The following is a 56,423-nucleotide window of genomic DNA, read 5'->3' as shown; positions in this document are numbered from 1 at the left end:
TTCGCCGCGCTGGAGCTGTGGGGCACGCAGGTGCCGCTGTTCACGCTGATGGTCACAGTGTTCGCCATCAACGCCCGCCATCTGCTGATGGGCGCCACGCTCTACCCTTGGCTGCGCCAGCTGCCGCCGGGTCGGCGCTACGGGGTGATGCTGATGGCTTCGGACGCCAACTGGGCGATGGCCATGCAGGCCTTCAACCGCAACCTCCCGGGCTTCGGCCTGCTGCTCGGCGGCGGTCTCGCGCTCTGGTCGTTCTGGGTGGTCGGCAGCTGGCTGGGCATCCATTTTGGCAGCGCGGTAAGCGACCCGAAGCGCCTGGGCCTGGACATGGTGATGGGCTGCTTTCTGCTGGCGATGGTGGTGGGTGGCGAAAAGAACCTGCGCATGCTGGTGATCTGGGGCGTCGCCGCGGCGGCCTCTTTGCTCGCCTTCCGCTACCTGCCGGAGAACAGCCATGTGGTGGTTGGTGCGCTCGCAGGCGGCCTGGCCGGGCTGCTGTGGGCGGAGAAGAAGCGTGAATCTTGATGCAACGGGCGCAGGCGCGCTGACACTGGTACTGATCATGGCAGTCGTCACCCTGGCGACACGCTGGGGTGGCGTATTCATCATGGCCTTCGTACCCATCGGCGATCGAGCCAGGCAGTTCATCACCGCCATGTCCGGTTCGGTACTGGTGGCGATCGTCGCGCCAATGGCATGGCAGGGCGACAGCGGTGCCCGACTGGCGCTGCTGGCCACGGCAGTGACCATGCTGGTGCTGAAGAAGCCGCTGCCAGCGATTGCCGCCGGCATCCTCGCCGCGGCGCTGGTCAGGCAATTCTGAGCAGCAACGGCCAATCGCAGCCGCTCCGGGCAACCCGCTCGGCAGTCTCCGCAGGCAGTCATTACGGTGTGCACCAGTAACGCTTAGGCATCGATCTCGCCGCGCACCGCGCACCGATGCGCACCGCTCTTTTTTGGCAAGTCATCATACAACTACTGATAAATCGTTGATGCCAACCCACCTTCATCCGTCTAGTGACGCTGCTTCCCTAGGGCCCTCTGCCACAGCACTTCGGCTTGGCCAACTTCCCATCAGTGACGCCGACGAGCGACATAACTCATCAATACGACTTTAAGCGTGTTGACATTCACACAGGCAGATGCTGATATTTAGCACATGTCATATGACAACCGATGACTCCAAGAACAATAACGAAAGGCACCCCGATGACTACCACTCTGACACCCCCATTCGGCCGCCTTCTGCTCACTGGTGCAGCGGGCGGCCTCGGCAAGGAGCTGCGTGAACGACTGCAGCCCTTCGCCCGAATCATCCGACTGTCCGATATCGCGCCGATGGCCCCGGCAGCCGGCGAACATGAGGAAGTGATGCCCTGCGACCTCGCCGACAAGGCGGCGGTGCATGCGCTGTGCGAAGGCGTCGATGCCATCGCCCATTTCGGCGGCGTCTCCGTCGAGCGGCCGTTCGAGGAAATCCTCGACGCCAACATCCGCGGCACCTTTCATATCTACGAAGCAGCGCGCCGCCATGGCATCAAGCGCGTGATCTTCGCCAGCTCCAATCATGTGATCGGCTTCTACGAGCAATCGCAGCCGCTGGACGCCAACGCCCCGCGCCGCCCGGACGGCTACTACGGCCTGTCCAAGTCCTACGGCGAAGACATGGCGAGCTTCTATCACGACCGCTACGGCATCGAGACCGTAAGCATCCGCATCGGCTCCTCGTTCCCCGAGCCAGCCAACCGCCGAATGATGAGCACCTGGCTGAGCTTTCGCGACCTCACCGAGCTGATGCGTTGCGCGTTGTTCACGCCGAACGTCGGCCACACGGTGGTCTACGGCATGTCCGCCAACCGCGACGTCTGGTGGGACAACCACCTGGCCGCGCACCTGGGCTTCCGCGCGCAGGACAGCTCCGAAGTGTTCCGCGACAAGATCGAGCAGCAACCGCCGTACAGCGCTGACGATCCCGCCGCCATCTACCAGGGCGGCGCCTTCGTCGCAGCCGGCCCCTTCGACTGACCGCCCCCCTTTGCCCCGCGTACAACAACAAGAGAAACGCAATGGCCAGTGAAGTTGAACTCATCGCCGACCTCGGCTGCGCCACCGGCGAAAGCCCGGTCTGGGTCGCCACCGAACAGGCGCTGTACTGGGTCGACATACCCAACCGCGAACTGCTGCGCTGGAACGCTGCCGATGGACAGGTTTCCCGCTGGCAGGGCGAACAGATGCTCGCCTGTATCGCCCGCAGTGGCGACGGCTGGGTGGCCGGCATGGAGAGCGGCTTCTTCGCGCTGCAAACGCGCCCGGATGGCCGCCTCGACGGCCGCCTGCTGGCGAGCATCGACCACCAGTTGGCCGAGATGCGCATGAACGACGGCCGTTGCGATCGCCAGGGGCGTTTCTGGGCCGGCAGCATGGCGCTGGACATGGCCGCCGGGCATCCGGTCGGCGCGCTGTACCGGCTGGACAGCAAGATCATCGACGCCCCGCTGGTGCCTCAGCTCGACGGTTTCATCGTGCCCAACGGGCTGGCCTTCAGCCCGGATGGACGAACCATGTACCTGTCCGACTCGCACCCCAGCGTGCAGAAAATCTGGGCCTTCGATTACGACCCCGACAGCGGCATACCAAGCGGCCGGCGCCTGTTCGTCGACATGCTCGACCACCCCGGCCGACCGGACGGCGCCGCGGTGGATGCCGATGGCTGTTACTGGATCTGCGGCAACGATGCCGGCTTGATCCACCGCTTCACGCCCGATGGCCGCCTGGACCGTTCGCTCGCCGTCCCGGTGAAGAAACCGACCATGTGTGCTTTCGGCGGCGCGCGCCTGGACACCCTGTTCGTCACCTCGATTCGTCCCGGCGGCAACCTCAGCGACCAGCCACTGGCCGGTGGCGTCTTTGCCCTGAATCCAGGCGTCACCGGACTGGAGGAACCCGCTTTCAACTGACTCACCAGGGAAGGGCAGCCGCTTGCCCAACCTCGCTTCTCGCAACGCTGCACACCAACAAAAACAAGATGGAGAGTGTCATGAACCTCAAACGCAAGTTGCTCGTAACCGCCCTTCCCTTCGCCTTCTGCATCAGCGGCCTGGCTCAGGCCATGACGTTGAAGATCGCCGAGATCCACCCGGCCGGCTACCCGACCGTGGTCGCCATGGAGAACCTCGGCAAGAAGCTGGAAAGCGCCACCAACGGCGAGATCAAGTCGCGCATGTTCGCTGGCGGCGTACTCGGCTCCGAGAAGGAAGTGATCGAACAGACCCAGATCGGCGCCGTGCAACTGACCCGCGTCAGCCTTGGCTCGGTCGGACCGGTGGTGCCGGCCACCAACGTGTTCAACATGCCATTCGTGTTTCGCGACATCGAGCATATGCGCAAGGTGGTCGACGGTGAGATAGGCCAGGAGATTCTCGACGCCATCACCGATTCCGACTTCAACATGGTCGGCCTGGCGTGGATGGAAGCCGGTAGCCGCAGCCTGTACACCAAGAAGCCGATCCGGCGCATCGAAGACCTCAAGGGCATGAAGATTCGCGTGATCGGCAACCCGCTGTTCATCGATACCCTTAACGCCATGGGCGCCAACGGCATCGCCATGGACACCGGCGAGATCTTCAGCGCCCTGCAGAGCGGTGTGATCGACGGTGCCGAGAACAACTCGCCAACCCTGCTCGAACACAACCACTTCCGCGTGGCCAAGCACTACACCCAGACCCACCACCTGATCCTGCCCGAGCCGCTGCTGATGTCCAAGGACACCTGGAACAAGCTCAGCCCCGAGCAGCAGGCGACGGTGAAGAAACTGGCCAAGGAAGCCCAGCTGGAAGAGCGCGACCTCTGGGTTGCCAAGGAAACCGCCAGCAACGAGAAGCTCAAGGCCGAAGGCGTCGAGTTCATCGAGGTCGACACCAAGCCCTTCTACGACGCCACCGCTCCGGTCCGCGAAAAGTACGGCGCGCAGTTCGCCGAGCTGATCAAGCGCATCGAAGCCGTTCAGTAACCTCGTGCAAGCGCATCGCGGCGGCCTGCACCGCCGCGATGCAATCGGTGGAGTCTCATGAAAAACCTGGTTCTAGGCGTCAATGACGCCATCTACCGCGCCTGCGTCATCGTCGCCGCCACGGCGATCGTGATCATGGCGACGATCATTCCCTGGGGCGTGTTCAGCCGCTATGCCCTGGGCCAGGGTCTCGGTTGGCCCGAGCCCGTCGCCATCCTGCTGATGGTGGTGTTCACCTTTGTCGGCGCCGCCGCCAGCTACCGCGCCGGCGCACACATGGCCGTGCAGGTGCTCAGTGATCGCCTGCCGCCGCTGGCCCAGCCATTTCTGCTCTTGTTCGTGCGCCTGGCCATGGCCGCCATCAGTCTGTTCATGCTGATCTGGGGCTACAAGCTGTGCGTCGCGACCTGGAACCAGTACCTCAGCACCCTGACCTGGATGCGAGTCGGCATCAGCTACGCGCCGATTCCCCTGGGCGGCTTCATCACCCTGCTGTTCGTCATCGAGCAATTGTTGTACGGCGACCAGAGCAAGCGTCGGGTCGTCGATTATGAAGCCCGTGAAGAGTCCAAGGAGGCCGTGTAATGGATGCCGTCATCCTGCTGGGCAGTTTCATCATCCTCATTTTGCTGCGCGTTCCGGTCGCCTATTCCCTCGGCCTGGCCACCCTGGCCGGCGCCTGGTGGATCGAGATCCCCTTGCACGCCGTGATGATCCAGATCGCCGGGGGCGTGAACAAATTTTCCCTGCTGGCCATTCCGTTCTTCGTCCTGGCCGGCGCAATCATGGCTGAAGGCGGCATGGCGCGGCGCCTGGTCGCCTTCGCCGGGGTGCTGGTCGGCTTCGTTCGCGGCGGCCTGTCACTGGTCAACATCACCGCCTCGACCTTCTTCGGCGCCATCTCCGGCTCGTCCCTGGCGGACACCGCCTCGGTGGGCTCGGTACTGATTCCGGAAATGGAGAAGAAGGGCTACCCGCGGGAATTTTCCACTGCGGTGACCATTTCCGGTTCGGTACAGGCACTGCTGACGCCGCCCAGCCACAACTCGGTGATCTACTCGCTGGCCGCTGGCGGCACGGTTTCGATCGCCGCGCTGTTCGTCGCCGGCATCGGCCCGGGCCTGTTGCTCAGCGCCACCATGGCAACCCTGTGCCTGCTGTTCGCCCGCAAGCGCAACTACCCCAAGGGCGAAGTGGTGCCACTGCGCCAGGCGCTGAAGATCTGCGTCGAGGCACTCTGGGGCCTGATGACCATGGTCATCATCCTCGGCGGCATTCTCTCCGGCGTGTTCACCGCGACCGAGTCAGCGGCCGTGGCGGTGGTCTGGGCGTTCTTCGTGACCATGTTCATCTACCGCGACTACAAGTGGCGCGAGCTGCCGCGGATGCTGCATCGCACGGTGCGCACCCTGTCGATCGTGATGATTCTGATCGCCTTCGCCGCCAGCTTCGGCTACATCATGACGCTGATGCAGATCCCGTCGAAGATCACCACCGCGTTCCTGGCCATGTCGGACAACCGCTACGTGATCCTCATGTGCATCAACTTCATGTTGCTGGTGTTGGGTACGCTGATGGACATGGCGCCGCTGATCCTGATCCTTACGCCGATCCTGCTACCGGTGGTGACCTCCTTCGGAGTCGATCCGGTGCACTTCGGCATGATCATGCTGGTCAACCTGGGTATCGGCCTGATAACCCCGCCGGTAGGTGCGGTACTCTTCGTCGGTGCCGCCATCGGCAAGGTCACCATCGAGAACACCGTGAAGGCCCTACTGCCGTTCTACGCCGCACTGTTCGCCGTACTGATGGCCGTGACCTACATACCGATGATCTCGCTGTGGCTGCCGAGCGTTGTGCTCTGATAGCACTCAGATAGGGAACGAGGACGCCGCCCATCCGGGCGGCGTTTTACTTTGCAAGCCGACGAAGATTTCGTGGGCTCCAGACTTGAACTGGCCCGCCGCTTACCCAGGGCAAGCCTGCAACTGAACGCATCGAACTCTGTACAGGGTCTTAGAGGACTGCTTTTCCCATGCAAACTGCCGCGCCATTTCCACGCCACATCGCCGTGCTGATCCTGGCCACCCTGGCCTGCTCGTTCGCTGCCAACCATATCGCCGCGCGGATCGCCTTCGACCACGGCACCGGCCTGCTACTGGCCATGCTCGTTCGCGCCGGAGTCACCCTGCTGGCGCTGGCCGCACTGGTGTTCTGGCGCCGTGAGTCGCTGCGCCTGAGCCCTGCCACCTGGCGCTGGCAGATCCTGCTCGGCCTGCTGATCGCGGTGCAGAGCTTCTGCATCTATTCGGCGGTGGCGCGCATTCCGGTGGCGCTGGCGCTGCTGGTGGTGAACCTCTCGCCGATCCTGCTGGCGCTGCTGACCTGGGCGCTCGGCGGTTCGCGGCCGACTCGCCAGGCGCTGGCGATCATGGGTCTGATCCTGTTCGGCCTGGTGCTGGTGCTGGATGTACCGGCGCGCCTGCTCGGCAGCGCAGCGCCGGATGGCCAGTGGGTCGCGGGCATTCTCTTCAGCCTGACGGCAGCGGCGGTATTCGCGGTGGCGCTGTGGGTCACCGAGCACAAGCTGTCGAGCATGGCCGGCTCGGTGCGCAGCATGCTGACCCTGATCGTGGTGTTCGGAGCCTCCGCCCTGCTCGGCGCCAGCGACCTGATACCCGGCGGGCTGGGCCTGCCCAACGCAACCGCCGGCTGGATTGCACTGGGTTGCCTGGTCTTGCTCTACGGCGCGGCCTTCTCGACGCTGTTCATCTGCATGCCGCGGCTGAACATCGCGCGCAACGCGCCGGTAATGAACATGGAACCGGTGGCCGGCATGGTGCTGGGCTGGCTGGTGCTCGGCCAGCTGCTCGGGCCCATGCAGGTGTTCGGCGGTCTGATCGTGGTCGGTGGGGTCGTTCTGCTGGCTTACCGCCGCTAGCGCCGGTAGGCGTTGCGGCACCAGCCGCGCCGATCAGCTGTGCAGCACTTCGGCTTCGGCACTTTCATGAGCCTGACGCAGCCGCTCGCGGCTGTTGGTCAGGTGCAGGCGCATGGCCGCACGCGCGGACTCCGGGTCCTGCCGCTCGATGGCCTCGTAAATCTGCTCGTGCTCGCGACCCAGACGCGCCTGGTAGTGCTGCTGATCGTCATGTGCCAGGCGCGCGGAATTGACCCGGCTACGCGGGATCAGCGTGGTGCCGAGGTGGCTCATGATGTCGGTGAAGTAGCGATTGCCGGTGGCTTCGGCGATCTGCAGATGGAACTGGAAGTCCGACGACACCGCGTCGCTGGAATGCGCCGCGCTCTGATTCAGCTGATCGAGAAAGGCACGCATGGCGGCGAGCTGCTCGGGCGAGCGGCGCTGTGCGGCCAGCCCGGCCGATTCCACCTCGAGGCTGATGCGCAGCTCGAGAATTGCCAGCAGATCACGCAGCGTACCGATGGTCGCCGGGTCGATGCGCAGGCCGGTGGTGCTTGGCGTGTCCAGCACGAAGGTGCCGATGCCGTGCCGCGTTTCCACCAGCCCCGAGGCCTGCAGCCGCGAAATCGCCTCGCGCACCACCGTGCGGCTCACGCCCTGGGCCTGCATGATCGCGGACTCGGTCGGCAGCTTGTCGCCACGCTTGATCAGCCCATCGCGGATCTGCTGCGACAGCTCGGTCACCAGTTCCTGGGCAAGGCTGCGGTGTTTGCGACGGGCGCGTGGCTGGGCGCTCTGGTTATCCATGGACGGCAATCTCTGAAAGCGGAGGCAACCGTCATCATAGCCCAGCAGTTGTACGATAACTATTGATCCATGGCATTTGTAGGGAAATACAGCCCATTCGATGCGCTTCGAGTGGCCTACGAGGCCGGCCGACACTGCCCGGCACGGCAGCGATTGGCCTGGTGGCTGGGGTCTTCCTGCATCAGTTTGCGGGTCACGCCATTGGTCCAGCCGAAGCCGTCCTGCAGCGGGTATTCACCACCACCGGCATGCTCGGTACAGGGCCGCAGCACGTATTTTTCCACCAGTTTGCTTTCGCGCTCGAACAGATGACTGACGATGTTCAACCAGCGCTCTTCGATCTCCAGCGCCAGCGCGTTATGGCCGTAGTGCTGCAAGCCGCGAATGCCGATCCACTGCAGCGGCGCCCAGCCGTTGGGGCGGTCCCACTGCTCACCGCTGCCACCGATTTCCGTGGTAGCCAGGCCGCCAGGCGCGAGCAGTCTTGCCTGCACAGTCGCGGCCACAGCGGCCGCCTGCTCCGCGCTGGCCATGCCAACGAACAGTGGCGCCAGCGTCGCCGCGGTGAGGTTGTCGCGTTGCCTGCCACGCTGCCAGTCGTAGTCGAAGTAGGCGCCGGCGCGCGAATTCCACAGGTAATGGTCGATGGCATTCAGCCGGCTCTCGGCGCGTCGCGTGAACGCTTCGGCGCAGGCCTGCTGGCCTTTCACTGCCGACAGCTCGGCAATTTGCCGTTCGAGCTTGTAGAGCAGCGCATTGAGGTCGATCGGCAGGATGCTGGTGGTGCGGATGGTCGCCAGTCGATGCGCATCATCCAGCCAGCGCGAGCTGAAGTCCCAACCTGATTCGGCCCCGGCGCGCAGGTCACGGTAGACCTCATGCCGCGGCCGACAGCTGGAACGAGCGGTTTCGACATCTTCGCGATAGGACTCCTCGCGCGGCGTGTCCCGCTCGTCCCAGTAGCGGTTGAGCACCACCCCGTCGGCCAGGCAGACGCAGCGCCGATGCGTCTCGCCCGGGCGCAAATGATCGGCGCCTTCCATCCAGAAGGCATATTCCTTGTGCAGCTGCGGCAGGTAATCGCTGGCCCGATGCACACCGGTTTCCTCGAACAGCTCGGTCATCAGGGCGAATACCGGCGGTTGCGAACGCCCCAGATAATACGAACGGTTGCCGTTGGGTACGTGGCCGTAGGTGTCGATGAGGTAGGCGAAGTTGTCCGCCATCGAGCGCAGCAGGTCGCAATGTCCGCTCTCGTCGAGGCCGAGCATGGTGAAGTAGGAATCCCAGTAGTACAGCTCGGTAAAGCGCCCGCCCGGCACCACGTAATCGTGGGGAAGCGGCAACAGCGAGGAATGCTCGGGATGGTCCTGCGGATGACGGGTGAGGATTGGCCAGAGCCGGTCGATGTGCTCGGCCAGGCTATCGTCGGGGTTGGCGACGAACTCCTTGGCCGGCATTTCGTAAAGGCTGAAATGCTCGCGGACGAACGCCGCGAGATCGAACCCCGGCTCATCGCAACGGCTGCGATAGTTTTCCAGGATGGCTTCAGGATGCCGCAGAGGAGCGCAGTCGACGAAGGTCTTGCTGTCGGGAAAGATGCGCTGCATCTGCACGGCGACGAACAGCTCCTGATAGCGATCAGCAGGAGTGAGCGTATCGGCCAGCGAAATGGCGCTGATGTCGTGGCGGTTAGGCTGGCACGTCGGGATATTGGTCATTGTTCGCTGTAATTCCATAGCAGGCCGCCATCGACCACCAGGGTAGTCCCGGTGATGTATTCGGCATCCGGTGAGGCGAGAAATGCGACGACCCCAGCGACATCGTGAGGCCGCCCAAGGCGCCCGGCCGGGATGTTCTGCAGGAGGCTGGCAAGCTTCTCCGGCTGGTTCATCAGCTCACGATTGATCGGCGTTTCCACCGCACCTGGCGCCACGTTGTTAACGGTGATGCCGAGTGGCGCAAGCTCGATGGCGATATTGCGCATGAGCATCTTCAGCCCGCCCTTGCTCGCGCAGTAGGCGGTGAAATTGGGGTGCGGCAGCTCTTCGTGTACCGAGCTGTTATTGATGATGCGCCCGCCACGGCCCTGCTCGCGCAAGTGTCTGGCAAACGCCTGCGCCAGAAAGAACGGGCCGCGCAGGTTGACGTTGAGTACCTGGTCGTAATCGTCCGCCTGCGCATCGAGGAAAGCCGCGTGCCGCTGCACGCCGGCATTGTTGACCAGAATGTCCAGCCGCCCCATCTGCTCGATGCTCTCGCGCACCAGCCGCTGGCATTGCTCGACGTCACTGACGTCGGCGGCGATGAAGCAGACCCGTCTTCCGGTTGCGCGCACCTGCGCGATGCTCTCGCGCGCCTCGTCATCTTCCTCGCGGCCGTTAAGGACGATATCTGCGCCCTCCTCGGCCAGACGTACGGCGATACCGCGTCCGATGCCCTGGGTACTGCCGGTGACCAGTGCCACCTGATGCTGCAAGCGCATTGCTCATCTCCCCCTTCCGGATGACCCGGTGCCGTTTCGATTGGCGATGCAGTTGAGACGGGGCGCGGCGCGGCGCGTTCCCTTTCTGGACCGCTCCAGGCGACCGTTTACGTTGCAAACCATGTAGTGCGCCATGCTTTCTCTCCACCAGGCAAAGGCGCAAAATGGCTGGCTCTCCGCTGCTCGTCGAAGGACGTCATGGCTACCGCCAATCTGCGCAAGGGTTATCTGCTGGGGCTCGCCACGTTCAGCATCTGGGGCATGTTTCCACTCTACTTCAAGGCACTCGAACAGTACGGCGCGCTCGAGATCGTCACCCAGCGGGTGATCTGGTCGGCGGTGTTCGGCTCGCTGGTGCTGCTGGTCTGGCGCCATCCGGGTTGGTGGCGCGAATTGTTAATGCATCCGCGACGCCTCGGCGTGCTGGGCATCTCCAGCGTGCTGATCGCCGCCAACTGGCTGATCTACGTCTGGGCGGTGAACCACGACCGGATGGTCGAGGCGAGCCTGGGCTACTACATCAACCCGCTGATCAACGTACTGCTCGGCATGATCGTGCTGCGCGAGCGGCTGCGCCCGCTGCAGTGGTTGGCCGTGGCGATGGCCACCGTAGGCGTCAGCCTGCAGCTGCTGATGCTCGGCGAATTCCCCTGGATTTCCATCGTGCTGGCGCTGAGCTTCGGCAGCTACGGCCTGCTGCGCAAGCTGGCGCCGGTAGCCGCATTGCCTGGCCTGGTAGTCGAAACCTGGCTGCTGCTGCCGGTGGCACTGGTCTGGCTGTTCTGGTTCAGCAGCGGCACCAGTACGGAGCCTGCGTTCTGGACCAGCACCGACGCGCTCTGGCTGATGGCCGCCGGGCCGGTGACGCTGATCCCGCTGCTCGGCTTCAACGCCGCGGCGCGTCATCTGCCGTACTCGACGCTGGGCTTCCTGCAGTATCTGACCCCGACGCTACTGCTGATCCTCGCCGTGCAGCTGTTCGACGAGCCGTTCCCGGTCGACCGCCAGCTGGCCTTCTTCTGCATCTGGGCGGGGCTTGCGGTGTACAGCCTGGACGCCTGGCGGGTGATGCGCAAAAGCGCCGGCTAAGCATGTCGGCGACGGGCTAGGACTTCTCGGCCGGCTGCAGCTTGAGTTCGACCATCAGGTCGTCGGCCAGGGTTTCCAGGCGCTGCTGCAGTATCTCCAGCGACAGGTCGCTGGGCACGGCCAGCCTCACCTCGGCACGGAACAGCAGCTCGCTGCTCATCGGTGCCGGCAGCACCTCGGTATCCAGGCTTTCCAGATTGACGCCATGCTCGGCCAGCAGACGGGTGATGTCGCGGACGATACCGGGGCGGTCGTTGCCGACCAGTTCCAGCTGGATTTCCTGCCAGCTCGTCGTCGGCTCCGTACCGCTGTGCGCCAGCAAGACGCGAATGCCTTGCGCCTCGAGCCCCTGTAGCGCCGCAGTCAGTTCGGCATGTGCCTGCTGCGGCACGGCCACCCGCAGAATGCCGGCAAACTGTCCGGCCATCCGCGACATACGGCTCTCCAGCCAGTTGCCGCCATGATCGGCGATGCACTTGGCCAGGCGCTCGACCAGGCCAGGCTGATCTTCGGCAATAACAGTGAGAACGAGGTGATCCATGGACTGCTCCTGTACTGGGAAAGCGCTCGCGCGTTAGCGAAGGCCCATTAGGTATAGCAGGCAGTCGCCTTGAAGACAGCCCGGCGTCATCCCTACGCATCGCTGCAAGGGCGGAAGACCGGCTCTTTCGGCGGACTGATTTTCGCCGACGCTTGATGTAGTATCCGGCGACTCGGACTACAAGAAACCAAATTGTCTGTCGAATTAGAAGAACCAAGTGAGGCGAGTAATGACTGAGCGCGTTCAAGTCGGTGGCCTGCAGGTCGCCAAAGTCCTGTACGACTTCGTGAACAACGAAGCGATTCCCGGTACCGGCGTCGATGCCGCCGCCTTCTGGGCTGGCGCCGACAGCGTCATCCACGACCTGGCGCCGAAGAACCGCGCCCTGCTGGCCAAGCGCGACGAGCTGCAGGCACAGATCGACGCCTGGCACCAAGGCCGTGCCGGTCAGGCCCACGATGCCGCGGCGTACAAGAGCTTCCTGCAGGAGATCGGCTACCTGCTGCCGGAAGCCGAAGACTTCCAGGCCACCACCGAGAACGTCGACGAAGAAATCGCCCGCATGGCCGGCCCGCAGCTGGTGGTGCCGATCATGAACGCGCGTTTCGCCCTGAACGCCGCCAACGCCCGCTGGGGCTCGCTGTACGATGCCCTCTACGGCACCGACGCGATCTCCGAAGAAGACGGCGCCACCAAGGGTCCGGGCTACAACGAGATCCGCGGCAACAAGGTCATTGCCTACGCCCGCAACTTCCTCAATGAAGCCGCACCGCTGGAAACCGGCTCGCACGTCGATTCCACCGGCTACCGCATCGAAGGCGGCAAGCTGGTCGTTTCGCTGAACAACGGCAGCACCACCGGCCTGAAGAACCCGGCCCAGCTGCAGGGCTTCCAGGGCGATGCCAGCGTGCCGATCGCCGTACTGCTGAAGAACAACGGCATTCACTTCGAGATCCAGATCGACCCGGCCAGCCCGATCGGTCAGACCGATGCGGCCGGCGTTAAGGACATCCTGATGGAATCGGCGCTGACCACCATCATGGACTGCGAAGACTCCATCGCCGCCGTCGACGCCGACGACAAGACCATCGTCTACCGCAACTGGCTTGGCCTGATGAAGGGCGACCTGGTCGAGGATATGGAAAAGGGTGGCAAGCGCATCACCCGCGCCATGAACCCGGACCGCGTCTACACCAAGGCCGACGGCAACGGCGAGCTGACCCTGCACGGCCGCTCCCTGCTGTTCATCCGTAACGTCGGTCACCTGATGACCAACGACGCCATCCTCGACAAGGAAGGCAACGAAGTGCCGGAAGGCATTCTCGACGGCTTGTTCACCAGCCTGATCGCGGTGCACAACCTCAACGGCAACACCAGCCGCAAGAACACCCGCACCGGCTCGATGTACATCGTCAAGCCGAAGATGCACGGCCCGGAAGAAGTCGCCTTCGCCACCGAGCTGTTCGGCCGCGTCGAGGACGTCCTCGGCCTGCCGCGCAATACCCTCAAGGTCGGCATCATGGACGAGGAGCGTCGTACCACGATCAACCTCAAGGCCTGCATCAAGGAAGCGCGCGAGCGCGTGGTGTTCATCAACACCGGCTTCCTCGATCGCACCGGTGACGAAATCCACACCTCCATGGAAGCCGGTCCGATGGTCCGCAAGGCGGCCATGAAGGCCGAGAAGTGGATCAGCGCCTACGAGAACAACAACGTCGACGTAGGCCTGGCCTGCGGCCTGCAGGGCAAGGCACAGATCGGCAAGGGCATGTGGGCCATGCCTGACCTGATGGCCGCGATGCTCGAGCAGAAGGTCGGCCACCCCATGGCCGGCGCCAACACCGCCTGGGTACCGTCGCCGACCGCTGCCACCCTGCACGCCATGCACTACCACAAGATCGACGTGCAGGCACGCCAGGTCGAACTGGCCAAGCGCGAGAAGGCGTCCATCGACGACATCCTCACCATCCCGCTGGCGCAAGACACCAACTGGAGCGAGGAAGAGAAGCGCAACGAGCTGGACAACAACTCGCAGGGCATCCTCGGCTACATGGTCCGCTGGGTCGAGCAGGGTGTTGGCTGCTCCAAGGTACCGGACATCAATGACATCGCGCTGATGGAAGACCGCGCGACCCTGCGTATCTCCAGCCAGCACGTGGCCAACTGGATGCGTCACGGCGTAGTGACCAAGGATCAGGTGCTCGAAAGCCTCAAGCGCATGGCGCCAGTGGTCGACCGTCAGAACCAGGGCGACCCGCTGTACCGCCCGATGGCGCCGGACTTCGACAACAGCGTGGCCTTCCAGGCTGCCCTGGAGCTGGTCCTCGAAGGCACCAAGCAGCCCAACGGCTACACCGAGCCGGTGCTGCACCGCCGCCGCCGCGAGTTCAAGGCCAAGAACGGCCTGTAACCCGCAACCCTGCTGCATAAAGAGCCGCCCTACAGGGCGGTTTTTTTATGCCTCGAATCCGCCGAACGGTTCTCAAGTTCGTATGGTTACAACCGATAACGTGACCCGAAAGCCGTTTCCAGTCACAATATTGCTAATGGCTGGCATTTGGCCATAACCGCAACTTCCGCAGTACCTGCAGCCCGCTCTGGAGTCGATGCATGCTGAAGAACTTCTCGCTGACCGCGAAGCTTTCGCTGGTGCCCGCCGTGGCTCTGGTCGGACTCGTCCTGTACGTGGTCTATACCTCGCTGCAGCTTTCTGCCACAGACTCGCGGCTGGTCCGGCTGGAAACCCGCAGCTACCCGACCCTGGAAAAGGCTGACGCGGTGATTTTCCAGTTCTCCCGCGTGCCGGCGTTGCTGAACAACGCAGTGGCGGCTGGCGAGCCCAGCGTGCTCGACGAAGCGCGCGAGGTGCTGCAGCAGATCGACACCCAGCAGCAGGCTCTGGCCAGCCTGCTTAGCGATCAGCGCCAACAGCATCAGGCCCTGGGCGACTGGCGCAAGGCTGTGCGCGACTATGCCGACAATGCGCTCGCCGCCTCGACCAAGCTGATTGATGGCAGTGCGTCGTTCGATGATCTGCGGCCGAGCCTCGACCGCATGGCCAGCGACCTGGCCCAGGCGCAGAAACAGGGCAGCGACTTTCGCGCGCAGGCCTACGACAGCTTCCAGCAGACCCTGGTAGAGACTCGCGAAGCCAACGCCGACACGACGCGGCTAGGCATCATCCTGAGCCTGGTACTGGTCGTGCTGGTCAGTCTAGGCGCCTGGCTGGTGATCCGCAGCGTGATGGTCAATATCCGCGGCGTGATCACTTCGTTGCAGTCAATTGCCCGCGGCGATGGCGACCTGACCCAGCGCGTGAATGTCGAGTCCAACGACGAAATCGGGGCGATGATCGAGCTGTTCAATAGCTTTCTCGACAAGCTGCAACGCACCATTCGCCAGATCATCGATGCCGCCACACCGCTGGGCCAGGTCTCGAAGGAGCTGTACAAGCTCACCCAGGGTTCGGAAGAGAACGCCAAGTCGCAGCAGCATCACACCGACTCGATCACCCGCGACATCCTCACCATGACCGGCAGCATTCAGGAAGTGGCGCAGCGCTCGCAGCAGGCTTCCGACGAAGCCAATTCCGCGGCACGTCAGGCGGCCACCGCGCGCGAACACGTCGGCAGCCTTTCGAGCGGCATCAGCGACCTGGGCGACAGCGTGATGGGCGCGGTCAAGGCGATGGAGCAACTGGAGGAAGAAACCCAGGAAGTCGGCTCGGTACTGACCGTGATCCGCAGCATTGCCGAACAAACCAATCTACTGGCCTTGAACGCCGCTATCGAAGCCGCCCGTGCCGGCGAGCAGGGCCGCGGCTTTGCCGTGGTAGCCGATGAAGTGCGCAACCTGGCACAGAAGACCGCCGCCTCCACCGCAGAGATCCAGCAGATCATCCAGCGGCTGCAGAACAGCGCCAACACCGTACTCAATGTGATGACCAGCAATGGCGAGAAATCCCGGGCGAGCATCCAACGCTCGGTCGAGGCCACCCAGCTGCTGGAAGCCATCGCCCGCACGGTCAACCAGATCGACGAACTCAACGCCGGTATCGCTCAGTTCACTCAAGAGCAGATCGGCCTGTCGAGTTCCATCCAACAAGAAACTCAAGTGTTGCAGCAGGACGCACAAGCAACCGCTAACGGCGCCGAAGCCACCGCCCGCCTTGGCGAGCAACTGGTGAGTACCGGAGACCACCTGCGCGCGGCCACGGGCCAATTCCGTGTTTAACGTTTTTTTGGAGCATCCAATGACTGCACTTCGTGTCGCCGGTCTGGCAGCTGTCTGCCTGGCCGCCACCCCTGCCTTCGCCCTGGAACAGGGTGAACATCGCTTCAACGGTTTCGGTACCGTTGGCTTCACCCACCTTGGCGGCGAAGACGACGGTCGCAGCTATGGCATTCAGGGCCAGACCAACGACTCCTGGCGCGGCGACCAGCTGTCCAAGTTCGGCGCCCAGCTGAGCTACGGCATCACCGATACGCTGGGCGTAACCGTCCAGGCCACCGCCAAGGCGCAGCAGGACGAATGGAAGGCCAATCTGGAGTGGGCCTACCTGTCGCTGCAGGCCAACGACCAGCTGATGCTTCGCGCCGGCCGCCTGCGCAGCCCGGTCTACATGTATTCCGAAAGCCTGGATGTCGGCTACAGCTACCCCTGGCTGCGCCTGCCCGATGAGGTCTACAGCCAGGTCCAAGTGACCAACTACGAGGGCATCGATGCGGTCTACACCGTGCCGCTGTCGTACGGCTCGGTGACCTTCCAGGTGGCTGGTGGCCAGGCGAAGAACCGTGACTACTACGCCTACGACGAGCAGTTCGATATCGATTACGGCAACCTCTTTGGCGCCAGCGTCAGCCTGTCCACCAACGATTTCGGCATGCTGCGCATCGGTTATGTCGAAGCGGATATCAAGACGGATATCACCGGCACCGTCGATGCGACCGCCATTGGCTTTGGCGCCAACGACCCCCTTTCCCTGCTCAACTTGAATAAAGAGAAGGGCAAGTTCACCTCGATCGGCTACCAGTACGACAACGGCACCTGGATCAGCAGCAACGAGTGGACCTCGCGCCTGATCGAGAACGACGGCATGGAAGCGATCGACTCCTTCTACCTGATGGGCGGCCGTCGTTTCGGCGATTTCCTGCCGCATGTCACCTATGCGCAGCTGGATGACAACGGTGGCCGTCAGAGCTCCTGGACTCTTGGCCTTAACTACCAGGCCGCGCCGACCGTGGTGGTCAAAGGCGAGTACAAGCGCGTCGATACCAAAAACGGCTATGACGGCGTGTTTACCCGCAGCGCGCAGGAGGTGTTCGACAATGAAGTGAACGGTCGCTTCGGTGGCCCAGTAGGCACTCCCGCCCGCAACTACGACGGCGACATCGTTTCCGTCGGCGTTGATTTCGTATTCTGAGGAGCGTCCCGATGAAAGCGTCTATTCGCATCCTTTGTTCCGCCGCGCTGCTCGGCATGGTTTCCCTGGCTCAGGCCGAGGTTGCCGTCATCGTCAATCCCGGAGCAGCCAAGGCGCCCTCGCAATCCGAAGTTGCCAACATTTTCCTGGGCAAGGACAAGTCCATGAAAGGCGTCGACCAGGCCGGCTGGACGCCGGCCAAGGAAGCGTTCTATGCAGGCGTCACCAACAAGAACGAGTCGCAGCTCAAGTCCTACTGGTCGGGCCTGATCTTTACCGGCAAGGGCCAACCGTTGCCCAGCGTTGCCGACGACGCCGCGGTAGTGGCCAAGGTTGCCGCCGAAGCCGATGCTATCGGCTACGTCGACAGTGCCGCCGTCAATGGCTCGGTCAAGGTGCTGTTCACCCTGCCCTGAGTCTCGCTACCAAAAGAAACCGCCCTACGGGCGGTTTTTTTTATGCCTGTACCCTCGCAACAGCCCGAAACACCAGGCTGACCCTGATCAGCTACTGCAACGTCCGGGCTGACTAGACTTACGTCCAATTGGGTCCGACCGACCTGCAGCCCACCATTAACAAAAAAATGGACGCCAACCATGAGCACACCCGACTCCTTCGCCCAGGCTGGGAAGACGGCCGTACTGCAGAACATCCATGGCACCATGGAGTTCCTGCGCAAATACGCCCCCTTCAATCAGATGGAGCCGGCCCACCTTGCTTATCTGGTAGAGAATTGTGAGCTGCGCTTCTATGCCGAAGGCGATTGCATCATTTCGCCGGATGACGGCGTGGTGCAGCACTTCTATATCGTCAAGCAGGGGCGCGTTCATGGTCAGCGCCCGCATACCGCCAAGCGCGGCACGGACACCACCTTCGAAGTCATCGTCGGCGAGTGCTTTCCGATGGCTGCGCTCATGGGCGAACGGGCAACCCGCACCGCTCACCTGGCCGCAGAAGACACCTTCTGCTTTCTGCTGAACAAGACCGCTTTCGTCAAACTGGTCTCGAGCTCTCCTGTGTTCCGCGACTTCGCCATGCGCGGGGTCAGCAGCCTGCTCGACCTGGTCAACCAGCAGGCGCAGATGCGCGCAGTGGAGAGTCTTGGCGAGAACTTCTCGCTGGAAACCAGCATCGGCGAGCTGGCGCTGCACCATCCGGTATCCTGCCTGCCCTCCCGGCCGCTCAACGAGGCGGTGGCAATGATGCAGGAGGAGAATGTCGGCAGCGTCGTCATCGTCGATAAAGACCTGCATCCGCAAGGCATTTTCACCCTACGCGATCTGCGACGGGCCATCGGCACCGGCACCACCGATCTGAGTCAGCCGATTGCGCAGTTCATGACCCATGATCCGTTCTATCTGCCGCCGGACGCTACCGCATTCGACGCCGCGATCGCCATGACCGAGCGTCATATTGCCCACGTCTGCGTGGTGGAGGACGGCCTGCTGCGAGGCGTGATCTCCGAACGCGACCTGTTCTCCCTGCAGCGTGTGGATCTGGTGCATCTGGCCCAGACCATCCGCCACGCCGATCGCGTGGATGCGCTGGTAGTCATCCGCAACCGCATCAAGCAGCTGGTCGACAACATGCTCGCCCATGGTGCCTCGTCCACACAGACCACCCGTATCGTAACGCTGCTCAACGATCACACCGTACGCCGGGTAATCGAGCTGGCCATCGAGCATATGGGCGATCCGGGTGTGCCGTTCACCTGGCTGTGTTTCGGCAGCGAAGGCCGTCAGGAACAGACGCTCCATACGGATCAGGACAACGGCATTCTCTTCGAGGCTGCCGATGCTGCCGAGGCCGCCCATATCCGCGGCCGCTTGTTGCCGCTTGCCGAGCGCATCAATCGCGACCTCGATACGTGTGGCTTCACGCTGTGCAAAGGCAACATCATGGCGAGCAACCCGCAACTGTGCCTGTCGCGCCAGGAATGGAGCCGCCGCTTCAGTTCGTTCGTCCGCGAAGCGACGCCGGAAAACCTGCTCGGCAGCACCATCTATTTCGATCTGCGCAGCATCTGGGGCCCATCGGAAGGCTGCGAGCAACTGCGTCGCGATCTGCTCGAGGAGATCAAGGGCAACAGCCTGTTCCAACGCATGATGGCCGACAATGCATTGCGCCATCGCCCCCCGGTGGGCCGTTTCCGTGATTTCGTGGTAGCGCGCAAGGGCGAAGCCAAAGACACGCTGGATCTGAAAGTGCAGGGCCTGACACCCTTTGTCGATGGCGCCCGGCTACTCGCACTCAGCAATGACATCGGCACCTGCAATACCCTCGACCGCCTGCGCAAGCTGGTGGAGAAGGACGTCATCGAGCCGAAGGATGGCGCCGCATACGAAGAGGCCTACCATTTCATCCAGCAGACGCGCATGCAGCATCACCAGCAACAGGCACGCGATGGACTGCCCTATTCCAACCGTCTGGATCCGGATACCCTCAACGTGCTGGACCGCCGAATTCTGCGCGAGTCCTTCCGCCAGGCCCAGCGGTTACAGGCCAGTCTCGCGGTGCGCTATCAACTATGAGTATGTTCTGGTTCAACCCACGCGGTCCGAAACTGCCGCCCGAGCAACAACAACGCATTGACGAGATGCCGCGTGCCCTTGCACCGCAGGCTGTACCGCTGCGTCAGCAGCGGATGGTGGTGCTGGACCTGGAAACGACCGGGCTGCACCTCAAGCGCGACCTGGTCATCGCGATTGGCGCGGTGGTCATCGAAGACGGCGCCATCGACTATTCTCAGCAGTTCGAATGCACGCTGTGCCGCCAGGTCAAGGTCACCGAAAGCGTGCTGATCCATGGCATTGCCCCCAGTGAACTGGCTAACGGCTTGCCGCCAGCCGAAGCACTGCTCAGTTTCATGGAGTTCGCATCCGACAGTGTCATCCTGGCTTTCCACGCGCCGTTCGACCAACGCATGCTCGGCCGCGCGCTGAAAAGAGAGCTGGGTTACTCGCTTGATCACACCTTCCTTGATGTGGCCGATCTGGCGCCCATGCTGTTCCCCGAAGCGATGATTCATCGCGGCGGTCTGGACCACTGGCTCGACTATTTCAAGATTCATATCCCTCAGCGCCACAACGCATCCGCCGACGCCATGGCAACCGCAGAGATCGCCTTGATTCTGCTGAACCGTGCGCAACGCACAGGCCTGACCAGCCTCGATGAACTGGCGCAACGACTGCGGTGCTGGCAGCGCGCACGCAAGGCCGCGTTCAACTCGATCTGATCGATTGAATTAGTGTCGCTGCGCAGGTGGATTGCCAGCCGACCGCTGGCGAAGGGCGTCGTCGATTCGGTCGTTTGCGGCCAACGTCATTCAGCTGACCACTCGGCTCCATTGCGGAACCACACACACCGCTTCGTTGCGGCGCGCATCAGATAATGCTGATGCGCGGAATCCGCTCGCTGCGAGTGCGCCCTCGTTACCGACGGGCCTCACAAATGGCCTGATACAGCGGTGAGTCACCTTCCAGCTCGGTCAGCGTCTCGATCTTTGCCTGGCCGGCTTCATTGAGCCTGAACATCGCCTTCTCCGCGCAAATCAGCTGATAGCTGGCGCTCTTCACGGTCGACATCAAGTGCTGTTTCTCGAAGCGGTACAGCACGAAGCGACCAAGACGGCCCCGGTCGGTGTCCTGCACTTGTGCGTTCGCGCTATCCAGAACTGTATAGGCCAACGGCATCGGATAGAGCATGGTCCAAGGCCGCCAGAGCATTTCGCCCTCTTCGCTGGCAACCACTACCGAGCCTTCCGGCAGGCGCGCTTGCTTGGTCTCGAACCAGGTGTATTCGTAATGGATGGTGTAACTGAGCATGCCCAGCCCGGCGAATACCGGAATGATCCATTTAGGCAGTCGATTGCGGCTCAGGGAGCGCAACAGCAGGGCGATCCCAGCGCCCGCCACTGCGGCGACGATTGCAGCGATTAGATGCCAGAACATATACAACCCCCTAAAAAAATCGGGCTTCCAAATGGAAGCCCGACTTCTACATCAACCTTGTGTCAGAGCAGGTCTGACGTCCGGCTGCATTATCAGTTAGTGATCAAGCGCAACGCCAGCACCTTTGGGGGTACGAACGCTCTCGACCAGATCCTGAATTTCCTGCGGCGGAGCTTCGGTAGACAGCGACACCGCGTAGGCAACAGCGAAGTTCAGCATGGCACCTACAGCACCGAAGGCCTGCGGGGAGATGCCCATCCACCACTGATCAGGGGTGTTAGGAATGCTCGCAGTGCCAGGGACGAAGAACCAGCCCAGGTACAGGAAGATGTACACGGCGGTGGAAATTACACCGACCAGCATACCGGCGACGGCGCCCTTGCTGTTCACGCGCTTGGAGAAGATCCCCATCATCAGCGCCGGGAACAGGCTCGCTGCCGCAAGACCGAACGCCAATGCCACCACCTGCGCGGCGAAGCCCGGAGGATTCAGACCCAGCCAGGTTGCCAGCAGGATCGCTGCCGTCATGGCCAGACGGGCGGCCAGCATTTCGTTCTTCTCACTGATCTTCGGATTGATGAGTGTCTTGATCAAGTCATGACTGATTGCCGAGGAAATCGCCAGCAGCAGACCCGCAGCTGTCGACAAGGCTGCCGCGATGGCACCCGCAGCGATCAGACCAATGACCCAACCTGGCAGATTGGCGATTTCCGGGTTGGCCAGAACAATGATGTCATTGTTCACGGTCAGCTCGTTGCCGTTCCAGCCACGCTCTGCAGCGGTGGGGGCGAAGGCGGCGCTAGCGTCGTTGTACATCTGTACACGGCCGTCGGCGTTCTTGTCTTCCCACTTGATCAGACCAGTCGTTTCCCAGGTCTGTACCCACTCTGGACGATCTTCGTAGCGGATCGCTTCGGCCTGCGGGCCTTCCGGATAGATGGTCTGTACCAGGTTCAGGCGAGCCATGGAGGCAACAGCCGGAGCGGTCAGGTACAGCATGGCGATGAACACGAGGGTCCAGCCAGCAGACCAGCGAGCATCAGCAACCTTCGGTACGGTGAAGAAGCGAATGATTACGTGCGGCAGACCAGCAGTACCGATCATCAGCGACAGGGTGAACAGGAACATGTTCAGCTTGTTGTCGACGTCCGCGGTGTAAGCAGCAAAGCCGAGGTCAGTAACGACCTGATCCAGCTTGTCCAGCAGCGGCACACCCGACTCTACGTGGGTACCGAACATGCCGAACATCGGGATCGGGTTGCCAGTCAACTGCATCGCAATGAACACAGCCGGAATGGTGTAGGCGATGATCAGAACAACGTACTGCGCCACCTGGGTGTAGGTGATGCCTTTCATGCCGCCGAATACCGCGTAGGCGAACACGATCGCAGCAGCGATCCAGATACCAGTGGAGTTGCTCACTTCCAGGAAGCGGGAGAACGCCACACCAGCACCCGCCATCTGACCGATTACATAGGTAACGGAGATGAGGATGAGGCAGACAACTGCAGTCAGACGAGCACCACGGCTGTAGAAGCGGTCACCGATGAAGTCCGGCACGGTGAACTTGCCGAATTTGCGCAGGTAGGGTGCAAGCAGCATCGCCAGCAGCACGTAGCCACCGGTCCAGCCCATCAGGTAAACGGAAGTGGCATAACCGCCGGAAGCGATCAGACCGGCCATGGAAATGAAGGAAGCTGCAGACATCCAGTCAGCTGCAGTCGCCATACCGTTGGTAACGGGGTGAACGCCACCACCGGCAACGTAGAATTCCTTAGTCGACCCAGCGCGGGCCCAGATCGCGATTCCTATATAGAGCAGGAAGGACGCGCCCACGAACATCATGTTGATCCAATATTGGCTCATTGTGGTTACTCCTCAACCCCGAATTCCTTGTCCAGTTTGTTCAGCCGCCACGCGTAGTGGAAGATGATCGCAATGAACGTGATGATGGAACCCTGTTGAGCGAACCAGAAGCCTAGATCCGTGCCCCCAACCGGGATGCCGGCTACCAGCGGACGCAGGAGGATACCGAAACCATATGAGACCAGAGCCCAGACCACCAAGCTCCAAGTGATAAGGCGAACATTCGCCTTCCAGTACGCAGCAGCATTTTCTTTATCGTTGTCGGCCATTGACGTTCTCCGCCTTATTTTTATTGCGTGTGAAGGGAACCCACATGCTGAATTTAACAGGGGTGGGTTAATGAATGAAAGCCCCGACTTTAGTCTGACGAACAACACGCAAAGACCAATCTATTCGCTGCAAAGGCCCTACAAAACGCACCTCAAGGTAGCGATGGGCCATTGCGCAAGCTGCTCGCCGTAACCTTCGTGGCAGACGCTTTTGGCGCCGACCCATGCGGCGAGCTGACGCGGCGACTCGTGACCCTGCTCGGCCGTCCCGCAGGAGCACTATCAGTACCGACCGGTCACAATTTTAAACCCACCCATACTGTCAATTAAAAACAATATTAGAACAACTAACGCAGCTGCTAAAAACCACTTATATATATAAGAAGCGACACTATAAGTTCCATCTCAATACAAGTAGCCAACTTAAAATAACTTTCAAAGATTGCTTTTTGATTGCAGACGAAGCGACGTACTGCCCTTATCAAATCCGGCTGTACGGAGGCGGCTTTTCGTGTGGCCAGGACACGTGCCTCCGGCAGCCCAGTCCGGAGCCGGCCTCATGAGGAAGGGATTCCGCTTGCACGGCGGTATCACGGCCACCGCTGATGGCTGCCCGTCAGCTGCCGGGCCGAGGCGAAGGAAAACGGGACAGCCGAAATTTATGCGGCACCGCGAAACAGCTCTGCAGCGCTGACTTTCGAAGCCCGAGCCAGACCGATACGGTCCGGCCCGAGTTACAGAGGCGAGCGGTCGCGCGTCAGCAGGTTGGCTGACCAGCCGTGTATTTCTCGGTCGGATAGATCGCCGCGTTCAGGTCGCGGATGGTCTCGGCGCCGATCAGCAAGGGATAGCTGAAGTGGGTGCGATCGGTCAGGTTGACTTCGACCTCGCGCAACTGGTCACCGATACACAGCTGCATGCCTACCACCGGCCGCTCCGCCCGCGGCGGCTCGCTGTCCGGATCGACGCTGCCGGATTCCTCGGCGCGCGTCTTGATCCGGCTGATACCGAGCAGACGCTGCTCATATAGAGTGTCATCGGCACCATCGACGGCCAGCCGGAAGCGAACCCAATCCTCGCCATCGCGCTGGAACTGCTCGATGTCCCGCGCCGACAGCGATGCGGTCATGGCTCCGGTATCCATCTTGGCAGGCAATGTCTTGCCGATCTCTTCGATCTTGATGTGTTCGTAACGTCCGTAGAGGGTGGGCTCGGCAGCGAAAGCGGGTAGCGCCAGCAGTCCGGCGAGGAAAAGAACACGAGACAAAACAAACCTCCTGGAAAGGGTAATGGACAATTTTCGATTGGGACCCCCGCTTGGGGTTCCGTCTGCCGGCCTTTCAAAACGTTTCACGGTGCAGGCGCAACGCCACATCGAAGCCTTACGGCCGACGCATGCACCGGCAGCCTGATAGACTGCAGACCGTTCCCCGTCCGAAGACTTTCTCCGTGCCCAGTACCGCCTTTTCCTCGCTGCCCCTTTCCGCCGCCATGCTGGCCAACCTCGACGCCCTCGGCTATACGACGATGACGCCGATCCAGGCGCAGAGCCTGCCAGTCATGCTCAAGGGCCACGACCTGATCGCTCAGGCCAAGACCGGTAGCGGCAAGACGGCCGCCTTCGGCATCGCGCTGATCGAACCACTGAACCCGCGTTATTTTGGCTGCCAGGCGCTGGTGCTGTGCCCGACACGCGAACTGGCCGACCAGGTCGCCAAGGAGCTGCGCCGCCTGGCGCGGGCGGCGGACAACATCAAGATCCTGACACTTTGCGGTGGCGTTTCGATCGGGCCACAGATCGCCTCTCTCGAACATGGTGCGCACGTCATCGTCGGTACACCGGGCCGCGTGCAGGAGCACCTGAAGAAAGGCACGTTGAAGCTCGACGGCCTGAATACCCTGGTGCTCGATGAAGCCGACCGCATGCTGGACATGGGCTTCTACGACGCCATCGCCGAAATCATTGGCCAGACTCCAGCCAGGCGGCGGACGCTGTTGTTTTCCGCCACCTACCCCGCCGGTATCAAACAGCTGTCCGCCAGTTTCATGCGCGACCCGCAACAGGTGCGCGCCGAAGCCCTGCACGATGATGGCCAGATCGAGCAACGCTTCTACGAGATCGACCCCGAGCAGCGCATGGACGCGGTGACGCGCCTGCTGGCCAGTTTCCGACCGGAAAGCTGCGTGGCCTTCTGCTTCACCAAGCAGCAATGCCAGGAGCTGGTCGATCACCTGAGCGCCAACGGCATCTCCGCCATGGCACTGAACGGCGACCTCGAGCAGCGCGACCGTGACCAGGTGCTGGCGATGTTCGCCAACCGCAGCCTTTCGGTCCTGGTGGCGACCGACGTCGCTGCACGCGGGCTGGATATCGACGCGCTGGATATGGTGATCAACGTCGAGCTGGCAAGAGATTCGGAAATCCATGTACACCGTGTCGGCCGGACCGGCCGGGCCGGTAACCAGGGCCTGGCCATGAGCCTGGTGGCGCCGGCCGAAGCGCATCGTGCGCAGGCCATCGAAACCTTGCAGAAGGCGCCGCTCAACTGGCAATCGCTGGACAGCCTGAAAGCCCAGGCGGGCGCGCCGCTGCAACCGCCAATGGCGACGCTGTGCATTGGAGCAGGCCGCAAGGACAAACTGCGCCCCGGCGACATCCTGGGTGCGCTGACCGGCGATGCCGGCATTCCCGGCACCCAGGTGGGCAAGATCGCCATCTTCGATTTCCAGGCATTCGTGGCTGTCGAGCGTGGCGTCGTCAAGCAGGCGCTCAAGCGTTTGAATGAAGGCAAGATCAAGGGCCGCTCGCTGAAGGTACGGGTGCTCTGAAGCAGCGCGGCGCCTGATAACGGCCACATGCTGATCTGGATGATTGAACGAACGAGCCAGCCGTGACACCGTTTGCGCTGGCTTCGTCCAACCATGCCAACCCCAACGGATCGCTCCATGCCGCAACCTTCGCTCAGCCAGTTTTTACGTCGCCTATGGGCGCTGGAGAAGTTCGGCTATAGCCTGCGCGTGTTGATCGCAATGGCCGGCAGCATGGGTCTGAGCTGGTATCTCGGGCAACCGACGCTGATCATCCCGCTGTTTCTGGGCATTATCGCCAGCGCGCTGGCGGAAACCGATGACAGCTGGCTTGGCCGCCTCAACGCACTACTGGTGACACTGCTGTGCTTCAGCATCGCTGCCGTCGCGGTCGAACTGCTGTTCCCCTACCCCTGGCTGTTCGTTGCCGGCCTGGCGATTTCTACCTTCGCACTGGTCATGCTGGGCGCGCTGGGCGAGCGCTACGGCGCGATTGCTCAGGCGACCCTGATTCTCGCGATCTACAGCATGATCGCCGCCGATCAGCGCGGCGGTGCGCTGCAGCATCTCTGGCGCGACCCCATGCTGCTGGTGGCGGGCGCGGCCTGGTACGGCCTGCTTTCGGTGTGCTGGAACGCGCTGTTCGCTCACCAACCGGTGCAGCAGAGCCTGGCACGGCTGTACCGCGAGCTGGGCCTGTATTTCCGTTACAAGGCTGCATTGTTCGAACCTGTGCGGCAGCTGGACGTGGAACAGCGCCGCCTCGAGCTGGCGCAGCAGAATGGCCGAGTCGTCAGCGCCCTGAATGCCGCCAAGGAAACGCTGTTGCATCGCCTCGGCAATGGCCGGGCGGGCGGCAAGATCAATCACTACCTCAAACTGTATTTCCTCGCCCAGGATCTGCATGAGCGGGTCAACTCATCGCATTACCCCTACCAAGCGCTTGCCGAGGCGTTCTACCACAGCGATGTACTGTTCCGCTGCCAGCGCCTGTTGCGCCTGCAGGCCAGCGCCTGTGCCGAGCTCGGCGAAACCATCCAGCTGCGCCAGGCATTTCGCTACAGCGAGGCCAACGGGCAGGCGCTCGAAGACCTGCAGGCCTCCCTTGAGCACCTGCGCGAGCAGAACAATCCAGCCTGGCGCGGCCTGCTGCGGTCGCTGCGCGCACTCTCAGGCAACCTTTCCACGCTGCAGCGCCAGCTGGCCAGCGCCAGCGACCCCGGCACCCTGGAAGGCGAGCAGGACAGCAGCCTGCTGGACCGTCAGCCGCAAACCCTACGCGATGCGTTCAACCGCATTCGTCAGCAGCTGACACCCACTTCACTGCTGTTCCGCCACGCCCTGCGCATGACCATCGCGCTGGTCTGCGGCTACGCCGTCCTGCACGCCATACATCCGGAGCAGGGCTATTGGGTGCTGCTGACCACCGTGTTCGTCTGCCAGCCCAACTACGGCGCTACCCGCATCAAACTGGTGCAACGTATCAGCGGCACCTTGCTCGGGCTCATTGCCGGCTGGGCGTTGTTCGACCTGTTTCCCAGCCAGCCGGTTCAGGCACTGTTCGCGGTAGTCGCCGGTGTGGTGTTCTTCGCCACCCGCAGCACGCGCTATACCCTGGCCACCGCGGCCATCACCCTGATGGTGTTGTTCTGCTTCAATCAGGTCGGCGATGGCTACGGGCTGATCTGGCCGCGCCTGTTCGACACCCTGCTTGGCAGCCTGATCGCTGCCGCCGCGGTATTCCTCATCCTGCCTGACTGGCAGGGGCGACGCCTGAATCAGGTGGTCGCCAATACGCTCAGCTGCAACAGCGACTATCTGCGTCAGATCATGCGTCAGTACGACAGCGGCAAGCGTGACGATCTGGCCTATCGGCTGGCCCGGCGCAACGCGCACAACGCCGACGCGGCGCTGTCGACCACGCTGTCGAACATGCTGCTGGAACCGGGGCACTTCCGAAAGGACGCCGAAACCGGCTTCCGCTTCCTGATCCTCTCCCACACGCTGCTCAATTACCTCTCCGGCCTGGGCGCGCATCGCGAAAGCCTGCCGGACGATGCCCGCGACGAGCTGCTTGAAAGCGCAGCACAGCGTCTTGCCAGCAGCCTCGACGAGCTCGCCGATGGGCTGCTGCACAACCAGCCGGTAGCGGTGTACAGCGAGGAAGAAGAGGCCCTGGCGCAGCAGCTGGAGCAAGCCGCAGAAGACATCGATGACAGCCATCGATTGCTGCAGACGCAGCTGGGACTGATCTGCCGGCAACTGGCGCCGCTGCGCAGCATGGCTGCGCACCTGGTCAAACGGCAGCCGCAAAGCCAGAGCTAGGACGATTTCGCCTATGGCAGCGCTTCGGGCGGTGGCACCCCATGGCGCAGGAAGATCGACGCGTAGCTGCCGTCGTCGAGCATCAGGGCGATTTCCCGATCGAACGTGGCGATGATGTCCGCGGCGCGAGGATGGTCATTGCGCACCACGAGTGACAGGCCGACCTGGCTGAACTCACCCGGCACGAACGACAGCGCATCTCTCTCGTGCCCCAGCTCGCGGTTCAGATGAAACAGCGCGGTGCGCTCGTCTTCCAGCGTGAGATCGACACGGCCGGCAATCAGCATCTTAGCGGCCTGAACAAAATTGGCTGCGTAACCCTTCTGCAGACGCGTGTCGTCGTCCAGCTCATCGCTGTATACGTAGCCACGGCTCAACGCAATCGGGTAGCCGAGCAGGCTGTCGAGCCCCTCGTAGCGTATGTCGCTCTCGCGGCGCTGGAGCCAGCGCATGCGATTGATCAGAAAGGGCCTTGAGCTGCGGGTGTAGTCGACTCGTTTGACGGTCGGCCAGCCGTTGATCATGTCGTAGCTGCCGTTCTTGACGCCTAGCAAGGCGCGCTCCCAAGGCACTTCGATGTATTCCAGCTCATAACCGCCACGCCCAAGCGCCGTGCGGATGAGGTCGACGGACAGGCCATCGCCGGGCAACCGCTTGTCCGTATAGGGCGGCCAGATGTTACCGGCCAGGCGCAACACCTCAGCTGGCAGCGAGGCACTTGCCAGCAGCAGGATCAGCGCGAGATACCGTCGTTTACCTTTCACATTTCCCTCGCTTTTACATGGCCAAGCGCTACCACGCCCATCAAAGCACAAAGCGAGTGGCGTGACGCCCTCGTCTCGTCGGATGCCGGGCTGCGCCGAAGCGGCCGCAGGAGTACCATCGCGCGTTTTCTGGACGAGGGAAGCGGTAGTGCAGACTGACGTGGTGATAATCGGCGCAGGCGCGGCCGGCCTGATGTGCGCATTCACCGCCGCTGCGCGGGGACGCCAGGTGCTGCTGCTGGACCACGCCAACAAGGCCGGCAAGAAGATCCTCATGTCTGGCGGAGGGCGGTGCAACTTCACCAACCTGTACACCGAGCCGGCCAACTTCCTTTCCAGCAACGCGCATTTCTGCAAGTCCGCGCTGGCGCGCTACACCCAGTGGGACTTCATCGAAATGGTCAGCCGCCACGGCGTGCCCTATCACGAGAAGAAACTCGGCCAGCTGTTCTGCGATAACAAATCCAGCGACATCCTCGAGATGCTTCTCGACGAATGCGCCCAGGCCGGCGTCGATCTGCGCCTGGATACAGCAGTCGAGTCCATTGCCAAGCATGACGAAGGGTACGCGCTGCAAACCGCCATCGGCGCGGTACGCTGCCAGTCGCTGGTGATCGCAACTGGCGGCCTGTCGATCCCGACCCTGGGCGCCAGCGGCTTCGGCTATCAGATTGCCCGTCAGTTCGGCCATAGCGTCCTGCCGACCCGCGCAGGACTTGTGCCGTTCACCATCACCGAGCCACAGCTCAAGACCATTTGCACCGAACTTTCCGGTACTTCGGTGGAAGACTGCCTGGTTAGCTGCAACGGGCAGAGCTTCCGCGAAAACATCCTGTTCACTCACCGCGGGTTGTCGGGACCGGCAATTCTGCAGATATCGTCCTACTGGCAACCAGGCGACGTCGTGCATATCAACCTGCTGCCGCATCTTGACCTGAATGAGTGGCTCACCACACAGAGGCAGGAACGCCCCAACGCCGAATTGAAGACGGTGCTGGGTGAAGTCTTCACGCGCAAGATGGCCGGCCTGCTTTGCGAGCACTGGTTCGTCTCCAAGCCGCTTAAGCAATACGTCCCCAGCGAACTGGAGGCGATCGCCGAGAATCTCGCCGACTGGCAACTGGTACCGGCTGGCACCGAAGGCTATCGCACGGCAGAGGTGACACTGGGAGGGGTGGACACCCGAGAGGTTTCTTCCAAGACCATGGAATCGCAGAAGTCGCCAGGGCTGTATTTCGTTGGCGAGGTGTTGGATGTCACCGCCCATCTGGGCGGCTTCAACTTCCAGTGGGCCTGGGCCTCGGCCTACGCGGCCGGACAGTTCGTCTAGGCTGCGCAGCGCCGAATCGACCGGGCTACTCGTTGGTCCGGTTCGACGGCGGCGAGATTTCTCGCGGGCCAGCCGGATCGGTGGCGGTGTTCTGGAATTCCTGCTGGTTGCGGCTGTGGTTGTCCAGCGCCGACTCTTCTTCGTCTGGCGAGCAACCAACCAGCGCAAGTGCAGTCAGCGCGCCGGCAAATACATAAGTCCACTTCATCGCTTTCTCCTGTTGTAGGCACCTCGCGCCACGCGCAAGGTGCCCGGATCAGGTAGTACCACGCTTACTGCGAGGTACCTGTTCCAGTGCCAGTAGCCGGTGCAGTGCCAGTGCCCGTACCGGTGCTAGGCGCTGTGCCGGAGCCGGATTCGGTACCCAGGCCGCTGCCGTTGTCGGCGGGCGGAGTGGCCATATCGCCGGTAGCGCCCGTGCCAGTACCCGTTCCGGTGCTCGGTGCAGTGCCGGTACCAGTACCAGTGCCTGCAGGCGGTGTGGTGGTGTTGGTGGAGGGTGCGGCTGGCTGCTCGGTAGTGGCCGGCGGCGGAGTCGGTTCGCGCTCGCGGTCTTCGTCTGGGCCGCAACCGACCAACAGAAGTCCGAGTACGGGGGGCAGCAGATAGGTAAGACGCATGGTTAACCTCCTTCAGAGTGAGCCGGCTGATGGCCGGCGAATTCTTGAATCATCAGATTCACAGAAGGTTGACCCTGTTCGAGCGCAAGAGTGCCCTGCGCGTCCCATCGCCGCCGCACCCGCGGGCCGGCCTGCACTACATGCGCTGTGCCATCGCCTGGCCCGCGACCATCTCCGCGTTGGCCGAATGAAGGCGCCAAAGCCCTTCGCTGCGGCATTGCGCATCGAATAGTCGCTGCAGCTCCGCGGCCGGCCGGGGCGGGCTGAACCAGTAGCCCTGCACCAGCTGGCACCCCTCGCTGACTAGGAACGCTACCTGCTCGGGGCGCTCCACGCCTTCAGCGACGACAGCAAGGCCAAGGCTTTGACCAAGTCCTATGACGGCACGGCTGATCGCAACTGAATCGGCGTCGTCCGGCGCCGTAGCGATAAAGCTGCGATCGACCTTCAGCACATGCAACGGATAGCGCTTCAGGTAGCCGAGCGAACAGTAGCCGGTGCCGAAATCATCTAGCGCCAGGCGTACGCCGAGCGCAGCGATCTCGTGCAGGGCGCCCATCATCATCTCGGTGTCCTGCATCAGCAGTGTTTCGGTAATCTCCAGCAGCAGGCTCTCCGGAGGCAGACCCGTCTCGCATAGCACGCGAGCCAGCAGAGCCGTGAAGCCTGGCTGCTGCAGCTGACGAATCGACAGGTTTACCGCGCAATACAGCTGCGTCTGCCCGGCCTGCTGCCAGAGACGCACCTGATGGCACGCCTCGCGAAGCACCCATTCGCCGACCCGGACGATCTCACGGGACTCTTCCAGCACCGGAATGAATTCGTTCGGCGCCACCAGCTTGCCGTCGAAGCGCCAGCGCAGCAGTGCCTCGACGCCCAGCATATAGGGCTGCCCATTCTCGACACGGCAGATCGGCTGATAGTGGAGGGCGAACTCCCGGCGCGTCAGCGCCTGCGCCAGCGCACTTTCGAGTTCCAGTTGGCGAGCCGCCTTGGTATGCAGACCGTCGCAGAACAGCGCGAACTGATCCTTGCCGGCGCTCTTTGCTCGGTACAGCGCCAGGTCAGCGGCCTGCAATGCGTTCAGCGTCTGGCCGTCACGTTGCAAGGGCGCGATGCCGATGCTGGCGCTGACTGACAGCGTTCGCTCGCCAAGCTGCAACGGCTGGCGCAGTGCAACCAGCATCCGCTGTGCCACACGCTCAGCGTCCGCGTCACAGGCCAGATCGCCGAGCAAGGCGACGAATTCGTCGCCACCGAAGCGCGCCAGGTGATCGCCAGGCCGCAGACAGCGCAATAGCCGTTGCGCTACTTCGATCAAAACCTGGTCACCAGCACCATGGCCAAGGCTGTCATTGATCAGCTTGAAACGGTCCAGATCGACGAAGAGCAACGCCGCCGAGCGTCCATGTGGCCGTTGCTGGACTTCCTTGAGCAACTCCTCGAGATGCAAGCGATTGGCCAGGCCGGTCAGCGCATCGTGACGAGCCGCGTGGCGCAAGCACTCCTCTGCCGCCTTGCGTGCACTGATATCGGTCTGCGAGCCAGCCATGCGCAGCGTGCCCTGCTCACAACGGTCGGCGACACCGCGAACAAGCACCCAGAGGTAACCTCCCGCTTCGGTACGCACCCGATATTCATGCGCCAGCGAAGGGCAGCGGCCATTGAGATGGTCGGCGATCGCCTCACGCAACCCGGGCAGATCATCAGGATGCACGCGCTCGAACCAGCTGCGGCTGCAATAGCTGGTTTGCGTCGGCATCTCGAGCATGGCGGTCCAGCGTTCGGAAAGGTGTAGCCGGTCGTGTTCGACGTCCCACTCCCAGATGCCGTCCTCTGAGCCGCGCAGCGCGCGGGTCAGGCGCGCCTCGCTGTCCTCCAGCGCATGCCGCTGCGCCGCGCTGTAGGTATCGATCGCGAGGATCATGTCGAAGAAGACAATCTTCAGCAGGCTGTCGTAAACGGCATGTTGCTCGCTATCGCCGACGAGCGTGCGCAGCATCTCCGATAGGTAAAGCCGATAGGCGCCGAGGTACCACTCCAGATCGACACCAACACGCTGGTGCACGAGCCCGACAGTCAGGCGGTCGCGTACGTAGTCGCGCTCGTAGGGGCCGCTCCAGAGGCGCTGATAGTATTCCTGCTGTCGATGCTTGAGGCGCGAAAGCCCGACGCAATCGCCGCGCATTCCGGCGGGCTGGCCGAAGTTGGCCAGGTGCTCGTAGAGCTTGTCGATGAAGGCGCGATGCGCGGATTCCAACGCCGGCGCCGCGCGATTCAAACGCAACGCATCACCTGCCTGCCATTGCAGGAAGCGCTTGCGTGTCAGGATCTGGTCGAGCCCCAAGCCGACCCGTTGTAGCAATACCCTCAGCTCGTCTTCCATCCTTGCCCCTGAGCAGACCGCCCGTTCCCCGAAACCAGACCCGACAATGGCTGCTCGGCAGACACGTCGGTAAGGGAGAACGCAGATTGATGCTAGAAAGCCATCAAGGTTCGCAGTGGCGCTTCGTCGCACTATTGATACAAGTCAGCAAAGACGAAGGTGAGATTGAACCAGGGCATAGAGCGGGCCGGGGCAGGACGCCCCGGCGGCCAATCGACGGATCAGGCGGCCTGCTTGCCCGTCATCTCTTTCTTCAAGCGGGCGCGCAGCTGGCTCATTTGCTCACCCATTTCCTCGAGGCGCTTGGCGTCGAACAGCTCACGCGCCTGCGGGAACATTTCCGACTCTTCTTCCTCGATATGGTGTTCCAGCAGCTCCTTGCACACCTTGGCACGTCCGGAGAATTCGAGGCTGCCAGGATCGGTAGCCTTCAGGTCCGGCAATACCAGTGAATCCACGGCGCGGTGCTCTTCCTTGGCCTCGTGGTACATCTTGATCTCTTCCTTGCCGCCAGCTTCCTTATAGGCGGGATAGAGAATCTGCTCTTCCAGCTGGGTATGGATGGTCACTTCCATTTCCAGTTTGCTCAGCAGTTCGGTGCGTGTCTTCACGGCACGCTCGGTGGAATCGGTCAAACGCGTCAGCAGCTCCTTCACGCGCTCATGATCCTCAATCAGCAGGTCGATGGCGTTCATGTGCTGTCCTCTTCGGCTTCACGGCAAAGAACCAGGCTCGACGGCCCGGCTCGAAAAAACGGCTGCGGCATCACCGCAGCCGTTGAGCTCAGGCGTACTCGTATGTGGGCAGTGCGGTACGGCTCTGGCTTTGTAGATGAGCGATGGAAGGCGACATCCCCGCCTCCAGCGCCAGGTCGCGGCGTACCGAGCTGACGACCCACTCCAGCTGAATTCTGGTTTGGGTCTGCCCCTTGGATAGCGCACGCTTGACCAGGGTGCGGTCGTCGTTACGCAGGGTAAGCAGCAAGCCGCCATCCGGGCGGGGCTCGGTGAGCACTTCGAACTCAGAAAAAGCAGCAGTAAGGAATTGTTGTGCAGCGGTCATTGTTATGTACTCCAATAAGTTCCAGCGAACGTTAACGGAGCAGCGTTCGTGCCAACCTTGAAACTGGAGTTTTTTACTTATAAAACAATATGTTATCTGAAACGCTCAAAGTATTAAGCCGTGCAAAACGCAATACAAAGCGTGACGCAGGTTGCATTCTGCGGCCTGCATTGGCTGTTCAAGCCTTGCGCCAGACGCTGGCAAGCCAGGGCTGCTGCGCTCGAGGCAGCCCTTCGGGGCGATAATAGTGCTCCAACTCCACGAAGCCCGCGCTCAGCACCTGCTGCCGCCAGGTCGACCAGCAATACCAGACACCGTAGCGATCCCCGCTCCAGCCCTCCTCGTCCTGCCCGCGCGGATTGGAACAGAACAACACCCCGCCCGGGTTCAGCGCACCGTGCAGCTGCGACAGTACGTCCGGCAAATGAACACTCGGCACGTGGAACAGCACCGCGTTGGCAAAGATGCCGTCGAATGACCCGGCCGGCAGTTGCAGCTGCAACAGGTCCTGATGCCAGACCTCGCAGCCGCTTTCCGCGCGAGCCATCTCGACGAACGCCTCGGTACCGTCAAGCCCCACCGCGACATGTCCGCGGGCGGTCAGCGCCTTCAGGTCGCGCCCAGGGCCGCAGCCTAGATCGAGAATGCGCAACGGGGGTTGTGCCTGAATGTGACGCAGAAGGGCATCGAGGTTCTGGCTGACGTCGTGCTCACGAGTGCCCTCGCGAAAAGCCTCTGCATTGAGGCGGTAATAGTCGAGAGTGCGCTGCGCTGCCTGCTCCGATTCGCTCATGATGTACTCCTGCAGTGCGTAGCCCGTAACCCTATCGCGACCTGGGCTCGAGAACCAGCCGGCTGCCCCCGGCTAGGCGCCCCCGACTGGGCGCCCCCGGCTAAGGTCGGCATTGAGCGCGGCGGCTGAAGGAGCGAGGATGGCTCCTGCGATGTGCGCCAGCGCACAGCAAGGCAGTTAAAGTGATGACCGTTTGGCTGTAGGACTGAAACTTGCAGCGCGTAGCCTGTCGAAACCCTGTCCGGCTCGCAACGGGCTGGCATGCAGCACGTAAGGCAACATCGAGACCACCATGAACCACGCACCGCAGAAAATCGTCCTGCTCGTTGAAGACGAGCCGCATATCCTCAGCCTGCTTTCGGATTATCTGGCCAGCGAGGGCTATCAGGTGCTCGAAGCGGATAGTGCGCCCAAGGCCTTCGAAATCCTGGCGACCAAACCACACCTGGATCTGCTGGTGACCGACTTCCGTCTGCCTGGCAACGTATCGGGGGTGATGATTGCCGAGCCGGCGCTCAAGCTGCGCCCTGACCTCAAGGTGATCTTCATCAGCGGCTATCCGATCGAAATCTACGAGTCGGGCAGCCCCATCGCTCGCTCGGCCCCGGTGCTGGCCAAGCCCTTCGCCCTGGACACGCTGCGCAGCCAGATCCAGCAGTTGCTTGCCAGCTGATCAAACCACGGCGCGGAAAAACGAAAAAGCCCGCATAGCGCGGGCTTTTCACGTCTGGGCGCAGATCAGTTGATCTTCGGGTCCAGCTCACCATTGGCGTAACGCTGGAACATGCCTTCCAGGGAGATCGGCTTGATCTTGGAGGCATGGCCGGCGGTACCAAAGGCTTCGTAGCGAGCGATGCAGACATCGCGCATGGCTACGACGGTCTTCGCCAGGTACTTGCGCGGGTCGAACTCGCTGGGATGCTTGGCCAGGAATTCGCGAATCGCACCGGTAGACGCCAGGCGCAGGTCGGTGTCGATGTTCACCTTGCGTACGCCGTACTTGATGCCTTCGACGATTTCCTCGACGGGCACACCGTAGGTCTCGCCGATCTCACCGCCGTACTCGTTGATGATCTTCAGCCAATCCTGCGGCACCGAAGAGGAGCCGTGCATGACCAGGTGCGTCTGCGGAATGCGCGCGTGGATGGCCTTGATGCGATCGATGGCCAGCACGTCACCAGTCGGCGGCTTGGTGAACTTGTAGGCGCCGTGGCTGGTGCCGATGGCAATGGCCAACGCGTCGACCTTGGTCTTGGCGACAAAGTCGGCTGCCTCTTCCGGATCGGTCAGCAACTGGCTGTGGTCCAGCACGCCTTCAGCACCGACGCCATCTTCTTCACCGGCCATGCCGGTCTCCAGGCTGCCAAGGCAACCCAGTTCGCCTTCCACGGAAACGCCGCAGGCGTGAGCGAAGGCGACCGTCTGCTGGGTCACGCGCACGTTGTACTCGTAATCGGCTGGGGTTTTGCCGTCTTCCTTCAGCGAGCCGTCCATCATCACCGAGGAAAAGCCGAGCTGAATCGAGCGCTGGCAGATGTCCGGGCTGGTGCCGTGGTCCTGGTGCATGCACACCGGGATGTGTGGGAATTCTTCGATCGCCGCCAGGATCAGATGACGCAGGAACGGCGCACCGGCGTATTTGCGCGCACCGGCGGAGGCCTGGACGATCACCGGGGAGTCGGTCTTGTCGGCCGCTTCCATGATGGCGCGCATCTGCTCGAGGTTGTTGACGTTGAAGGCCGGCACGCCGTAGCCGAATTCGGCGGCGTGGTCGAGCATCTGGCGCATGCTGATGAGTGCCATGTTTTCCTTTCTCCCGGTCTGGGTCGTTTGATCGTTTAGAGCCTGCCGCAGTGGCTGGCGCTGTTCAAGCGCCGCACATGGGCGCGGCATTGTAGAGGCGGGAGCGGCAAATGCCAGCGTCCCGCCAGCGCTTTCAATTCAATGCCCCGTTGCGGCGGGGCAGCTTCGACTCGTGGACTGCTAGATGCTAATAAGCGATGCACTACAGCCGTGGGCGAGCAATTTGTCATCGGCGACGCGATACACCAGCGCCTCGTTACCCTTGTCGTGGAAGCCGATCACGCCATCGCTATAGAAACTGCCACGCGTGGCAGGTTCCTTGCGAAGGGTATGAACGCGCTCGCTATTGCCAACTTTCAGGTCGATCACGGTGTGCTGGTCATTGGCGTAGCGCCAGGCGATGTTCTGCTGACTCTGGCATTTCCAGCGCACGAATGGCGCATCCGGACCGGATTGCCAGTGACCACAGCCGCCGAGCAGCAAAGCCGCAATCAGCATGGACAAGCCTTTGTTCATTCCTTCTCCTTCGCAGTCGGCATTCAGGGGCAATCCTGCAAGCCGCCCTGCATGATGGTCGGGTCGCCGGTGGCCTGCATTTCCACACGCTGGTCATGCTCGGCGGTTGGCCCGATCGCGGCAGGCGGGTCAAGTACCTGGCAGGCACTATCCGGTGAATTTCCGGCGCAACCGGCCAGGCCCAGACAGCAAAGTGCAACGACGGCGTAGCGCATGGTGCATCCCCTTTCCTTGTTCAAGATAGAACAAAGACCACGACGGGCGGCCGGGGTTGCTTGATGCCGTTCACGATGCCGGCGGCGTGGCGCCGGCAATCTGAACCGCTAGCGCTATTCACCGACGACGAAATCAGCCGGCGCGCTGTTCCAGCACTTCGACTGCCGGCAGCACCTTGCCTTCGACGAACTCGAGGAATGCGCCACCACCGGTGGAAATATAGGAGATTTGCTCAGCCACGCCGTACTTGTCGATCGCGGCCAGGGTGTCGCCACCGCCAGCGATGGAGAATGCCGGGCTCTGGGCAATGGCCTGAGCCAGCACCTTGGTGCCGTTGCCGAACTGATCGAACTCGAACACGCCTACCGGGCCATTCCAGAGGATGGTATGCGAGGCCTTGAGCATTTCACCGAACATGGCGGCGGTCTTCGGGCCGATGTCCAGGATCATGTCGTCATCGGCGACGTCGGCAATGGCTTTGACGGTGGCTTCGGCCGTTTCGGCGAATTCCTTGGCGACTACCACGTCGACCGGCAACGGCACAGCTACCTTGGCGGCGATGGCTTTGGCGGTGTCGAGCAGGTCCGCTTCATACAGCGACTTGCCAACGTTGTAGCCGGCAGCAGCGAGAAAGGTATTGGCGATGCCGCCACCAACGATCAGCTGATCGCAAACGTCCGCCAGCGAGGTCAACACGTCGAGCTTGGTGGACACCTTGGAGCCGGCGACGATGGCGACCATTGGCTTGGCCGGGGTCTTCAGTGCCTTGCCCAGCGCGTCCAGTTCTGCCGCCAGCAGCGGGCCGGCGCAGGCCACCTTGGCAAATTTGGCCACGCCATGGGTCGAACCCTGAGCACGGTGCGCAGTGCCGAAGGCGTCCATCACGAAGACGTCGCACAGCGCTGCATACTTCTGCGCCAGCTCGTCGGTATTCTTCTTCTCGCCCTTGTTGAAGCGCACGTTCTCCAGCAGCACCAGCTCACCGGGCTGGACCTCGACGCCTTCGAGGTAGTCCTTGATCAGCGGCACTTCGCGGCCGAGGGCCTTGGACAGGTAGTCGGCGACCGGCTTGAGGCTGTCTTCCTCGCTGTAGATACCCTCTTCCGGGCGGCCGAGGTGCGAGCAGACCAGCACTGCGGCGCCCTTTTCCAGCGCCAGCTTGATGGTCGGCAACGAGGCCAGGATGCGCGCATCGCTCTTCACCGCACCGTTCTTCACCGGCACGTTGAGGTCCTCGCGGATCAGCACGCGCTTACCCTGGAGATCGAGATCGGTCATCTTCAAAACGGTCATATTGGTCTTCCTTAAGGTCGAAAAGCAGCGATGTTCCTGGCGCGGGCTGCTAGATGCGATTGGCCACGCGCAAATAGTGGTCGGTGACGTCGAGCATGCGATTGGCAAAACCCCATTCGTTGTCGAACCAGGCCAGCAGATTCACCAGGCGCGGGCCCGATGCTCGCGTCAGACTGCCATCGACGATCGCCGAATGCGGATCGTGGTTGAAATCGCAGCTGGCGTGCGGCAGCTCGGTATATGCCAGCAGCCCCTGCAACGGCCCGCTTTCGGCAGCTTCGCGCAGCACTCGGTTGATCGTTCGCGCATCGGTATCACAGGCGGTCTGCAGTGTGATGTCCAGGCAGGACACGTTCACCGTGGGCACCCGCACCGCTTTGGCCTGAATCCGCCCCGAGAGTTCCGGCAACAGTCGCTCGATGCCTTTCGCCAGGCCGGTGGATACCGGAATCACTGACTGAAACGCAGAGCGGGTGCGGCGCAGATCGTCGTGATGGTAGGCGTCGATGACCGGCTGATCGTTCATGGCCGAATGGATGGTGGTGATCGAGGCGTACTCGATGCCCACCGCGTCGTTGAGCAACTTGAGCAACGGCACGCCACAGTTGGTGGTGCAGGAGGCGTTGGAGACCAGCCGTTCGGCGCCGCTCAGCTGATGCTGGTTAATGCCCATCACCACCGTGGCATCGATGTCCGCCGCGCTGGCCATAGGCTGGGAAAACAGCACACGCGGCGCTCCGGCCGCGAGAAAGCGCTCGCCGTCGGCGCGACTGGTGTAAGCACCGGAACACTCCAGCACCAGGTCGACATCCAGCGCCCGCCAGTCGATGGCTTCCGGCGTCGATTCACGCAGCACCTTCACGCAGTGTCCGTTGAGGTGCAGGCAATCACCGTCCACGCTCACCTCGCCGGGAAAGCGGCCGTGGGTGGAGTCGAAACGGGTCAGGTATTCCAGACTGGCCATGTCGGCCAGATCGTTGAGGGCAACGAACTGAAAATCGAAGGCTGCGCCGCGCTCGTAGAAAGCACGCAGCACGCAACGGCCGATGCGGCCGTAGCCATTGAGGGCGACGCGATAGGGACGGGCGTTGGCCATGGATTATTCGTCGGTCCTGCAGGTGGAAAACCGCTTGGTGGTTCTCCACCCTACGCGGATGGGGCTTCGTCGGGTGGATGACAGCGTCATCCACCACATCTTCGCAGTCAGTCCTCCAGCAACTCTTCGGCGACAGCGAGGATGTTCTCGACGGTGAAGCCGAACTCCTCGAACAGCTGGTTGGCCGGAGCCGACTCGCCGTAGGTGGTCATGCCGATGATGCGGCCGTCGAGGCCGACGTACTTGTACCAGTAGTCCGCATGCGCCGCTTCGATGGCGATACGCGCGCCGACTTCGACCGGCAGCACGTGCTGCTTCCAGGCGGCATCCTGCGCATCGAAGACACTGGTGCAAGGCATCGATACCACGCGCACTTTGCGGCCCTGCTCGGTCAGCTTGTCATACGCCTGAACGGCCAGACCGACTTCCGAACCGGTCGAAATGAGGATCAGCTCAGGCTCGCCGACGCAGTTCTTGAGGATGTAACCACCCTTGGCAATCGACGACTCGGTTTCGTTGTCGCGGATGTGATACGGCAGGTTCTGACGCGAGAAGATCAACGCACTCGGGCCATCCTTGCGCTCGACCGCATGCTTCCAGGCCACCGCGGATTCGACCGTGTCGGCCGGGCGCCAGGTGTCCAGGTTCGGCGTGGTGCGCAGGCTGGTCAGCTGCTCGATCGGCTGGTGCGTCGGGCCGTCTTCGCCGAGACCGATGGAGTCGTGGGTAAAGACGTAGAGCACACGCTGCTTCATCAGCGCCGACATGCGCACGGCGTTGCGGGCGTATTCCATGAACATCAGGAAGGTCGCGCCGTAAGGAATCAGGCCGCCGTGCAGGGCGACGCCGTTCATGATCGCGGCCATGCCGAACTCGCGCACGCCGTAGTACATGTAGTTGCCCGAGGCATCCTCGGCAACCACCGGCTTGCAGCCTTTCCACAGGGTCAGGTTGGAACCGGCGAGGTCCGCCGAACCGCCGAGCAGCTCAGGCAGCAGCGGGCCGAAGGCGTTCAGGCAGTTCTGGCTGGCCTTGCGGCTGGCGATGGTTTCGCCCTTGGTGGCAACTTCGCGAATGAACTCGCTGGCCTTTTCGGCAAAGTCGGCCGGCAGCTCACCCGCCATGCGGCGCTTGAACTCGGATGCCAGCGCCGGGAATTCTGTTTCGTAGGCGGCGAAACGCTTGTTCCATTCATTTTCCGCGTCGGCGCCCTTCTGCTTGGCGTCCCACTCGGCGTAGATGTCAGCCGGGATTTCGAACGGGCCATGGGTCCAGCCCAGCGCTTCGCGGGTCAGGGCGATCTCTGCGTCGCCGAGGGCGGCACCGTGACACTCTTCCTTGCCCTGCTTGTTCGGCGAACCGAAGCCGATGATGGTCTTGCAGCAGATCAGCGTCGGACGGTCGCTCTTATGCGCGGTTTCCAGGGCGATCTGGATTTCCTCGGCATCATGGCCATCGACGTTGCGGATCACCTGCCAGCCGTACGCTTCGAAGCGACGCGGGGTGTCGTCGGTGAACCAGCCATGGACTTCGCCGTCGATGGAGATGCCGTTGTCATCGTAGAAGGCGACCAGCTTGTTCAGCCCCAGGGTGCCGGCCAGCGAGCAGACTTCATGGCTGATGCCTTCCATCAGGCAGCCATCGCCCATGAACACGTAGGTGTTGTGGTCGACGATCTTGTGCCCGTCGCGGTTGAACTGGGCGGCCATGACCTTCTCGGCCAGAGCGAAACCGACGGCGTTGGCCAGGCCCTGACCCAGCGGACCGGTGGTGGTCTCGACGCCTGCGGTGTAGCCGAACTCCGGGTGACCGGGGGTCTTGCTGTGCAGCTGGCGGAAGTTCTTCAGGTCATCGATGGACAGGTCATAACCGGTCAGGTGCAGCAACGAGTAAATCAGCATCGAGCCGTGACCGTTGGACAGCACGAAGCGGTCGCGATCGGCCCACTGCGGATTGGTCGGGCTGTGCTTGAGGTGGTCACGCCAGAGCACTTCGGCGATGTCCGCCATGCCCATGGGGGCACCCGGGTGGCCGCTGTTGGCTTTCTGCACAGCATCCATGCTGAGGGCGCGGATGGCATTGGCTCGCTCACGACGGCTGGGCATCGCTGAATCTCCTGCGGGGTGTACGTAGAAAAAGGCGGCCATTTTCCCCTACCGAGGGTAGCTGGGGCAATGACTGAATGGCCGGCCCGCGCCGTCAATCCAACAGCTCGACGCCCTGGCTGGTCACGTCCGGCAAATGCTCGAGCAGGTAGTCGCGCATGCGCACCAGAGTAGCCGACTCATCGCCGCCGCCCGGCCAGACCAGGTAATAGCTGTCGCCGGACTTCACTGCCTGATGAAACGGCAGCGCCAGGCTGCCACGCTGCAGTTCGGCGCCGACCAGCGCCAGGTCGCCGATTGACACGCCATGCCCCTGCGCCGCGGCAGAGATACCCAGCTCCAGGGTGTCGAACAGCTTGCCCTGCTGCCAGGCGATCTGGTCTGCACGCCCGGTACGCTGCAGCCAGCGCCGCCAGTCACGGCAGTCACGCGAGGGATGAATCAGCTCGGCGTCGGCCAGCCGCTGCGTTGTCCAGGGCGCCGCGCCGAGCTGATCGGCAGCGCAGACCGGCACCAGCCACTCGTCGAACAGCTTCACCCGCCGCCAGTCGGCCGGAAAACCACCGTTGCCGAGCAGGATCGCGCAGTCGAACGGCTCGCTAGCGAAATCCACCGCGTCCAGATCCATCCAGGCACTGGTCAGCTGCACGCGATTCTGCGGATTGGCCATCTGAAAGCCCTCCAGCGTGCCCAGCAGCCAGCGCATGGTCAGCGTCGACGGCGCCTTGAGACGCAACGCACCGCGCTGGCGAGTAACGGCAACGCAGGCATTCTCGATGGTGCGAAAGCCAATCTTCAGCTCCTGCGCCAGTAGCCTTCCGGCATCGGTCAGCACCAACCGCGAACCGCGCCGTTCGAACAGCTGGCAGCCCAGGTGCTCCTCCAGGGTCTTCACATGCCGGCTCACCGCACTCTGCGTAATGAACAAGCTCTGTGCCGCCTGGGTGAAAGAACCGAAACGCGCCGCCACTTCAAAAGCACGCAAGGCATAAAGAGGCGGCATGCGTGGCGCTGCAACGACCGAGTCCGGCATGACTAAAACTCATCCTTAGGGGCTGTTTTTTCCATTTTTCATTCCTTTCCTGCATCCCAATACTGCGCCAGCAATGGGTTCCGGGCGCTGCCCAGCCTTTTCCCACGCTTTCGACTGCTAATAAAAACTCAGGAAAGGATGCCATGCCGAACAAATATTACGAGACGCTTCTGGCCAATGCGGTAGAGAAAGGCGCACTGCAGCATGAGCAAGTCGGCCAGATCCTGAACTTCAGGTTGTTCGGCAACAAGAAAGGCTTTATGACGCTCGAAAACCTGCACATCGGCGACATCCCGCCGACGCCGCTGAACCGCGACCATTTGTGCAAACCGGATGACAGCAGCGAGCGCCTGCTCCTGCATGCCACCGCCCTGCTAGGCGAACCGATCGGTTACGTGCAGGAGTCCGACGGCTGCATCGTCAACAACTTCTTTCCCCAGCAGGCCCATTCCCGCGGGGCAACCTCGGACAGTTTCGACACCGAACTGGACCTGCATACGGAAAACGCCTTTCACGCCGTGCTGCCTGATTATCTGGTGCTGCTCTGCCTGCGCCAGGACCCGGACGCGGAGGCCGTCACCTACATCGCCTCGATCGAACGCATTCTCGAGCGCCTCACGCTCGAGGAGCAGTCGTTCTTCCTTACCGAGCCCTACAACTTTCTTTCCGACTATGGCCCCGCCGAAAAGAACCAGCGCATCGACATCAACCGCCACCAGACCGTGCTTTACGGCGACCCGGATGCCCCCTTCTTTCGCTTCGACCCGCAATTCATGCTGGCTTTCAGCAGCCGCGCGCAACATCTGATGGACAAGCTGCGCGCCATTGCCTGGGAGGTGGTCGAGCCGGTGCGCCTGAACCGCGGCGACATGTTGATCATCGACAACCGCCGTACCGCCCATGCCCGCAGCCCGTTCAGCGCGCGCTTCGATGGCAGCGATCGCTGGATCCAGCGCGCCTTCGCCATTACCAACCCGAATTTCTATACAGAACGCCTGGGCAAAAGCAGCCGGGTGTTCGGCCTGGTGACCGAACTATGAACGCCACCTATCTCGCCTTCGCCGCCGCAGTCGCCCTGCTGATCGCCTCCCCCGGCCCGGTGGTCGCCCTGGTAGTAGCCGACGCCCGCCGCCGTTGGCCACTGTGGACCATCCTCGGCGGCGCGGTGTCTGCGCAGATCCTGATGATCGCTGCGCTGGTGATGATCTACCTGGCGCTGGACCTCGACCCGCTGGTGCTTGAAGCCGGACAGATCCTCGGCGGCCTGTACCTGATCTGGCTGGGCTGTGACGGCCTGTGCGGCGGGCGCAGCGAAACCGCCATGCCCAAGCGCAGCGAAGCGCACTACTTCTGGCGGGCCATGGCCGTAGGCCTGTCCAACCCGAAGGACATCCTGTTCTTTCTCGCCTTCCTGCCCGGTTTCATTCTCCCCGCGCAGCCGTTCGCCCCGCAGGCGACGGTACTCATCGTGATCTGGGCGGTGATCGATCTGAGTATCCTCCTCGCCTACAGCCTGCTCTCGCGCCGCCTGGCGGGCGAAGGGCTGGTCCAGCGCCTGCTGGATATCCTGCCGAACTACTTCCTCATCGGCCTCGGCCTGGTGTCCTGCACCCTGGGGCTATCCCGCCTGCTGCAGTAACCCTGCTCCCATCAGGGCAATATCAAAACTTTTTGATATTGCCCTTGCTGTACGAAAAGTGACCGACTAGACTGCGCCGCTTATGAGCCTGCGCATGCCCCAGATCCGTCTCGACGCCAGTGATTCGCTCGCCGCCCTGTGCAAGGCCGGCGGTGATGCGCTGCGCCTGAACGTACTGCGCGTGCTGGCCAGTGATTCGTTCGGCGTGCTCGAACTCGCGCAGATCTTCGCCATCGGCCAATCGGGCATGAGCCATCACCTCAAGGTCATGACCCAGGCCGGCCTGTTGGCGACACGCCGGGAAGGCAATGCGGTGTTCTATCGACGCAGCCTGCCGCAGGCAGATAGCCTGGGCGGCAAGCTGCATGGGGCGCTGCTCGAAGAGGCCGATCGACTGGAGTTGCCGCGCGACGTCGAAGCCCGTATCGCGGCGGTCCACGCCCAGCGCAGCGCCGCCAGCGAGGATTTCTTCGCACGCATGGCCGACAGCTTCCAGGCCCGTCAGGATCTGATCGCTGGCTTGCCGCAGTACCGCGACAGCGTGGTGGCGCTCCTCGATGCACTGCACTTCGACGTCAGTGCCACGGCACTGGAAGTCGGCCCCGGCGATGGCAGCTTCCTGCCCGAACTGGCGCGCCGCTTCGCTCGCGTTGTGGCGCTGGACAACAGCCCGGCCATGCTCGATCTGGCCCGCGCGCGCTGCGAAGAGGCGGGGCTGGAAAACGTCGAGCTGAAGCTCGCCGATGCACTACACGACGATTGCCCGCCGGCCGACTGCGTGGTGCTGAACATGGTGCTGCATCACCTGGCGGCGCCAGGCGAGGCAATGAAACAACTGGCACGGCTGGTGAACGCAGGCGGCAGTCTGCTGGTCACGGAGCTGTGCAGCCACAACCAGAGTTGGGCCAGGGAGGCCTGCGGCGATCTGTGGTTGGGGTTCGAACAGGACGATCTGGCCCGTTGGGCCGATGCCGCGGGGCTCACGCCCGGCGAGAGCCTCTACATTGGCTTGAAGAACGGTTTTCAGATCCAGGCCCGGTACTTTTCCCGGTCCATCCCTGACAACCGACTCACCCACCGGTAATAGGAAACCGATAGATGAGCGAATACTCGATTTTTACCTCCGAGTCCGTGTCCGAAGGGCATCCGGACAAGATCGCCGACCAGATCTCCGATGCGGTGCTCGACGCCATCATCGCCGAGGACAAGCATGCTCGCGTGGCCTGCGAAACGATGGTCAAGACCGGCGTGGCGATCGTCGCCGGTGAAGTGACTACTTCGGCCTGGGTCGATCTGGAGCAGCTGGTGCGCGACGTCATCGTCGACATTGGCTACAACAGCTCGGAAGTCGGTTTCGACGGCGCCACCTGCGGCATCATCAACATCATCGGCAAGCAGTCGGTAGACATCGCCCAGGGCGTCGACCGCACCAAGCCGGAAGACCAGGGTGCCGGTGACCAGGGTCTGATGTTCGGCTATGCCAGCAACGAAACCGACGTGCTGATGCCCGCCCCGATCCGCTTCTCCCACGCACTGGTCGAACGCCAGGCCGAAGCGCGCAAGAACGGCCTGCTGCCGTGGCTGCGCCCGGATGCCAAGAGCCAGGTCACCTGCCGCTACGAGAACGGCAAGGTCGCCGGTATCGATGCCGTGGTGCTGTCGACCCAGCACAACCCCGAGGTCAAGCAGAGCGACCTGCGCGAAGCGGTGATGGAGCTGATCATCAAGCACAGCCTGCCCGCCGAGCTGCTGCACAAGGACACCCAGTTCCACATCAACCCGACCGGCCAGTTCGTCATTGGCGGCCCGGTAGGCGACTGTGGGCTGACCGGGCGCAAAATCATCGTCGATACCTACGGCGGCATGGCTCGCCACGGTGGCGGCGCGTTCTCCGGCAAGGACCCGTCCAAGGTCGACCGCTCCGCTGCCTACGCCGGCCGCTACGTGGCGAAGAACATCGTCGCCGCCGGCCTCGCCGAGCGCTGCGAGATTCAGGTCTCCTACGCCATCGGCGTGGCGCAGCCGACCTCGATCTCGATCAACACCTTCGGCACCGGCAAGCTCAGCGATGAGAAGATCGTTGCCCTGGTCCGCGAGCATTTCGATCTGCGTCCATACGCGATCACTACCATGCTCGACCTGCTGCACCCGATGTACCGCGCCACCGCGGCCTACGGTCACTTCGGCCGCAGCCCCTACGAGATGACAGTGGGTGCCGACACCTTCACTGCCTTCACCTGGGAGCGCACCGACAAGGCCGACGCCCTGCGCGCAGCTGCCGGGTTGTAAGCCGTACTTCCGCGGCATCGAAAACCCCGCCGGTGCCAGCCGCGCGGGGTTCTTTTTCTCTACCGGGCATTTCGAGCACAAGAGAGGCGATACTCCCTGTCGCCCGCTATTCGTTGCGCACACGTGGCACAGGTCACGCAAAGACTCGTCCCAGAGCCTTCCGGCGATAGAAGCGAAGCGCTATCATCGCCGCCCTTTTCGAATGGACTCGCTCGATCACATGCCGTGATCGACACTTACAGGAGGTTTTCATGCGTATTTCCCACCTTTTCGGCAGCGCCGCCCTCGCCGTTGCCTTCGCCAGCACCTCGCTGCAGGCCGCCACCACTGATGTGCAAGCCAAGTGCGAAGGCCAGCTGGCCGCCCAGCAGGGCAATCTGGAAACCGGCAAGCTGCTTGGCCAGATGCTCGGCAACGAGAAGCTCAGCAATGCTCTGAATCAGGTCGAAGGCGGCTGCGCTCAGCTCAATGCCGACGGCCTGGCAGCCAATGCCGCTGGCAACGACGCTGGGGCAGTGAACGACAAGGTGCAGGCCGTTAGCCAAGCCAAGGATGCGGTTCTCGGCCTGGGCAAGATGTTCGGCAAGTAAGCGTCGCCGCTGTCATTGAAAACGCCCGCACCTGCGGGCGTTTTCGTTTGTGGGCTAGTTCTTCAACCGGTAGCCGGTCTTGAAGATCCACCACACCGTCAGCAGGCAGGCGGCGAGGAAGCCGAGGATCATCGCCAGGCTGACACCGACACTGATGTCCGAGACACCGTAGAAGCTCCAGCGGAAGCCGCTGATCAAGTACACCACTGGATTGAACAGGGTCACTTTCTGCCACAGCGGCGGGAGCATTTCGATCGAGTAGAAGCTGCCGCCGAGAAAGGCCAGCGGCATGACGATCAGCGCCGGGACGATCTGCAACTTCTCCCAGCCATCGGCCCAGATGCCGATGATGAAACCGAACAGGCAGAAGGTGATCGCCGTCAGCACCAGGAACAGCGCCATCATCAACGGATGCTGGATCTCGTAGTCGACGAACAATCGCGCCGTGAGGAGGATGATCACGCCAAGCACCAACGACTTGGTCGCCGCCGCGCCGACATAACCGATAACGATCTCGACGTATGAAACCGGCGCCGACAGCACCTCGTAGATGGTCCCGGAGTAGCGCGGCATATAGATGCCGAACGAGGCATTGGAAATGCTCTCGGTCAGCAGCGCCATCATGATCAGGCCGGGAATGATGAAGGCACCGTAAGGGATGCCGTGCATCGCCTCCATGCGCGCACCGATGGCCGAGCCGAACACCACGAAGTACAGCGAGGTGGAAATCACCGGCGTGGCGATGCTCTGCAGCAGCGTGCGCCAGGTGCGCGCCAGTTCGAACAGGTAGATCGCGCGGATCGCGTAGAAATTCATGCGGGTTTTTCCTCAGCGACCGTGAACCAGGTTGACGAAGATTTCCTCCAGCGAGCTCTGGCTTGACTGCAGGTCCTTGAAATCGATGCCGTGTGCGGCCAGGCGCTTGAGCAGTTCGGCGATGCCGGTGTCCTCATGGTGGGCGTCGAAGGTGAACACCAGCTGATTGCCAGCATCGGTGAGTTCCAATGGATAGCTCGTCAGCTCAGCCGGAATCTCTGCCAGGGGCCGCTGCAGATGCAGGGTCAGCTGCTTCTTGCCGAGCTTGTGCATCAGCACGGCCTTGTCCTCGACGAGGATGATCTCGCCGCGACTGATTACACCGATGCGGTCGGCCATTTCCTCGGCCTCCTCGATGTAATGGGTGGTGAGAATGATGGTCACGCCACGCTCGCGCAGGCCGCGGACCATCTCCCACATATCACGGCGCAACTCGACGTCGACGCCGGCGGTAGGCTCGTCGAGAAACAGGATCGACGGCTCGTGGGAAAGCGCCTTGGCGATCATCACGCGACGCTTCATGCCACCGGAAAGCTCCTGAATGCGGGCATTGCGCTTGTCCCATAGCGACAAATCACGCAACAGTTTCTCAAGGAACAAATCGTCCGGTGCCTTGCCAAACAGCCCGCGCGAAAAACGCACCGTTGCCCAGACGCTTTCAAAGCCCTCGTTGAACAATTCCTGTGGCACCAGCCCGATCTTCGAGCGGGCAGCGCGGTAGTCCTGGACGATGTCGTGGCCGTCGACCAATACGCGGCCGCTGCCCGGATTGACGATGCCGCAGATGATGCTGATCAACGTGGTCTTGCCCGCGCCGTTGGGCCCGAGCAGAGCGAAGATCTCGCCCTTTGAGATAGCGAGGTCGATGCGCTTGAGGGCCGGATGGCCGGACGCATAGGTTTTGGTGAGCTGCTCGATGGAGATCACTGGTTGCACGGGCTCGTCTCTTCGAGGGATTGAGGGCGGAATTGTAGATAAAGCGCGGCCTGCGGTCGCCGCCGTTTTCACTCGGCCACTCGCGGCGTGACCGTGATCATGGCGCTGGCAGCGCTGCACATGGATGCTTGAGGAAGCGGATTACAGGACGTCAGCTGGGAGGCTCGCCGAAGATGAGACAGATAAAACTTACCTATGTCGTACTGTTCGTCGGACTGACGCTGCTCTGGCTGCTGGTCGACGACTTCATCATGGCGCGCTATCAGATCTGGCCGCTGCGCAAGGTGCTGGTTCACTACAGCGGGGTGCTTGGCATCACCGCAATGAGCGTGGCGATGATGCTGGCGGTGCGGCCGCGGCGCTTCGAGCGCTTCTTCGACGGCCTGGACAAGACCTACCGACTGCACAAATGGCTGGGCATCAGCGCTCTGGTGATCGCGATTTTCCACTGGGGCTGGGGCCAGATTCCAAAATGGCTGGTCGGCTTCGGCTGGCTGGAAAAGCCGGCCCGGCGCGCCGGAGAGGGACAGGGCCACGAAGGTATCTTTGCGCTGCTGCAGCGCTTTCGCGGAATCGCCGAGACGATCGGCGAGTGGGCATTCTACGCAGCCGCCATCCTGATCGTCCTGGCGCTGATCAAGCGCTTTCCTTATCGCTGGTTCTTCCGCACTCATCGCTGGATGGCGCTGATCTATCTGGCGCTGGTGGTGCATGCCGTGGTGCTGACGCCGCCGGAGTACTGGACGTCGCCGCTGGGACTGGCTCTCGTCGTGCTGCTGGGTGGCGGATCGGTGGCGGCCTGCATCTCGCTGCTACGCAGAATTGGTCGCAAGCATCAGGTCGTCGGGCGCATCGAAAGCCTGACCCATCATCGCGACAACCGCGTGCTGCGCGTCGATATCAAGCTCGACGGCCCCTGGCCAGGGCACAAGGCCGGACAGTTCGCCTTCGTCACCTTCGACGACAAGGAAGGGCCGCATCCCTTCAGCCTATCCTCGTCCTGGTGCAACGACGGCAAGCTGGCCTTCTCCATCAAGGGCCTCGGCGATTACACCCGCACCTTGCCGGAAACCTTGAAAGTCGGCGACGCGGTGAAAGTCGAAGGGCCTTACGGCTGCTTCGATTTCCACAGCAGAAAACCACGGCAGATCTGGGTCGCTGGCGGCATCGGCATCGCGCCGTTCATCGGCCGTTTACAAGCGCTCGCCGAAAGCGGCAAAGGCAACAACGTCGATCTGTTCTACTGCACAAGTGCGCCGGACCAGGGATTTATCGAGCGCATCCGCCAGCTGGCCGAACGTGCCCGGGTGCGCCTGCATGTACTGGTCGCCAGCGAAGGTGGTCGGCTAACGCCTGAACGCCTTCGACAGCTGGCGCCGCAGTGGCAGGACAGCGACGTCTGGTTCTGCGGCCCGGCGGGCTTCGGTCAGGATCTAAGCAAGGACCTGCAACGCCACGGTCTGCCGCTGAAAGACTTCCATCAGGAACTGTTCAGTATGCGCTGACGCACGGCTTCGCTTCGCCGAGCCAGCGACAATAATAGGTAGGCCTTCCATGAACGACGGCTAGCCCATTCCATCTGAGCAAGGACGCTCGCATGCAACGCTTGATTGCACTTTCGCTGTGCTTTTTCTCACCCTTTTGTCTTGCTGCCTGCCCGACCTGGGACGACAAACAAGCGCAACAGGAGATCCTCGGCCTTCAGCAGCAACTCAATCATTGGGACGAGGCCTATCACCGCAACGGCGTGTCGTTGGTGGACGATGAAATCTACGACCAGAGCCGCGCTCGCCTGCACGACTGGCAGCGCTGTTTCCCTGCATCCGACCAGTCACAGCCGGATCCGCTAGGCGCAGCCGGTGGCCCGCTACCGCATCCAGTCAGGCAGACCGGGCTGGTCAAGCTCGCTGATGAACAAGCAGTTGCCGAGTGGATCAAGCAGCGTAACGACCTCTGGATTCAGCCCAAGATAGACGGCGTAGCGGTCACGCTGGTGTATCGCAACGGCCAGCTGCAGCAAGCCATCAGTCGCGGCGACGGGCGCACTGGCCAGGATTGGACGAGCAACGCCCGTCGGCTGCCGGCGGTTCCCATACGACTGGCGGAGACAGGCGAGGTAATCCTGCAGGGCGAGCTTTACTGGCGCCTGGAGCAACATATGCAAGCGGCACATGGCAGCGCTGGCGCACGCAGTCGCGTTGCCGGAGCGATGGCAAGCAGACAGCTGCCAAGCGACACGGCCAAGCAGATCGGCCTGTTCGTCTGGGACTGGCCAAACGGCCCGGAGGCGATGACCGACCGCCTGGAGCGGCTGGAGGCGATAGGTTTCACTGACAGTAAGCGTTTCAGCCGGCCGTTACAGGATCTTCAACAAGCACGACATTGGCGCGAGCATTGGTACCGGCAACCCTTGCCGTTCGCTACCGACGGCGTGGTGTTGCGGCAAAGCCAGCGCCCGCCGGCAGATCGCTGGCGGGCTGATCCATACTGGGCGGCAGCGTGGAAGTATCCCTTGCGTAAGGCCGTGACCGAGGTGCGCGCCGTGAACTTTCGCATAGGTCGCACCGGACGGATCACACCAATGCTGCAGCTCGCGCCGGTCGATCTCGATGACCGCCGCATCCGCACCCTCAGCCTGGGCTCGCTCGAGCACTGGCAGGCACTGGATGTTCGCCCCGGCGACCAGATTGCAGTAGCGCTGGCGGGACAAACCATTCCGCAGCTCGACTCGGTGGTCTGGCGCGGCACCGAACGGCCGGAGGTGATGGCACCCGACGCTACGCACTATCACGCGCACAGCTGCTGGCAGCCGACGCCAGGTTGTGAGCAGCAATTCACCTCCCGCCTCGTCTGGCTAAGTGGCAAGCAGGGCCTCGGCCTTCCCGGGCTCGGTGCCGGCAACTGGCGAGCACTACTGGATGCAGGGCTGCTCCCCGATCTGCTCGCCTGGCTGGAACTGGACGCGGTAACGCTGCAGCAGGTGCCGGGCATCGGCAGAACACGCGCCAGCAAGCTGACCGCGAGCTTCGCCCTGGCTCGGCAAAGGCCGCCGGAACAATGGCTCAAGGCGCTAGGGATACCGGTCGCAGCGCCACTCGCTGAGGGAACCGATTGGGATGCACTGGCCGCGCGCAGCATTGCGCAATGGCAAGCCGAGCCTGGCGTCGGACCTGCTCGCGCGCGACAGCTGCAGGCGTTCTTCCAGGCGGCGGAGCTGCAACCGCTGCGCGATCGATTGCGCGCTGCCGGCGTTTCAGGTTTCTAGGGGACTTTCGCCGCTCCGCGCGGTCGATTGAGGCTGGATAACAATTATGGAGGCGAGGCATGTCTTTGCGACATTGGCCAATTGCCCTACTGATCGGCAGCACTGCCATCAGCCCGCTAGCCGCAGCGGCTCAACAAGCCGACGCACAGTGCCACGAACAACGCCAGTCCTTGCGTGAACAGCTGCAACAGGCGCGCCTGCTCGGCGACAAGCTGCGCCAAACGCAACTCAACGCCGAACTGCAATCTCTGACCGGAGAGTGCCAGGGCCTTGTCGCCCTGCATCCACGCCAGGTCGAGTACGAGCACATCAACCGCCAGGTGGAGCGGCGCGAAACGTTATTACGCGAAGCACTGGGCACTGGCGACGCGCAGCTGATCGAGCTGCGCCGCAATCAGCTGGCCAAATCCCGAGAAAAACTCGACACGCTGCGCCGCTGACCCGCCTCAATAAGCGCGGAATTCCTTGTGGCAGGCTTCGCAGGCATCTTCGACCTGCTGAAAAGCCGGCGCCACGCTTTGTGCGGTGACGGGCGCCGCGCGGGTCACGTCGACCAGCTCTGCGGTAGTCGCCTCCAGTGCACGGGCCATCTCGTTAAAGCGCTCCTGACGCTGCCAGACATCATCTCGCGCGTCGCTCTGCTTTTCCTTGACCTCTGGGTAGTGCTGCCAAGGCTGCCGCGAGAGTTCATCGAGTTTGACGGTGCCCGTGCTGAAGGCCTCTGCGTCGAAGGGAATGCGCCCGCGCAGCATGCCGCCGAGGTCTTCCTTGGTATCGAGCATCGCCTGATAGATCGCCTTGCGCTTACCCAGCGGCGAATTGGGGTCGACCCGATCACAGCCCGTCAGCGCCAGGACAGCTATCAGGGGCAGGCTCAGCAGACTCAGCTTCATGGTTCAACCACTCATGGATGCAAAGCGCGGGATTATCCCCGCCCATGCACGGTTGAACAAATCAGTCGGACATTGACTTCGTCAGCAAAGATTGCCCGAGCAGTCCGCTAGCGCGACCAGCTGCCCCCTGCACTCTCGCAATCGATCTTGGCCTGCGCCCGATCACTGGCATGGTAGTGGTACGTGACGATCGTCGCAGCGTCATTTACCTGAGTCGGAAAGGTGCCGTTTTTCGCTTGCGAGCCGGTAGCGCGCTCATTGGCCAGCGTTTCCGGTGTCATCCGCGCGGTACAGATGCCGAAGTGCCCGTCGGGGCAGCTGTCACGAATCTCGCGGCGGGAATTTTTCACCGCCTCGTTGTCCTGACACACCCAGTCGATGGCGTCGTCGTCCATACCGTGAAACTCGAAACACTGCTCGGTCACTACCGGCGCTGGAACCGCACCGGACGTTTCGCTGTGTACATAGCAGGACTGAGCAGCAGCCGGGAGGCTGAAAGCGCCGACAAGCAACACGGGCGCGAGGCGAAGCAAGGGGTTCATGGCGGTCTCCTGAAACGGTTTCGCCCGGCAAGGGTCACCGAACCTTCAGGTTCGACCGCTACGCAATCCGCGGAGTTCGCGATTTGCCGCCTGCCCGGAAAGGTTCTGCTCAGGCGGCACCAATTGCGCATCCGGCGAGTCCACCCTGCTTCAACGATCGCACGCGAGGGTTTCATGCTCGAACTTGCAGCCATGTTCATCAGCCTCACGGCGCTGCTCGCCTACCTCAACTACCGCTTCATCGGGCTGCCGCCAACCATTGGCGTAATGGCGACCGCGTTGCTGTTTTCACTGTTGTTGCACGTTTTGGCCATGCTCGGCTTGCCGCTGCTTGAAGAGCGCATCGAGGCCTTGATCGAGCGGATCGACTTCAACCACCTGCTGATGGACGGCATGTTGTCGTTTCTGCTGTTCGCCGGCGCCCTGCATATCAACCTCGCCGATCTCCGTGCCAGGCGCTGGGCAATCGGCCTGCTGGCGACGGTTGGCGTGCTGTTCTCCACCGCCGTGATCGGGCTCGGCAGTTGGTGGATTCTCGATCTGTTCGGGCTGCAGCCGCCGCTAATTTACTGCCTGCTGTTCGGCGCGCTGATCTCGCCGACCGACCCAATCGCCGTGCTCGGCATCATGCGCTCGGCGGGCGCACCCAAGGCGCTGGAAACCACCATCGTCGGCGAGTCGCTATTCAATGACGGTGTCGCGGTCGTCGTGTTCACCGTGCTGCTCGGAGTACTTGCGCGGGGCGAAGCACCAGGTGCTGGCGAAGCCGTCTGGCTGTTTTTCGAGGAAGCCGGCGGCGGCATCCTGCTCGGCGCGATGCTCGGGGCACTGACCTTCGCCCTGCTCAAGAGCATCGATCAGTACCAAGTCGAGGTTCTGCTCACGCTCGCCTTGGTGCTGGGCGGCTATACCCTGGCGACCCATCTGCACGTATCCGGACCGATCGCGATGGTGGTGGCCGGGCTGATCATCGGCAACCAGGGCAGACGCCACGCGATGTCAGCCCACACGCGGGAAAACCTGGACAATTTCTGGGAGCTGCTCGATGAAATCCTCAACGCCGTGCTGTTCGTGCTGATCGGCATGGAATTGGTATTGCTGCCGTTCAGCGCTCAGTACCTGCTGATCGCCCTTTGCGTGACGTTATTGATTCTGGGCACGCGCCTGGCGGCAGTCGGCCCGGCGGCCCTTGCGCTAAGGGCAGCAGGACGTGCACTACCCAACGGTACGGTGCGCATCCTGACCTGGGGCGGATTGCGCGGCGGTATCTCGGTTGCCCTGGTGCTGGCGCTGCCGGCCAGCGAGGAGCGCAATCTGCTGCTCAACATCACCTACTTGGTGGTGCTGTTCTCGATTCTCGTCCAGGGCCTGAGCATCGGCAGGCTGGTCCGCCATATCTGTACCCGTGGCAGCGCCAGCGACCACTGACGAGTGTGCTGCAGCGGGCTTGGGATTGCGCACAGTCGCGGCTATAATCGCCGGGTTTTTCCCGATCGACTCCGCTTCGATCGTGCCCGCCACCCGTCCGAGGGGCGCTGCAGCAGGATGAACCTGTTTTGGATCTCGCAAGCCTCGCGGCTTGCTGTCGCGCCGCGGCGCAATCCGAATCAGATTCCACCTGTCAGGCTCGGATGGGGCGTTTCCTAGAACGCATCAACGGCGCCCATTCGCATACATACGAATGGAGAACTCTTCAATGAGTGCTGTCATGACGCCTGCCGGTTTCACCGACTTCAAGGTCGCCGACATTTCCCTGGCCGCCTGGGGCCGCCGCGAAATCATCATCGCCGAATCCGAAATGCCTGCGCTGATGGGTCTGCGCAGCAAGTACGCTGCCGAGCAGCCGCTCAAGGGCGCGAAAATCCTCGGCTGCATTCACATGACCATCCAGACCGCGGTGTTGATCGAGACGCTGATCGCCCTCGGTGCCGAAGTGCGCTGG

The 56,423-nt window shown here is 62.4% G+C and carries 55 protein-coding genes and 1 riboswitch (2 of these 56 only partly in view); of the genes, 29 read left to right on the top strand and 26 right to left on the bottom strand.

What is annotated here, in order from left to right; translation table 11 throughout:
• The 8 genes from SM130_RS01765 to SM130_RS01730 all read left to right on the top strand — a co-directional run.
• On the top strand, window positions 1-525 hold the 3' portion of the coding sequence (locus SM130_RS01765; protein ID WP_102824125.1) for an AzlC family ABC transporter permease. It extends 192 nt beyond the left edge of the window; only the last 525 of its 717 coding nucleotides appear in the window; its start codon lies beyond the left edge, outside the window; its stop codon occupies window positions 523-525.
• Window positions 515-823 carry an AzlD family protein gene (locus tag SM130_RS01760; protein ID WP_102824124.1) on the top strand — a complete coding sequence of 103 codons (309 nt, stop codon included), beginning with the start codon at window positions 515-517 and terminating at the stop codon, window positions 821-823. The genes SM130_RS01765 and SM130_RS01760 overlap by 11 nt, the downstream gene beginning before the upstream one ends.
• A 386-nt stretch (window positions 824-1,209) precedes the next feature.
• Window positions 1,210-2,025, top strand: a complete 816-nt coding sequence (locus tag SM130_RS01755; RefSeq protein WP_102824123.1) for an NAD-dependent epimerase/dehydratase family protein — start codon at window positions 1,210-1,212, stop codon at window positions 2,023-2,025.
• A gap of 41 nt (window positions 2,026-2,066) precedes the next feature.
• Window positions 2,067-2,957, top strand: a complete 891-nt coding sequence (locus SM130_RS01750; protein ID WP_102824122.1) for an SMP-30/gluconolactonase/LRE family protein — start codon at window positions 2,067-2,069, stop codon at window positions 2,955-2,957.
• A gap of 80 nt (window positions 2,958-3,037) precedes the next feature.
• Window positions 3,038-4,009, top strand: a complete 972-nt coding sequence (locus SM130_RS01745; protein WP_102824121.1) for a TRAP transporter substrate-binding protein — start codon at window positions 3,038-3,040, stop codon at window positions 4,007-4,009.
• A 57-nt stretch (window positions 4,010-4,066) separates the two neighbouring features.
• A complete protein-coding gene (locus tag SM130_RS01740; RefSeq protein ID WP_102824120.1) occupies window positions 4,067-4,594 on the top strand; it encodes a TRAP transporter small permease in 528 nt (175 codons plus the stop codon).
• Entirely contained in the window at window positions 4,594-5,874 is a 1,281-nt protein-coding gene (locus SM130_RS01735) for a TRAP transporter large permease (RefSeq protein ID WP_102824119.1), read from the top strand. Before SM130_RS01740 ends, SM130_RS01735 begins: the two co-directional genes overlap by 1 nt.
• A gap of 170 nt (window positions 5,875-6,044) precedes the next feature.
• Window positions 6,045-6,950 (top strand): EamA family transporter, encoded by a 906-nt coding sequence (locus tag SM130_RS01730; protein ID WP_102824118.1) that lies wholly within the window; start codon window positions 6,045-6,047, stop codon window positions 6,948-6,950.
• Window positions 6,951-6,983: 33 nt separating this feature from the next.
• Here SM130_RS01730 and SM130_RS01725 read toward each other — a convergent pair whose 3' ends face one another.
• The 3 genes from SM130_RS01725 to SM130_RS01715 all read right to left on the bottom strand — a co-directional run bounded on the left by SM130_RS01725 (window position 6,984) and on the right by SM130_RS01715 (window position 10,224).
• Window positions 6,984-7,739 carry a FadR/GntR family transcriptional regulator gene (locus SM130_RS01725; RefSeq protein ID WP_102824117.1) on the bottom strand — a complete coding sequence of 252 codons (756 nt, stop codon included), beginning with the start codon at window positions 7,737-7,739 and terminating at the stop codon, window positions 6,984-6,986.
• 116 nt (window positions 7,740-7,855) lie between these two features.
• Entirely contained in the window at window positions 7,856-9,460 is a 1,605-nt protein-coding gene (gene treF / locus SM130_RS01720; protein ID WP_102824116.1) for an alpha,alpha-trehalase TreF, read from the bottom strand.
• Complete coding sequence (locus SM130_RS01715) at window positions 9,457-10,224, bottom strand: SDR family oxidoreductase (protein ID WP_102824115.1); 768 nt, start codon at window positions 10,222-10,224, stop codon at window positions 9,457-9,459. The genes treF and SM130_RS01715 overlap by 4 nt, the downstream gene beginning before the upstream one ends.
• 198 nt (window positions 10,225-10,422) lie before the next feature.
• Here SM130_RS01715 and rarD point away from each other — a divergent pair, with 198 nt between their 5' ends.
• The gene (gene rarD, locus SM130_RS01710; protein WP_102824114.1) at window positions 10,423-11,313 is read left to right on the top strand and encodes an EamA family transporter RarD; all 891 of its coding nucleotides are present in this window, start codon (window positions 10,423-10,425) and stop codon (window positions 11,311-11,313) included.
• A gap of 16 nt (window positions 11,314-11,329) precedes the next feature.
• On the opposite strand, the gene SM130_RS01705 is transcribed toward rarD, so the two are convergent.
• On the bottom strand, window positions 11,330-11,854 hold the full coding sequence (locus SM130_RS01705; protein WP_102824113.1) for a glycine cleavage system protein R: 525 nt from the start codon (window positions 11,852-11,854) through the stop codon (window positions 11,330-11,332).
• Window positions 11,855-12,083: 229 nt separating this feature from the next.
• Between SM130_RS01705 and SM130_RS01700 the strand changes: the two genes are divergently transcribed.
• From SM130_RS01700 to SM130_RS01675, 6 genes are all read left to right on the top strand, one after another.
• Window positions 12,084-14,264: a malate synthase G gene (locus tag SM130_RS01700; RefSeq protein WP_102824112.1), complete on the top strand. Its 2,181-nt coding sequence runs from the start codon at window positions 12,084-12,086 to the stop codon at window positions 14,262-14,264.
• Window positions 14,265-14,464: 200 nt separating this feature from the next.
• Window positions 14,465-16,087 carry a methyl-accepting chemotaxis protein gene (locus tag SM130_RS01695; protein WP_102824111.1) on the top strand — a complete coding sequence of 541 codons (1,623 nt, stop codon included), beginning with the start codon at window positions 14,465-14,467 and terminating at the stop codon, window positions 16,085-16,087.
• A gap of 19 nt (window positions 16,088-16,106) precedes the next feature.
• Window positions 16,107-17,276, top strand: coding sequence for a hypothetical protein (locus tag SM130_RS01690; RefSeq protein ID WP_102824110.1), 1,170 nt, complete (start codon window positions 16,107-16,109; stop codon window positions 17,274-17,276).
• 11 nt (window positions 17,277-17,287) lie between these two features.
• On the top strand, window positions 17,288-17,692 hold the full coding sequence (locus SM130_RS01685) for a phosphate ABC transporter substrate-binding protein (protein WP_102824109.1): 405 nt from the start codon (window positions 17,288-17,290) through the stop codon (window positions 17,690-17,692).
• A 180-nt stretch (window positions 17,693-17,872) separates the two neighbouring features.
• On the top strand, window positions 17,873-19,807 hold the full coding sequence (locus tag SM130_RS01680; RefSeq protein WP_102824108.1) for a putative nucleotidyltransferase substrate binding domain-containing protein: 1,935 nt from the start codon (window positions 17,873-17,875) through the stop codon (window positions 19,805-19,807).
• Window positions 19,804-20,511: a 3'-5' exonuclease gene (locus SM130_RS01675; RefSeq protein ID WP_102824107.1), complete on the top strand. Its 708-nt coding sequence runs from the start codon at window positions 19,804-19,806 to the stop codon at window positions 20,509-20,511. The genes SM130_RS01680 and SM130_RS01675 overlap by 4 nt, the downstream gene beginning before the upstream one ends.
• 196 nt (window positions 20,512-20,707) lie before the next feature.
• On the opposite strand, the gene SM130_RS01670 is transcribed toward SM130_RS01675, so the two are convergent.
• The 4 genes from SM130_RS01670 to SM130_RS01655 form a co-directional block, all read right to left on the bottom strand.
• Window positions 20,708-21,226 (bottom strand): hypothetical protein, encoded by a 519-nt coding sequence (locus tag SM130_RS01670; RefSeq protein WP_102824106.1) that lies wholly within the window; start codon window positions 21,224-21,226, stop codon window positions 20,708-20,710.
• A 96-nt stretch (window positions 21,227-21,322) separates the two neighbouring features.
• Complete coding sequence (locus SM130_RS01665; RefSeq protein ID WP_102824105.1) at window positions 21,323-23,092, bottom strand: sodium:solute symporter family protein; 1,770 nt, start codon at window positions 23,090-23,092, stop codon at window positions 21,323-21,325.
• Window positions 23,093-23,097: 5 nt separating this feature from the next.
• Window positions 23,098-23,361, bottom strand: coding sequence for a DUF4212 domain-containing protein (locus SM130_RS01660; RefSeq protein ID WP_003282672.1), 264 nt, complete (start codon window positions 23,359-23,361; stop codon window positions 23,098-23,100).
• 757 nt (window positions 23,362-24,118) lie between these two features.
• Window positions 24,119-24,628 (bottom strand): ATP-dependent zinc protease family protein, encoded by a 510-nt coding sequence (locus SM130_RS01655; protein WP_102824104.1) that lies wholly within the window; start codon window positions 24,626-24,628, stop codon window positions 24,119-24,121.
• A gap of 182 nt (window positions 24,629-24,810) precedes the next feature.
• On the opposite strand from SM130_RS01655, the gene dbpA reads away from it, so the two are divergent.
• A complete protein-coding gene (dbpA, locus tag SM130_RS01650; protein ID WP_102824618.1) occupies window positions 24,811-26,190 on the top strand; it encodes an ATP-dependent RNA helicase DbpA in 1,380 nt (459 codons plus the stop codon).
• A 117-nt stretch (window positions 26,191-26,307) separates the two neighbouring features.
• Entirely contained in the window at window positions 26,308-28,494 is a 2,187-nt protein-coding gene (gene yccS / locus SM130_RS01645) for a YccS family putative transporter (RefSeq protein ID WP_102824103.1), read from the top strand.
• 11 nt (window positions 28,495-28,505) lie between these two features.
• Here the strand turns inward: yccS and SM130_RS01640 are convergent, their stop codons facing one another.
• Window positions 28,506-29,258: a substrate-binding periplasmic protein gene (locus SM130_RS01640; RefSeq protein ID WP_102824102.1), complete on the bottom strand. Its 753-nt coding sequence runs from the start codon at window positions 29,256-29,258 to the stop codon at window positions 28,506-28,508.
• Between the two features lie 148 nt (window positions 29,259-29,406).
• Between SM130_RS01640 and SM130_RS01635 the strand changes: the two genes are divergently transcribed.
• Window positions 29,407-30,588: an NAD(P)/FAD-dependent oxidoreductase gene (locus SM130_RS01635; RefSeq protein WP_102824101.1), complete on the top strand. Its 1,182-nt coding sequence runs from the start codon at window positions 29,407-29,409 to the stop codon at window positions 30,586-30,588.
• Between the two features lie 25 nt (window positions 30,589-30,613).
• Here SM130_RS01635 and SM130_RS01630 read toward each other — a convergent pair whose 3' ends face one another.
• The 6 genes from SM130_RS01630 to SM130_RS01605 all read right to left on the bottom strand — a co-directional run bounded on the left by SM130_RS01630 (window position 30,614) and on the right by SM130_RS01605 (window position 35,449).
• The gene (locus SM130_RS01630; RefSeq protein ID WP_102824100.1) at window positions 30,614-30,796 is read right to left on the bottom strand and encodes a hypothetical protein; all 183 of its coding nucleotides are present in this window, start codon (window positions 30,794-30,796) and stop codon (window positions 30,614-30,616) included.
• 64 nt (window positions 30,797-30,860) lie between these two features.
• Window positions 30,861-31,208 carry a hypothetical protein gene (locus tag SM130_RS01625; protein WP_102824099.1) on the bottom strand — a complete coding sequence of 116 codons (348 nt, stop codon included), beginning with the start codon at window positions 31,206-31,208 and terminating at the stop codon, window positions 30,861-30,863.
• Between the two features lie 136 nt (window positions 31,209-31,344).
• Window positions 31,345-33,594: a putative bifunctional diguanylate cyclase/phosphodiesterase gene (locus tag SM130_RS01620; RefSeq protein ID WP_102824098.1), complete on the bottom strand. Its 2,250-nt coding sequence runs from the start codon at window positions 33,592-33,594 to the stop codon at window positions 31,345-31,347.
• 221 nt (window positions 33,595-33,815) lie between these two features.
• A complete protein-coding gene (locus tag SM130_RS01615; protein ID WP_102824097.1) occupies window positions 33,816-34,289 on the bottom strand; it encodes a hemerythrin domain-containing protein in 474 nt (157 codons plus the stop codon).
• 88 nt (window positions 34,290-34,377) lie between these two features.
• Window positions 34,378-34,656 carry a DUF3509 domain-containing protein gene (locus SM130_RS01610; RefSeq protein ID WP_102824096.1) on the bottom strand — a complete coding sequence of 93 codons (279 nt, stop codon included), beginning with the start codon at window positions 34,654-34,656 and terminating at the stop codon, window positions 34,378-34,380.
• A 178-nt stretch (window positions 34,657-34,834) separates the two neighbouring features.
• Entirely contained in the window at window positions 34,835-35,449 is a 615-nt protein-coding gene (locus SM130_RS01605; protein WP_102824095.1) for a class I SAM-dependent methyltransferase, read from the bottom strand.
• 292 nt (window positions 35,450-35,741) lie between these two features.
• Between SM130_RS01605 and SM130_RS01600 the strand changes: the two genes are divergently transcribed.
• Window positions 35,742-36,122 (top strand): response regulator, encoded by a 381-nt coding sequence (locus SM130_RS01600; RefSeq protein WP_102824094.1) that lies wholly within the window; start codon window positions 35,742-35,744, stop codon window positions 36,120-36,122.
• Between the two features lie 65 nt (window positions 36,123-36,187).
• Here SM130_RS01600 and fba read toward each other — a convergent pair whose 3' ends face one another.
• The 7 genes from fba to SM130_RS01565 all read right to left on the bottom strand — a co-directional run bounded on the left by fba (window position 36,188) and on the right by SM130_RS01565 (window position 43,511).
• On the bottom strand, window positions 36,188-37,252 hold the full coding sequence (gene fba, locus SM130_RS01595; RefSeq protein WP_102824093.1) for a class II fructose-bisphosphate aldolase: 1,065 nt from the start codon (window positions 37,250-37,252) through the stop codon (window positions 36,188-36,190).
• A 180-nt stretch (window positions 37,253-37,432) separates the two neighbouring features.
• Entirely contained in the window at window positions 37,433-37,768 is a 336-nt protein-coding gene (locus SM130_RS01590; protein WP_102824092.1) for an MliC family protein, read from the bottom strand.
• A gap of 23 nt (window positions 37,769-37,791) precedes the next feature.
• Complete coding sequence (locus SM130_RS01585; RefSeq protein WP_102824091.1) at window positions 37,792-37,983, bottom strand: hypothetical protein; 192 nt, start codon at window positions 37,981-37,983, stop codon at window positions 37,792-37,794.
• Window positions 37,984-38,116: 133 nt separating this feature from the next.
• Window positions 38,117-39,277, bottom strand: coding sequence for a phosphoglycerate kinase (locus tag SM130_RS01580; protein ID WP_102824090.1), 1,161 nt, complete (start codon window positions 39,275-39,277; stop codon window positions 38,117-38,119).
• A gap of 49 nt (window positions 39,278-39,326) precedes the next feature.
• On the bottom strand, window positions 39,327-40,373 hold the full coding sequence (gene epd, locus SM130_RS01575; RefSeq protein WP_102824089.1) for an erythrose-4-phosphate dehydrogenase: 1,047 nt from the start codon (window positions 40,371-40,373) through the stop codon (window positions 39,327-39,329).
• 107 nt (window positions 40,374-40,480) lie between these two features.
• Window positions 40,481-42,478, bottom strand: a complete 1,998-nt coding sequence (tkt, locus tag SM130_RS01570) for a transketolase (protein WP_102824088.1) — start codon at window positions 42,476-42,478, stop codon at window positions 40,481-40,483.
• A 94-nt stretch (window positions 42,479-42,572) separates the two neighbouring features.
• Complete coding sequence (locus tag SM130_RS01565) at window positions 42,573-43,511, bottom strand: LysR substrate-binding domain-containing protein (protein WP_102824087.1); 939 nt, start codon at window positions 43,509-43,511, stop codon at window positions 42,573-42,575.
• A gap of 143 nt (window positions 43,512-43,654) precedes the next feature.
• Here SM130_RS01565 and SM130_RS01560 point away from each other — a divergent pair, with 143 nt between their 5' ends.
• From SM130_RS01560 to SM130_RS01540, 5 genes are all read left to right on the top strand, one after another.
• On the top strand, window positions 43,655-44,551 hold the full coding sequence (locus tag SM130_RS01560; RefSeq protein WP_102824086.1) for a TauD/TfdA family dioxygenase: 897 nt from the start codon (window positions 43,655-43,657) through the stop codon (window positions 44,549-44,551).
• Complete coding sequence (locus SM130_RS01555; protein WP_102824085.1) at window positions 44,548-45,150, top strand: LysE family translocator; 603 nt, start codon at window positions 44,548-44,550, stop codon at window positions 45,148-45,150. Before SM130_RS01560 ends, SM130_RS01555 begins: the two co-directional genes overlap by 4 nt.
• An 82-nt stretch (window positions 45,151-45,232) precedes the next feature.
• Window positions 45,233-46,234, top strand: a complete 1,002-nt coding sequence (locus SM130_RS01550) for an ArsR/SmtB family transcription factor (protein ID WP_102824084.1) — start codon at window positions 45,233-45,235, stop codon at window positions 46,232-46,234.
• 14 nt (window positions 46,235-46,248) lie between these two features.
• Complete coding sequence (gene metK / locus SM130_RS01545; protein WP_102824083.1) at window positions 46,249-47,439, top strand: methionine adenosyltransferase; 1,191 nt, start codon at window positions 46,249-46,251, stop codon at window positions 47,437-47,439.
• Between the two features lie 251 nt (window positions 47,440-47,690).
• Window positions 47,691-48,029 (top strand): hypothetical protein, encoded by a 339-nt coding sequence (locus tag SM130_RS01540; RefSeq protein WP_102824082.1) that lies wholly within the window; start codon window positions 47,691-47,693, stop codon window positions 48,027-48,029.
• Between the two features lie 54 nt (window positions 48,030-48,083).
• Here SM130_RS01540 and SM130_RS01535 read toward each other — a convergent pair whose 3' ends face one another.
• The gene (locus SM130_RS01535) at window positions 48,084-48,845 is read right to left on the bottom strand and encodes an ABC transporter permease (protein ID WP_102824081.1); all 762 of its coding nucleotides are present in this window, start codon (window positions 48,843-48,845) and stop codon (window positions 48,084-48,086) included.
• 12 nt (window positions 48,846-48,857) lie between these two features.
• On the bottom strand, window positions 48,858-49,781 hold the full coding sequence (locus tag SM130_RS01530) for an ABC transporter ATP-binding protein (protein WP_102824080.1): 924 nt from the start codon (window positions 49,779-49,781) through the stop codon (window positions 48,858-48,860).
• Between the two features lie 173 nt (window positions 49,782-49,954).
• Here SM130_RS01530 and SM130_RS01525 point away from each other — a divergent pair, with 173 nt between their 5' ends.
• The 3 genes from SM130_RS01525 (at window position 49,955) to SM130_RS01515 (ending at window position 53,486) form a co-directional block, all read left to right on the top strand.
• Window positions 49,955-51,286 (top strand): ferredoxin reductase family protein, encoded by a 1,332-nt coding sequence (locus SM130_RS01525; RefSeq protein WP_102824079.1) that lies wholly within the window; start codon window positions 49,955-49,957, stop codon window positions 51,284-51,286.
• Window positions 51,287-51,378: 92 nt separating this feature from the next.
• Entirely contained in the window at window positions 51,379-53,046 is a 1,668-nt protein-coding gene (ligB, locus tag SM130_RS01520; RefSeq protein ID WP_102824078.1) for an NAD-dependent DNA ligase LigB, read from the top strand.
• 59 nt (window positions 53,047-53,105) lie between these two features.
• Entirely contained in the window at window positions 53,106-53,486 is a 381-nt protein-coding gene (locus SM130_RS01515) for a DUF1090 domain-containing protein (RefSeq protein ID WP_102824077.1), read from the top strand.
• A gap of 6 nt (window positions 53,487-53,492) precedes the next feature.
• Here SM130_RS01515 and SM130_RS01510 read toward each other — a convergent pair whose 3' ends face one another.
• On the bottom strand, window positions 53,493-53,939 hold the full coding sequence (locus SM130_RS01510) for a c-type cytochrome (RefSeq protein ID WP_102824076.1): 447 nt from the start codon (window positions 53,937-53,939) through the stop codon (window positions 53,493-53,495).
• Window positions 53,940-54,046: 107 nt separating this feature from the next.
• Entirely contained in the window at window positions 54,047-54,481 is a 435-nt protein-coding gene (locus tag SM130_RS01505; protein ID WP_102824075.1) for a hypothetical protein, read from the bottom strand.
• Between the two features lie 174 nt (window positions 54,482-54,655).
• Here SM130_RS01505 and SM130_RS01500 point away from each other — a divergent pair, with 174 nt between their 5' ends.
• Together SM130_RS01500 and ahcY are read left to right on the top strand one after the other, a co-directional pair.
• A complete protein-coding gene (locus tag SM130_RS01500) occupies window positions 54,656-55,909 on the top strand; it encodes a cation:proton antiporter (RefSeq protein ID WP_102824074.1) in 1,254 nt (417 codons plus the stop codon).
• Window positions 55,910-56,002: 93 nt separating this feature from the next.
• A riboswitch (S-adenosyl-L-homocysteine riboswitch) is annotated at window positions 56,003-56,153 on the top strand.
• A 24-nt stretch (window positions 56,154-56,177) separates the two neighbouring features.
• On the top strand, window positions 56,178-56,423 hold the start of the coding sequence (ahcY, locus tag SM130_RS01495) for an adenosylhomocysteinase (RefSeq protein WP_102824073.1). Its footprint extends 1,161 nt past the window's final position; 246 of the gene's 1,407 nt are visible here — the first part of the coding sequence; it begins with the start codon at window positions 56,178-56,180; its stop codon lies off the right edge, out of view.

Source organism: Stutzerimonas stutzeri (assembly GCF_038561965.1).
Lineage (GTDB): Bacteria > Pseudomonadota > Gammaproteobacteria > Pseudomonadales > Pseudomonadaceae > Stutzerimonas > Stutzerimonas stutzeri_AA.
Note: the sequence above shows the minus strand (reverse complement) of the source record. Positions and strands in the feature narration are given on the sequence as shown.

Excerpts from the sequence above, each read along its gene's own strand:
- SM130_RS01625 (WP_102824099.1), bottom strand. The coding sequence starts at position 31,208 with ATGCGTCTTACCTATCTGCTGCCCCCCGTACTCGGACTTCTGTTGGTC.
- SM130_RS01670 (WP_102824106.1), bottom strand. The coding sequence starts at position 21,226 with ATGTTCTGGCATCTAATCGCTGCAATCGTCGCCGCAGTGGCGGGCGCT.
- fba (WP_102824093.1), bottom strand. The coding sequence starts at position 37,252 with ATGGCACTCATCAGCATGCGCCAGATGCTCGACCACGCCGCCGAATTC.
- SM130_RS01580 (WP_102824090.1), bottom strand. The coding sequence starts at position 39,277 with ATGACCGTTTTGAAGATGACCGATCTCGATCTCCAGGGTAAGCGCGTG.
- SM130_RS01740 (WP_102824120.1), top strand. The coding sequence starts at position 4,067 with ATGAAAAACCTGGTTCTAGGCGTCAATGACGCCATCTACCGCGCCTGC.
- SM130_RS01590 (WP_102824092.1), bottom strand. The coding sequence starts at position 37,768 with ATGAACAAAGGCTTGTCCATGCTGATTGCGGCTTTGCTGCTCGGCGGC.
- yccS (WP_102824103.1), top strand. The coding sequence starts at position 26,308 with ATGCCGCAACCTTCGCTCAGCCAGTTTTTACGTCGCCTATGGGCGCTG.
- SM130_RS01615 (WP_102824097.1), bottom strand. The coding sequence starts at position 34,289 with ATGAACGCCATCGACCTGCTGATTGAGGATCATGAGCGCGTGAAGGAG.
- SM130_RS01510 (WP_102824076.1), bottom strand. The coding sequence starts at position 53,939 with ATGAAGCTGAGTCTGCTGAGCCTGCCCCTGATAGCTGTCCTGGCGCTG.
- SM130_RS01745 (WP_102824121.1), top strand. The coding sequence starts at position 3,038 with ATGAACCTCAAACGCAAGTTGCTCGTAACCGCCCTTCCCTTCGCCTTC.
- SM130_RS01585 (WP_102824091.1), bottom strand. The coding sequence starts at position 37,983 with ATGCGCTACGCCGTCGTTGCACTTTGCTGTCTGGGCCTGGCCGGTTGC.
- SM130_RS01620 (WP_102824098.1), bottom strand. The coding sequence starts at position 33,594 with ATGGAAGACGAGCTGAGGGTATTGCTACAACGGGTCGGCTTGGGGCTC.
- SM130_RS01565 (WP_102824087.1), bottom strand. The coding sequence starts at position 43,511 with ATGCCGGACTCGGTCGTTGCAGCGCCACGCATGCCGCCTCTTTATGCC.
- SM130_RS01505 (WP_102824075.1), bottom strand. The coding sequence starts at position 54,481 with ATGAACCCCTTGCTTCGCCTCGCGCCCGTGTTGCTTGTCGGCGCTTTC.
- SM130_RS01600 (WP_102824094.1), top strand. The coding sequence starts at position 35,742 with ATGAACCACGCACCGCAGAAAATCGTCCTGCTCGTTGAAGACGAGCCG.
- SM130_RS01730 (WP_102824118.1), top strand. The coding sequence starts at position 6,045 with ATGCAAACTGCCGCGCCATTTCCACGCCACATCGCCGTGCTGATCCTG.
- SM130_RS01675 (WP_102824107.1), top strand. The coding sequence starts at position 19,804 with ATGAGTATGTTCTGGTTCAACCCACGCGGTCCGAAACTGCCGCCCGAG.
- SM130_RS01540 (WP_102824082.1), top strand. The coding sequence starts at position 47,691 with ATGCGTATTTCCCACCTTTTCGGCAGCGCCGCCCTCGCCGTTGCCTTC.
- SM130_RS01515 (WP_102824077.1), top strand. The coding sequence starts at position 53,106 with ATGTCTTTGCGACATTGGCCAATTGCCCTACTGATCGGCAGCACTGCC.
- SM130_RS01555 (WP_102824085.1), top strand. The coding sequence starts at position 44,548 with ATGAACGCCACCTATCTCGCCTTCGCCGCCGCAGTCGCCCTGCTGATC.
- SM130_RS01750 (WP_102824122.1), top strand. The coding sequence starts at position 2,067 with ATGGCCAGTGAAGTTGAACTCATCGCCGACCTCGGCTGCGCCACCGGC.
- SM130_RS01725 (WP_102824117.1), bottom strand. The coding sequence starts at position 7,739 with ATGGATAACCAGAGCGCCCAGCCACGCGCCCGTCGCAAACACCGCAGC.
- tkt (WP_102824088.1), bottom strand. The coding sequence starts at position 42,478 with ATGCCCAGCCGTCGTGAGCGAGCCAATGCCATCCGCGCCCTCAGCATG.
- SM130_RS01550 (WP_102824084.1), top strand. The coding sequence starts at position 45,233 with ATGAGCCTGCGCATGCCCCAGATCCGTCTCGACGCCAGTGATTCGCTC.
- metK (WP_102824083.1), top strand. The coding sequence starts at position 46,249 with ATGAGCGAATACTCGATTTTTACCTCCGAGTCCGTGTCCGAAGGGCAT.
- SM130_RS01500 (WP_102824074.1), top strand. The coding sequence starts at position 54,656 with ATGCTCGAACTTGCAGCCATGTTCATCAGCCTCACGGCGCTGCTCGCC.
- SM130_RS01665 (WP_102824105.1), bottom strand. The coding sequence starts at position 23,092 with ATGAGCCAATATTGGATCAACATGATGTTCGTGGGCGCGTCCTTCCTG.
- ligB (WP_102824078.1), top strand. The coding sequence starts at position 51,379 with ATGCAACGCTTGATTGCACTTTCGCTGTGCTTTTTCTCACCCTTTTGT.
- SM130_RS01630 (WP_102824100.1), bottom strand. The coding sequence starts at position 30,796 with ATGAAGTGGACTTATGTATTTGCCGGCGCGCTGACTGCACTTGCGCTG.
- treF (WP_102824116.1), bottom strand. The coding sequence starts at position 9,460 with ATGACCAATATCCCGACGTGCCAGCCTAACCGCCACGACATCAGCGCC.
- SM130_RS01755 (WP_102824123.1), top strand. The coding sequence starts at position 1,210 with ATGACTACCACTCTGACACCCCCATTCGGCCGCCTTCTGCTCACTGGT.
- SM130_RS01705 (WP_102824113.1), bottom strand. The coding sequence starts at position 11,854 with ATGGATCACCTCGTTCTCACTGTTATTGCCGAAGATCAGCCTGGCCTG.
- SM130_RS01685 (WP_102824109.1), top strand. The coding sequence starts at position 17,288 with ATGAAAGCGTCTATTCGCATCCTTTGTTCCGCCGCGCTGCTCGGCATG.
- SM130_RS01605 (WP_102824095.1), bottom strand. The coding sequence starts at position 35,449 with ATGAGCGAATCGGAGCAGGCAGCGCAGCGCACTCTCGACTATTACCGC.
- SM130_RS01735 (WP_102824119.1), top strand. The coding sequence starts at position 4,594 with ATGGATGCCGTCATCCTGCTGGGCAGTTTCATCATCCTCATTTTGCTG.
- SM130_RS01680 (WP_102824108.1), top strand. The coding sequence starts at position 17,873 with ATGAGCACACCCGACTCCTTCGCCCAGGCTGGGAAGACGGCCGTACTG.
- SM130_RS01695 (WP_102824111.1), top strand. The coding sequence starts at position 14,465 with ATGCTGAAGAACTTCTCGCTGACCGCGAAGCTTTCGCTGGTGCCCGCC.
- SM130_RS01715 (WP_102824115.1), bottom strand. The coding sequence starts at position 10,224 with ATGCGCTTGCAGCATCAGGTGGCACTGGTCACCGGCAGTACCCAGGGC.
- epd (WP_102824089.1), bottom strand. The coding sequence starts at position 40,373 with ATGGCCAACGCCCGTCCCTATCGCGTCGCCCTCAATGGCTACGGCCGC.
- SM130_RS01610 (WP_102824096.1), bottom strand. The coding sequence starts at position 34,656 with ATGACCGCTGCACAACAATTCCTTACTGCTGCTTTTTCTGAGTTCGAA.
- SM130_RS01690 (WP_102824110.1), top strand. The coding sequence starts at position 16,107 with ATGACTGCACTTCGTGTCGCCGGTCTGGCAGCTGTCTGCCTGGCCGCC.
- SM130_RS01535 (WP_102824081.1), bottom strand. The coding sequence starts at position 48,845 with ATGAATTTCTACGCGATCCGCGCGATCTACCTGTTCGAACTGGCGCGC.
- SM130_RS01525 (WP_102824079.1), top strand. The coding sequence starts at position 49,955 with ATGAGACAGATAAAACTTACCTATGTCGTACTGTTCGTCGGACTGACG.
- SM130_RS01560 (WP_102824086.1), top strand. The coding sequence starts at position 43,655 with ATGCCGAACAAATATTACGAGACGCTTCTGGCCAATGCGGTAGAGAAA.
- SM130_RS01660 (WP_003282672.1), bottom strand. The coding sequence starts at position 23,361 with ATGGCCGACAACGATAAAGAAAATGCTGCTGCGTACTGGAAGGCGAAT.
- rarD (WP_102824114.1), top strand. The coding sequence starts at position 10,423 with ATGGCTACCGCCAATCTGCGCAAGGGTTATCTGCTGGGGCTCGCCACG.
- SM130_RS01700 (WP_102824112.1), top strand. The coding sequence starts at position 12,084 with ATGACTGAGCGCGTTCAAGTCGGTGGCCTGCAGGTCGCCAAAGTCCTG.